The organism is Anaerosporobacter faecicola (genome assembly GCF_012070565.1).
GTDB lineage: Bacteria > Bacillota > Clostridia > Lachnospirales > Lachnospiraceae > Anaerosporobacter > Anaerosporobacter faecicola.
In genome coordinates, this window is the sequence record NZ_JAAQRO010000052.1 from 173,015 (window position 1) to 230,685 (window position 57,671).

Genomic DNA, 57,671 nt, shown 5'->3' on the forward strand with positions numbered 1-57,671 from the left:
TAGGCAGTCTTGTAGGGTCAGTCCATTCCGGATGTGCAGAGAGGATTTCATCGGGGTCAATCCAACCGCCGTCCGTTTCCTTATACACAAATGCACCGTTCTGCGGAGTGGACGGCCAATACATCAGCTGATTGGGAAGATAGGAACACTCGTCAAAGTAATCGATGCTGAGCATCTGTGCCACATAACGGGATACGGCAACAAACTCCTCCGGCGTTACATCACGGGTCAGAGGGCAGACAATTCTTGCCCTCGGATTTTCTTCCGTGCTGCTGTGCGTGGTGTAAAGCACAGAGGTATATGGGAAGGTAGCTTCAAACCCCTCTAAAAATTCCTTTGTAATGCGGTCACCGTCAAGAGAAAGCATAGAGCGTGATTCCACAGTGTCGATTTTTCTGCGACCGCCTTTGAGAACGCCACCCACAAATCCACCGTGGTCTTTTGCCAGATCACGCTGCACCTTGTTCATCTTTGCGTATTCTTCTGCCGACTCCGGAGTTCGGATGGTAACTTTCAGGCGTTCCTTCAGTTCATCAAACTGGATGGTTTTATTGACCCAGGTCTTTGCCTGTCTGCTGTTGCCGTATGCAAGTGATAAACTTCTCATTATCTGTCCCTCCTTACCTTCGGTGTCTGCCCGTATTCAAAACGCGCCTGTCTTGCCGCCTTGCGGGCATAACGGACACGGCTGTTTACGAAATCGTTGTATCTGTACTTGCCGTATTCGTGGGTAAGCATTGGAATCATCTCATCTCCCATGTCCTCACCGAAATGGGTAAAGAAACAGCGGTCGCGCCTGTCGTTATAGGCAAAGAGGTACGGCTTGTGGGTATCCGGATGCAGACCGATGGTTATCTCGTTTTCGTAGCAGCCACCGCCGCCATCGTCTGTTTCCTGGCAGAAGATATACAAATCGTCATCCATAGGGTCACCAAAGCCGATGATACCCGCCCAACTGTCATGGTTCTGACCGTCACTGATTTTGGCAATGGCAGCATCGCCCTCTGCCGTACCACGGATGCCTTTTCTCTTTACTTCAAAGAAACAATGGAAGTCAGGGAGATAAAAGTCAGGCAGATAATGTGTGCCGTCACTTAAGACAATGCCTTCCGGCTCATACTCCCACTGGATACCGAGGGTATCAAAGAACACTGCCCAACGAGCCTCCAGGCGGGAACGGAACAAATATCCCTTATACTCGGTCTGTACCGCTTTAAATTCACTCATTACCGGACACCTCCTCACAGCTTTCGTTGAACCAACGGATGGTCAGCTTTCTCTTCTTTGCGATACCGATTTCGTGTGCCATGCCATCGGACACTCTGCTGCCGAACACCCAAAGTTCCGAGCAATTGCCAAGAAGCACATAATTGAAATGCATCGCATCACTGCGTTCCGCAGGGTTCTCATCACACATAAACTGCGGATAAAGAAGATGTGGTGTCATAGGGATTGCACCCTGTTCATAGGCAAAACGGCTATACTTTTTTGCCTGTGCGGTGTTGAACTGCGTGTCCCCGGAATAAGGACTGCACACATACACCATTGGTTTGTACTTTCTGAATTCGTCCATATCGAATCCTCCTTAAAAATTTAATAGGCAGAAGGACTTGTATCCCTCTGCCTATAAGCGAAGAATCCGATGGAATCGAACCCCCTAATTTTAATCTTTTTTGTAAAAATCGCATTCGTATCCGTCTGCACGAAGAAGTAAGCCTTTCGCCCAGGGCGGAGTCCTGCCCATCTGCTCACAAACGGCATCCAGGGAAACCCTGCGGTCGCACTCGATGATAACTTCATCGTGGACGTGGGCAACGATGTCGCAGTGGCTCAAAGTTTGAATGGCAAACATCAGAATATCCCTTGCAATTGCCTGCACCACATTCTCCGTGAATTTAGGACCGTAGCTTTCCAGGCGCTCCCACTTCTTTGTTGCGCCTACGCCTTCATAGGTCACTGCCTCGCCGCCGAACTGATTCTCTCCCATGCGTGGTTTCACATAGGCAAGCTGTCTGCCGGACGGTAAGGTCAGAAACAGAAATCCACTCTGATAGTGAAATACAATGCCGTGGGTTTCCGTTCTGCTTTTTTCTTTCACGCAGGTCTTTACGGCACGGTCGATATCCCACCACAGCCTGGTTATCATCGGATTGGCATTTCTCCATGCAGATACAAGAGGCTGAAGTTCCTCCTCCGTAAGACCCATCTCAAGGGCACCCATTGCTTTCAAGGCACCGACCGAACCCCCGTAGCCGAGGGCGAGTTCCGCGATTTTTCCCTTTTGACGGAGGTGTCCGTTCACGCCGTGCTTTTCAACCGGAACACCAAACATCTGACTGGCACTGCTGCAATAGATGTCTTTGCCTTCCTCAAACACACGAAGACGCCACTGTTCTCCCGCAAGCCACGCAAGAACCCTCGCCTCAATGGCAGAAAAGTCTGCTACGATAAATTTTCTGTCCTTCTGCGGCACAAAGGCAGTACGGATAAGCTGTGACAGGGTATCGGGGATATCTTCATATAAAAGTTCCAGGGCATCATAATTTCCGCTACGCACAAGACCACGAGCCTCTGCCAGATCTTCCATGTGATTTTGAGGAAGGTTCTGTAACTGAATCAGCCTTCCCGCAAATCTTCCGGTTCGGTTGGCTCCGTAAAACTGGAACATCCCTCTTGCACGGTTATCCTTGCAGACGGCGTTTTCCATCGCCGTATACTTTTTCACACTGCTCTTGGCAAGCTGTTGACGTAAGGACAGCACATCGGTAATATCCTGTGGCGCTGTTTTGATTGCCGCCGCCACTTCCTTTTTGCCGAGGCTCTCCATCTCCATACCGTTATCCGACAGCCACATTTTCATCTGCTGCACGGAGTTGGGATTGTCGAGATTTGTCATATCCTGCATTTTGGAAGTCAGACGGTCACGGCTTTTACTGTCGATTTCAATAGCCTCTTTTACAAGAACCATATCCACGCCTATACCACGGTCATTGATTTCTTCGCTCACATGGTATTCATCCCAAATCCTATCCGGCACAGGAAAACGGGACAGCTTTGCCTGGATGCCCATCTCCGTCTCCACGTCACGGAGGTTGTACGCCTTAAACTGCTGCCATTTTTCCATATCATGCTGTGGCAGATTTCTTGTACGGCCACCGTTTGTCCTGGTCGGCGCACAGGGAACGCAGAAGTATTTGATTAAGGATTTACCCTCGGTCAGCTTCTGTTTTTCCAGTCCAAGCACAGCACCGACACCTTCAAGGGAAAGAGGCAAACCCAGGGTTGCCGACCAAATCATGGTGCAGTGCCAGCTTGCCGGATTTAAGTAACGGGCGCACTCCTGTGACAACGGATGATTGTCATGGAACGGGTCAAGGCTTACACCCATATCAGATAAGTACCTGGACAGACACACCCTCTCAAAAGCAGCATTAAACGCGGTTTTTATAACGGCATCATCGGTCAGTGCCTCAATAATCTCTGCCGGGATTTTCTCCCCACAGGCAAGGTCGACCACCTGCACCGCACCACCGTCCACGGCATAGCCGAACAGCAATATTTCAAAATCCTCGCTCTCTGCGTATTTGTAAACACCACATTTTTGCAGATTGACCGAGGAGAAGGTTTCAATATCAATACTTAATACTTTCATAGCACATTCCTTTCTATGACAAAGGCGGCAGAAGAATATCCTCCGCCGCCCGTCATGTTTACTCGGTCACATCTTCATTCTGTGCAGCCTTTTTCTGCTTACGCTTTTCACGGAAGGCTTTGACCTTCTTAACGATAAAGCGGATAACCTCACATACCGTCCACACGATGCCGTTGATGGCAAGACCGTAGATCAGGCAGAAAAGCACAATCACATCGACCTGTTTCATAAATTCGTATAATTCGTTCATATCGTTTTACCTCGTATTTCGTAATTTTCGTTTGAGGCAGACGGTGGTATTTCACACCGCCTGCCAGGGGTTACACTTAAGCCAGGAAATCGTCATCCTCAACAGTGGAGAAGTCATCGGTTGCGGAAGTACGGCCGCCGAGATACTCACCGTCACGGATTTTCTGGATGTTGCCAAGACCACAGGCAACACCGCGATTGCCGTTGGAGTTAAATGCATAGAAGTTCAAGGACACTCTTGCATAACAGCCGGAGTAGACCTCGTCACGGTCAAGGATAGGCTTCACAGCCTTGTCCACAATCTGAGGTGCAGTGGTGCTGTTGGCGTTCACGAAGTAATGACCCTTATAGGCGTCATCGTCACGCTCAACATCGCCATCACGAAGAGGCAACTTGATAGCACCCTTGTTAGGCTTCTTGCCGCCGAACTTGGCGATGCCCTCCTCAATCGCAGCATCCACCGCAGCGTTGATAGCGTTGATGGTTTCGGTATCGTCCTTCGGAATCAGCACAGATACGGAATATTTTTCAGCACCGCCATTGATGCTGACAGGCTCCCAGCCGTGGAAGTAAGAAAGACGAGTGTTCTTGCCAGTGATAACCTTAGTTCTGTTTACGTTTGCCATAATATTAATCCTCCATAATTTCATTGAATTCGTTTTTTGCGTCTGAAACATTCATTGCCTGCCTCTTATCCGAAAGGGGAACGAGGGTAGGCTTTCCGGGTGGTTTGATTACGAGGCCGCCCAGGATTTCCTCGAACTGCTTTTTGCCCATCAGCTTCTGCATTTCGGTCAGCGTGATAAGACTCTGACGGTAAATATCTGTGTAACCGTGTTCCTTGGCTGCCGCCGCCACCGCATCCTCATCGGAAAACTTACGGTTAGAACGACCTTCCACAACCTTGAACCCGCTCCACTGCTTACCGTGGTTTAGTGCCGCCTCCAGGGCATAAGCACTGATTTCGTTTGCCCACTTGGTGATATCCGGCAACATCGGAAGAATGGATTCAATCTCTTCATCAGTAAATAAAGGTGGTAGTTTGAATTCTTCCTCTGCAATACGGAGTTTTTCTGCTGCCCTTGCACGGCACTTGACCGCTGCACGGCAGAACTGACACCACTCTCCGGGACAATATTCGCCTTCGCCCTTGGCAGCCATTTGTGCCTTGGGTTTCAGTTCGTTTTCCGCCCAATCCTTCAACTCCTCCACGGATACCGTCCACGTTTGAACATTCTCACGTCTTGGCTGGAATATTGAGAGGGAAACTTCTTTGATGTCATACAGGCTTTCATAGACACCAAGGGCTGCGATGCCGTAACACATGAGCTGCGTATTTCGTTCCGCATCCACAAGGACTCCGAGTCCGTACTTCGCATCAATAATGTGCAGGGTATCGTCTGAAACCATAAGACAGTCTGCCGTTCCATACGACCCCGGTACAAAATCCGATAGGTCAACCTTCTGCTCAATCAGCACCAGTGGATCAGGGCAGGTCTGCTTTGCTTTTTCAAGTTGCTCCAACACAAACTCCACATAGCCGTCAGAGTGTTCTTCCATCTCATCGGTGTTAAATGCGGAAACGGGTCTTTTACTGCGTCTGCGGAGCGCCTTCTTCAGCTTGTGTTCGCACAGTGCATGAAAGGCGGTACCTTCTTCAGCAGCGTTACTGCTCTTGTTTTCAAACTCCGTTTCCAGGACTGCACTCGGTGTACACGATAACCACCTGTGGGAACTGGAAGGAGAAAGAAGTGCGTGATTACCCATTGCCAAGCACCTCCGCATCCTTAATAAGGTCTGCGTAATGCTTCGGGTCCACATCTGACAACTTGGTGCCACCGTACTTGGTAATCAGACCCTTGACCTCGGCTGTCATTCCGTTCTGCGTTTTTACCGCAAGCACGGCACGGACATCTGCCAATGAAGGTGTTTTTTCTGCTGCTATCTGTTTTGTGGGTTGTCCTGTTTCGACAGGCTTCGACACTTCCTTGGCTTCAACGAAGATTTCCTGGCTGTCTGCGAATGCATAAGCCACAGCCTCCAGTCCGTCTGCCAACGAGTGCATCAGCTTCACCACATCAAGGAGCAGGTTAAACTTGTTTGCGTTTGTCATGGTTTTCGCCTCCTTTCAGTTCGTGAATCTCGACAGTCTGCACCGAGTCGCCGGGGGACAGAACAAGGACGTTTACCTGCTGACCAAAGAGAAAATCAAGTATTCTCTTGCGAATCTGCATCGTTCCGCTTCGGACTACCGGAGAAGGTGTGCCGCCGGGTTTTGCAATGTTAATAGAGATTTTGTGTTTTACCATTGCACTTGGCTCCTTTCCGAGGAGTTTTTCTCACCCCTCTGTCCATAAGCGAAAAATGAGGGGGAATCGAACCCCCTCAAATCAAACTTTTTTAAATTTTCTTTTTCAGCGTTGCGTAAATCTTCGTGAGCCTGTTACGGATGGCTGCCTCTGAAACACCTTCTTCTGCTGCAATCTGCACGTTGGTCATGCCACGATAGAACTTCTTGATAACGGTATCCTTCTGCTTGTCCGTCAGTTCCGAAAGAGCCACCTTCAGCTTTTCCATACGAACGGAACGCTCCTCGTTTGCGATAGAAGTGAGAATCTGCTGCAGAGGATTGTAGGTATCGTCCTCAAGGTATGGGTTGCGGTCATCCGTATCGTCGCCGTACCCATCGTGGTAGCCGTCCAAGTGAACCGGACAGTGATATGCCTCTCTACGCTGTGCATCCACATCATCGTCATCCCAACCGTGGAGCATAGTAATAAGGTTCTCGGTTAATGCCTTGCCGTCTGCACCAGTCATTCCCGGAGTAATGACAATCGGCTTTCCTTCTGCTGTGTAATAAACATAATTGGTGCGGTTCTTCTCCGCTGTTTTGAACTTTCTCATTTAAAGTCCCTGCCTTTCCGCCTGACTCTTGCGGAAGAGCAAGGGATACAAAATGGGCCGGTGCTTTAGAAGTACCGACCCGTATTGCCTGAAAATGAGCATAGGGAAATAAGGGTACCTCTATCGCACCTTCCACAGCTTTCGCTGCGGTTGGCTCGATATTTGTATCCCAATGCCCTATAGCTAATCAGGCCTTGTGATATTATTTTTTTTCCGCATATGCGGATTGAATTTTATTGAATTGTGTCTTTATCGTCACTACAAACGTAACTCTTTTAAAAATAAAAAAGCCGGATGACTACAAAGTTTTCGCTCTGTAAATCATCCGGCCATTTGGTAGCTCCTACTTGGCTCCGTTGCTCGGTATGGTTAACCTGTACTATGGTTATTTCTTCTTTGTTGATTTCGTCTGTGCTAACGCACTGGCTGCAACAGACTTCGTCTTTGCACTGGTTCTTCCATCTCGTAAAATGGAAGATGCTTTACTCGCAACAGACTTTGAAGTCTGCTTACATGTATGCTTTGCCATAACGATTACCTCCTTCTCTTGAAATACTGAGGCACGAATCTGCAACACAAGGTATTTTTACAAACTTGTGACAGTTCGGACACTTCAGTTCTATCTCAATCTGCTCTTTAGGCAGCCTTGAAATGTCAAACGCTCTTTTCCCACAGCAGGGGCATTTCATTTTATTCATACGGCATCCTCCTTTCCTGTTTACTCATAGGCACCACCTCCTTATCGTGATTATGTACGCTTATTTGCGAACATATCTATAAAAATATAAGAGAACCCGTCACTGGGAAGAGTCCTCCCATTTTACTGGAGCAGTAAATCTAAATCTCTCAATCTTTTCATCATCGCAGATTTTGATACATTAAATGTATCTGCCATTTCCTGTACAAATTGCTCTGATACATAAACAGCTGATAATTTTTCTACTGTCATATTAAGTTTACTTGCCATAAGCATTTTTACAGTAGGTGCTGGCATAATAAGTGCTGCGCCCAATCGGTTCGCTTGCCATTCCCGGATATCTTCATCTGACATGGGAGGACGTTTCGACCAATTTTCAATATGATAAACAGAACAATTAAGTTTTGGTATAGGGCATCCCGGCTTCTGATAATAGAATCTCTTATGCAAAATCCAGTGGGAACATTCGTGAATGATGGTAAACCGCACACGCCCTTCCACCTCATATTCCAAGACTCTATTATCTATGAAAATATATCCTTTTTCAACATCAATAGGATATTCTTTCTCTCTTTCATCGTCCCATACCATCAGAATCCCATCATTGAAACAAGTGCAACCTAATGTCAACCCATCCTGAGACAGATTTGCAAAATCGATTGTTGCTTTGAGATAAAATTCCGCAAAATGATCCACATCCATTGCCATTGGCTGTTTTAGCAGTTCTCCATCATTATAAACAGATAGAATTTCAATTGCCTTCTTTTCTAACCGCTCTGGTGTATATTCATGATACAAATTGATACCCCCAATCCTTACTCACCGATTTTCTTGTCAATGAGGTCGATGACTTCCTGCCATCCCTCATCAGATAACTTTCCATCTCTTGCTCTGCGTAGTGCAACTCTGGCAAGGTCTTTTTCCATAATATATTCCGGAAGATCAGAAGATACAGTTTTGGTCTTTGCCATTGCAGCTAAATCAAGCATGGAGTTCTTTTCAGTCTCATTCAGTTTAAGGATTTGTGCTATTTCATCCAGTTTCTTGTCTGGCGGGTAGCGGCGTCCTTTTTCAATATCACTCATATATGCAGGTGCAATGTCTAACTCAGCAGCAAAGCCACGGAGTGTAAGACCTAATGCTTTTCGCCTTTCTTCTATGAACTTTCCAAAAGCCATTTCATTTTCATTCATAGCGATACCCCTTTCTAAGTTATTATGTTCGCTAACATGAGTACATTATATCCGATTTCCTTTCCTTTGTCAATACGCTTGTACGCATTTCAGCGAACATTCACAAATTATTTACATAAAAAGAAGCAGCGATTATTTAAAACCACTGCTTCAATAGGGTAACACTATATTTTTGAAAGCCTTTCATGCACAAGCGGAAGTAGTATTTTATCCACTTCCTTACGGAATTCCTCATCCTCCAAATACTTCTCACAGAACTCTTGGTTCTTGGTCATTCGTCCCAATACTACATCCATGATATTTTCATCATAGATAATTTTGAAGAGATCCAAGGTATTCTTAGAGCGAAGAATCATCTCCTGATTTGAGGACATATCTTGAACCAGCTGTTCCAGAACCTTATCCATTTCAGTAAAGTTTGTTCCCAATCGCTCATTCAGACTTTTGATAATTTCCGACAATTTATCTTTCTCATCTTCCAAGGGCAACCCAGTCCCCGAAGTTTTATTATTAAGTACACCTTCCTCGTCATCCAGCTTAATAGAACCTTCATATGCTTTTTGTACACGATAATATTGAAGGCTAACATCGCTGTCCAGATTTGGCACGTGTTCGCCACCATCCTTTGGTAGCTTTCTCAGCAGACATTTTGCAAAAGCATAGAACTTATGCAGATTCTCATCTCCAAGGCTAATAATATGCGTGAGGAATGCATAAAGCCTGATGAACTTCGTAAGAGATGATTTGAAATCCAATTTGTCCTGTTTATCATCTAATGCTTTATATCTATCTACAACCGGGTCTACAAAAGAATTGAGTTTGCCTAAGTCGATGTTGCCCTGCTTTTTTCTTTCCTTAAAGAAAACTTTTGCAAAAGCATCGATTTCCTTATCGGTATAAAGCATAAAGCTATCCAGAACATTTTTTACATCATAAATCACATTCGGGTCTGTTGTCTCTGCAACCGTAGTAGAAACATAATAATCCTGAAAGGCTTTTGCTATTTCTTCACGGGTATTAACAAAATCTAATACAAAGGTATCAATTTTACCCGGACAGGTGCGGTTGATACGGGAGAGTGTCTGTACCGCTTTTACCCCAGACAACTTCTTATCCACATACATAGTATGTAACAGTGGCTGGTCAAATCCCGTCTGATATTTTTCCGCTACAAGCAACAACTGATATTCCGCAGACTCAAATTTCTCCGGCAACTGGCTTTCAGGAATATTATTAATATTTTCCTCTGTGTACTCCTTGATTTCTCCAGTGATATTATCTTTCACTGTGCCAGAGAAAGCAACTAGAACACCCAAGTCTGTATATCCCATCTTTTTAATATACTTAAGGAATTCAAAGTAATAGCGTACAGCATGAAGTCTGGAGCCTGTCACCAACATGGCTTTTGCACGGCCGCCAATACGGTTCTTTACCTGACTACGAAAATGTTCAATGATAATCTCCGTCTTCTGTGCAAGATTATGTGGATGTAAACTCATGTATTTGCCAAGAGCCTTATTCGCTTGTCCTTTCCCATACATAGGATCATCAGATATCTTCTTACCTAATTGGAAATAAGTCTTATAGGTTGTATAGTTTTCGAGAACATCAAAAATGAATCCTTCTTCAATCGCCTGCCTCATACTATAAACATGACAAGGCTCTGGCTTTCCGTTCGCGCCCTTTCTTCCGAATATTTCCAATGTTTTCTGCTTCGGAGTAGCGGTAAACGCAAAGAAAGATAGATTCTTCTGCTGACCGTGTGCTGCCATCTCTGCCTTGATTTCATCAGCTAATTCTTCATCTGCATCCTGTTCCTCCGCTTCAATTTTGGATTCTTCTATCGCAAACTCATGCAGCTTCTTTTCCACTGCATCCTCGCCCTGATCAGAGATATCTGCAAGCACCTCTTTCAATCGCTCACTTGCTTTACCACTCTGGGAAGAATGTGCCTCATCCACGATAATTGCAAAACGCTTTCCCTCTGTTGCTACCTTTTGTACGTCTACGAACGGGAATTTTTGCAATGTACAGATAATGATTCTCTCACCTTTTTCCAATGCTGTGGTCAGTTGACGTGCATTCTTATCCACACGCATGACAACTCCGGCTTTATGTTCCATATTAAAGATGTCACGCTGCAGTTGCTTATCCAGCACTTTACGGTCTGTAATTACGATAATGCTGTGAAATACCACTTCGTCATTGGCATCATGCAAGTTTTCCAAATGATGTGCAAGCCATGCAATAGAGTTAGACTTGCCTGAACCTGCTGAATGCTGAATCAGATAATTGCCTCCGCATCCGTTTTCATAAACCTGTGAAATCAAGTATCTGACAGCATCCAGCTGATGATAACGAGGGAATATCAGCTTTTCTTTGCCTGTATTCTCATCCTTCTTCAGTTGAACGAATCGGTGTAAGATATCAAGCAAACTGTCCTTTTGCAGTATTTTCTTCCAAAGATATGAGGTGCGATAATCACCACGAATCGTAGGATTTCCCGCTCCGTTATTGAAGCCTCTGTTAAACGGAATAAATACCGTGTCCAGTCTCTGCAGCTTGGTAGTCATCCAGACTTCTTCTGTATCTACAGCAAAATGTACCAATGCTCTTTTCTTAAAGGTAAGCAATGCTTCACGGGGATTTCTGTCATTCTGGTATTGTGCAATCGCATTTCTGAAAGTCTGCCCAGTGAGTGGATTTTTCAATTCAATTGTTATAATCGGAAGACCATTCAGAAAGATTACGGAATCAATGGAATTTTCATTTGCATCGCTGTATTTTACCTGTCTGGTAATTTGCAATACATTCTTTTCATACAATGCCGTTGCAGACTTATTCATTCCACTGCCCGGTTTAAAGAAGGCAAGACGAACTTCAACACCCAAATCCGTAATCCCATGGCGCAACACATCTATCATTCCGCGATTGTTCAATTCATCATTTAACCGCTTTATGAATCCTTCTTCTACATCCGCTCCGTGCCTTTTACACAGATCATTCCATTTATCCGGCTGCGTATCTTTCACAAAAGCAATCACTGCTTTTTTATCCATTGCCATTTTACGGTCAAAATCAGTAGGATTTCCTTTTACATATTTTTCTGACTTTTTCCCGGTCGAAGTAAGGCAGTATTCGATTTCTTCCTCGAATGTTCGTTCTTTTGTATCTATTGCCATATCATTCGCCCTCCGTTACTTTTATTTTTCCCGTAACAGCGTCATGAATGACAATTTTACGGTACTCTTTCAACTTTTCAATTTGTGCTTTAATATCTGCAGTCAGTTCTTCAATCTGTCCAACCTTCGTGTCGAGATATGCCGCTATCTGCTCCTGTTCTTCAATCGGTGGCTGTGGTAAGCGTATGTTTAAAAACTGATCCGCCTGCAAACGCCATCTACCCAAGTTAGACACACCTTGACCCAAACGATAAAAAATACGATTGGTATAGCACATCTGAAATAAATATTTGTAGTAAGTATGGCACTGTGGTTTATCGGGATGGAATCTGAACACACGATAATCCGGGCTGGTAACACCCTCGTATGGGCTACAGTCCACCCAACCAGTCAGTAAATCCATTGAGTTCATCGCAAAGTCATTCACATTTACCACTTGATAATTTGCATAGGATTCTGCCAACTGTCCATCGTTGGAATCAATGTCCTTAATCTTTATGCCTCGCTGCGTAATGGAGAGAATATCTCTGTCTTCCGCGCCATAGATGCGTTTTACTATTTCAAACATCCACTTCATTTTGGTGACGTTCCAGTGCTTAGGAACTTCGCCCATCCAGTCAACACCGCTATCTTTCATTGGAGCAGTTTTATCCAGACCTTTGGTGATAGTATTGGCTATTACTTCTCTTCGATAAGTTTCAAGCATTTTTAGTTGATTTTCAAATCCGTCTAATGAGTAATCTATCTGTCCAGTTACTCTATCGAGATAATCAACAATTTCTTTTTGTTCCTTCGGACTTGGTACAACTATCGGAAAGTTTTTTAATACTGGTAATCTTATTGAATCCACTGTGGATTTTGCATTATGTCGTTCCGCCTCATTTGCAAAAAATTCGCCAAAATAATAGTAAATTAACTTTGTTGACATCGTTGCATTATATATGCAGTAAACCCTCTGATGAAAATTAAACTTTCCATCAATATAATGAACAATTTTCCCTATATCGCCATCTCCAGCTGTTAACACTGCTTCTCCATCATATGCATATTCATCAATACATTCAACATTTTTGCTTCGAATAAAAAATGGATATTTTCCATCTGACACGGCATCGACAGCATCTTTATTGCCTGTAGTAATTTGTGCGAGATATTTAAGCCTAATTAAATCCCAACTTTTTGGAATTGAACCAAGCCACTCTATTCCACTCTCTTTATAGCTTATATAATCATTCACAATTACACCTCCCCAAACAGTTTGGTGATATATGCCTGAATTCTATTTCCAAACGATTCTATATCACGAAGCGTTTGTTCTGAGTTGCCCAAATCGGTGTACTTATAGAAATAGCGTGTAAACGGAATTTCATAGCCTTTCTTGGTTTTGGTTTCATCTACCCACGCATCTGGGGCATATGGCAAAACCTCCCGCTTAATATATTCATCAATATTCTCTTTTACAGGAATCTGCTCTGTGTCACGCAAATCCGAATCTGGCTCAGGATTGCCATTTTTATCAACACAAATATCTGCTGTTTTATCTTTCTCAGACAATGCCGCCAAAATTGCCTTCTGTATAGGAGCCTTTACTGTAATGCCGGCTTTCTTAAATGCTTTGTGAAGCTGCTTTGTAAACTCGGCACGGTTTTTATAAAGCACTGTTGCATCCATCGCTTCGATTGCTTCAACAATTTCTGCCTGCTGTTTTTCGCCAGCTTCTACTTCTTTTGCAATCTCCTCCGGCTTACGCTTACGGCTCTTTGCAAGATTAGCAAAAGCAGTCTGCTCGCTGATACGAGCGACACGTTCCTCTGATGTCTGGAAATTTAATCGGAGGGGTCTCTCAACCGTAACCTTCCAATAGGCAAAGTCAGATTCATCAAAAATCTTACAATATTCGCCCGGTACAAAATCTCCGTAAATATTGGTCAGTTCCTTGATGTGTTCCTCTGTCAGCATTTTTCTTTTTTCGCCCAATGGCTTTCTCATACGGTCACAGAAGGAAGTACCGTCAATCAACTGAATTTTCCCTTGACGTACACTGCTTTTTCTATTGGTTACAATCCAAATGTAGGTAAGAATTCCTGTGTTGTAAAAGAGCTGGTCTGGCAATGCAATAATGGTTTCAAGCCATCCTTGTTCGATAATCCATCTACGAATTTCGCTTTCTCCGCTTCCAGCATCTCCTGTGAAAAGTGGGGAGCCATTGAATACAATAGCAATTCTTGTACCGCCTTCTTCTGGTGGCAACATCTTGCTAATCATGTGCTGCAGGAAGAGCAGAGAACCATCTGATACTCTTGGAAGTCCCGCACCAAAACGTCCCTTATAACCAAGATCCTCCGCTTCATCACGGATAAACTTTTCGTATTTTTTCCATTCAACACCGAACGGAGGATTGCAAAGCATATAGTGGAACTGCTCATGTGGCAGTTTGTCTTCCGTAAAGCTGTTGCCCAAATGAATATTCTCATAACCCTTGCCTTTAATCATGGTATCGGATTTGCAAATGGCATAGGTTTTTTCATTTAGTTCCTGTCCATATACTTCAATGATGGCACGGTCATTCTGCTCTGTTGCGTACTCGATTCCGGCAGAAAGCATCCCGCCCGTTCCCGCTGCCGGGTCATACAGCTTGGCCATGAATCCCGGCTCACAAATTTTTGCCATATCAGGGTCAAATAATATAGATACCATCAATCTGATTACTTCACGAGGTGTAAAGTGTTCCCCGGCTGTTTCATTGGACATTTCAGAGAATCTGCGAATCAGCTCTTCAAAAATGTACCCCATTTCCTGATTGCTCACATTGTCCGGGTTCAAATCGATATCATTCGCGAATTTCAAGAAAACCAAATACAGCAGATTCGCCTTATCCAATCTTGAAATCTGTGAGTAAATATCGAAGGATTCCAGTATGGTACGAGCATTTTCGGAAAATCCTTTTATATAATCAATCAAATTATCCGCAATGTTACCTGCATCATTTTTCAGCTTCTCAAATGTGAATTCGCTCGTATTGTAGAATTTGTAGTTTGTGATTTTGGTTAGGAAGGGTGCCTTGTTTTTGTATTTCAGTGTAGCATTCGCTTTCAGCACCTCGTCCTTTGTATCTCTTAAAACGCTGTCCAAACGGCAAAGAACCGTAAATGGTAAAATAACCTCTCCGTACTCACTCTGTTTGTAATCACCCCTAAGCAGGTCTGCAATTTTCCATATAAAATTCGATTTTTCTGAAATATTAATACTCATTGATATCAATTCCTTTCGCAAGTAGTCGCTCATAGCGTTCATTTGACATAACAACTGCTATGGGTTTCCCATTTTTATTTATATAGGCCGCTTTGTCTTCTTCAACCAGTTTTCTTATCAGTTTAGAAGACTGCCCACGATTAAACTCTCCAATATTTAAATGTTCCATTGGTATTTTAGGCCTCATTTTTACATCTGCCAATATCAGCACCTCCTCGAAAATGCTAAGCTTTTCCTCTTTAATTATATCACAAACATATTGTAATTACAATATGTTTTACAAATATATTTACATCTTATTTTAGCATTGTAAAAGTAATTACTTTGTAATGCTGAAACAACTATACTATGTCAAAAATCTCATTGTACACTTAATTTTGCACATAAAAAGACCGAAACTTTTTTCTTAGAGTAAGACGCACAATCGCACTCCAAAGCTAAAGCTTCGGTCTTTCTTTATTTTTATATGATTATTCTTTTATCACTATTTTTATTATAGGGCATCTCTCATATAATTACAACAATCCTATCTCCACAACCTACCCAAAAGTAATTCTGTCTACTCAACTATGCGACTTTTTCACAGTAGATATATTCCCGTAGAGTAGGCATTTTACAAGGGATTCTGCCATTCTGCAAATCAGCAAAACACGCAGAACCCCATATTTTCTACACTTTCCAAGTTTCTACTTTTCAATCCTTGACATCAATACAACACTCTCCACATGCACCGTCTGCGGAAACATATCAACCGCACAAACCTTCTCCACCTTATACCCATTCTCTTGCAAAATCACCAAATCTCTTGCAAGAGAAGTTGGCTTACAAGAGATGTAGACTAGACGATCCACCCCATAGTTAATAATCTTGGTAAGTGCCTTTGGATGTATACCATCTCTTGGTGGGTCAAGTACAATTAAATCTGGTTTATCTTCAATGGAATCAATGACTTTAAGTACATCACCTGCGATAAATTCACAGTTTTCCAAGTTATTCAATTTGGCATTCTCTCTTGCAGCAACTACGGCTTCTTCGACGATTTCAACACCCACAACTTTTTTTGCTACAGGGGCAAGTAACTGCGCGATGGTTCCTGTTCCACTATAAAGGTCGAAGATTAATTTGTCCTTTGTATCACCTACATATTCTCTTGCTTTACTATAGAGTACTTCTGCTCCTAACGAATTTGTTTGGAAGAAGGAGAATGTGGAGATTTTGAACTTAAGGCCTAATAATTCTTCATAGAAGAAGTCTTGTCCATATAAAACTTCCATAGAATCACTTTGTACTACGTCTGCCAAACTATCATTGATGGTATGAGAGATTCCAACGATTTTACCGTTAAGAGAAAGTTCCAATAATTGATCCTTCAATTTTTCTAATGATACTTGTTGTTGTGAGGATGTTACCAGGTTAATGATCATTTCTCCGGTCTTAACTGCACGACGAACTAATAGATGACGAAGATATCCCTCATGAGAATTCTTCTTGTAAAATGAGATCCCCTGTTCTGCAAAATATGTCAGTACCGTCGTAAGAATCAAGTTATAGTCAGGATCGACGATTTTACAATGTGAAGCAGTTACAATATCATGAAAGCTACCTTTTTTATGAAGTCCTAACGCCAAGGGACCATCTTTTACCTCGTCACCAAAGGAGAATTCCATCTTATTACGGTATCCCCATTCTACTGGACTACCAAGAATCCCTTCAAATGTATAATCCTCACAAACTTCATCAATTAGCTTTTTCACTTGAGAAGCTTTTAACTTTAATTGTTCTTCATAAGAGAACGTTTGGTACGTACAACCACCACATGGACCAAAATGAGGACAAAGTGCTTCTCTGGTCTCACATGAAGAAGGTTTTACTACTTCAAGTAATCTGCCTTCTGCTCTACCCTGACGTTTTTTACTAATGGAAAAACGAACGGTTTGACCGACTAACGCATTCTTTATTGTTATTTTTGTATCATCAATGGTCACGATTCCTTTGTTTGGAAAATCGATTCGTTCCACTACACCTTCATAAATTTCACCTTTTTTCATGTTACCTACCTATTCTTTCTATATATTTATGATGCAAGGGTCAAAAGGTCATTTCACATTGTGCTTGCACATAAGTGAACATGACGTGTTGCCCCCCTTAAACATTCGCAATAGTTTTCGTCACTCTAGCTATTTTATCATAGGATACCCAATTCAACAATTGTATATTTTCATTTTCTCTCTTCTCTACTATAATAGAATGATGCAAGGGTCAAAAGGTCATTTCACGCCTCGCTTGCACATAAGTGAATATGACGTGTTGACCCGCTTAAACATGAGCTAGTAGCGCTTTTGCGCGGATTGCGAATGTTTTTGAATTGTGAGAGTTGCATCGCAACGGAACAATTCATGCATCTGCAAGGGTCAAAAGGTCATTTCACGCCTCGCTTGCACATAAGTGAACATGACGTGTTGACCCGCTAAAACATGAGCTAGTAGCGCTTTTGCGCGGATTGCGAATGTTTTTGAATTGTGTAGTTGCATCGCAACGGAACAATTCATGCATCTGCAAGGGTCAAAAGGTCATTTAAAGAAAAGAGAGGTTTCCCCTAATGCAATATAAATTAGATTCTTATGAAATTACGTACCAAGTACAATACGGAAAGCGTCAAAAGATTACCATGGAATTAAGTCCAGAAGGACTGGTCACTCTGAAAGCACCATTAAAAACACCTGTTCTCGAACTAGAGCAATTCTTGCAGGCAAATAAAAAGGTGATTCTTCGTTTATATAAAAATTTAGAAAACCGTGTTGTCATATCCAGAGAGAAGACATATCAAGAAGAAGAGATCTTTCTCTATTTAGGCAAAGCCTGCAAACTCCAAGACCTTCTTCCTTCCTTGCCAGACACGGAGGAAGCCATACAGAATGCTCTCTACTCTTTCTATACGAAACAAACCAAAGAGATCACCAAAGAGCGTGTTGCTTACTACGAAAAACAGATTGGTGTGAAATCCAAAAGTGTGACGATTGTAAACTCTCCAAAAACATGGGGAACTTGTAACTCCAACAAAGAACTCACATTTAATTATCGACTCTCCATGGCAGCGCCAGCTGCTATTGATTATGTAGTCATACATGAACTCTGCCATTTGCTGCATCTGAATCATGATCGCTCCTTTTGGAGAAAAGTTGGCTGTTACGATCCGAATTACGAAAAGCACCAAGCATATCTCGCACAATTCGGTGCATTTATGACGATTTAGAAAGGAAAACTTGTTTTCAAGGACTTTCTACTGGCTAATCCCTGTATACCGCCCCTTGCAATTGGCACTATCTGCATATATAATAAATGCAGACCTCAAAAAAGTTTTCGAGATATTCATACCACAAAACCATTGGTAAACAGATCGTAAGAGATTCGTTATCTAATAATGTATCAACAAACAGGAAATCCGTTTACCAATATTGAAAGGAGATTTTATCGTGACAAAGATTGATCAAGTAAGAAGTGACATGATGGCTGCTATGAAAGCCGGTGAAAAAGAAAAGAAAAATGCTCTTTCTGCTCTATTAACAGCTCTTAAGAATGCAGCAATCGATAAACGTAGTGACTTAACTACAGAAGAAGAAGACAGCGTTGTCCTAAAAGAAATCAAAGTATTAAAGGAAAGCATCGATTCTTCACCTGATGATCGTAAAGATTTCATTGATGAATGTCAATTTCGTATTGATGTTATGCAAGCTTATGCTCCTGTTTTCATGTCTGAAGAGGAAATTCAAGCAACAATACAGGGAGTATTATCTGAATTAGGAATTACGACTCCAACTGCAAAAGAAAAAGGAATGATCATGAAAACCCTTATGCCAAAAGTAAAAGGGAAAGCAGATAGTTCTCTTGTAAATCAAATGGTAAGTAAATTATTTGTGTAAGCATTAATTACTGCTTATTACCCATTATGGTTTCCCATAAAATCTTCATGAATTAACGCCAAACAAGACATATTCCGTCTCGTATATTGGATTATATTCATGGAGATTTTTTATTGTATTGTCAAGTAAGGAAAGCTACTACCGTTCCTCCACGCAGCGATAAAACCGCATTAGAGAATCCATGGTATCGGCCAGGTTTTGTTCACTCATCTCCTTCACCTCTTCAAAAGACATGGGTGCACGGTTAATACTAAAGATTGAAGTAACTCCCATATCATAAGCAGGCGTTATATCTTCTGCAATTGAACCAACTACAGCAACAACAGGAACATCTGATACTTTTGCACGCATGGCTATGCCAATTACTGCTTTCCCACGTAAGCTTTGGCTGTCAATTCTCCCTTCACCTGTGAAGATCATATCCGTTCCCTCTAGTAGATCATCAAAATGAACAAGATCCAACAAGGTATCAATTCCTGAACGAAGTTTACCCTGGAAGAACGAAACGACTCCAGCTCCAAATCCACCTGCTGCTCCAGCACCTGGCATCTGACTTACTCGCTTTCCTAAGACACCTTCAATGATATCTGCCAAACCACGTAGATTGGAATCCAGCAAGCGAACCGTAGCATCATCTGCTCCCTTTTGAGGTGCAAATACATATGCTGCACCTTCTGGACCAAAAAGAGGATTATCAATGTCACACATAGCCGTCACCTTCACTCCTTGCAGTCGTTCTTCTGCTATGCTGTTATCAATATCTGCAATCCTTAATAAGGTATCTGCTGTTGGAATGAATTCCTTGCCTCTGGTATCAAAGAAACAGGTTCCCAATGCTCGTGCTGCTCCTACACCAGCATCATTGGTACAACTTCCACCTAATCCAAGTATGATTTCTTTACAGCCATGATCAATTGCATGTTTCATCATGAGACCCACACCATAGGTCGTGGTTTTTCTAGGATTCAAACCGTATTTGCTATTTTTCGCAAGTACAAGTCCTGCTGCACTTGCCATTTCAATCACTGCAGTATCCCCTAATCTGGCATAATAGGTTTCAATTGTTTCTCCGTAAGGACCTGTTGTTCGTACTTGAATCTTTTGTGCGTCCGTCGCATATAGAAAACAATCAACCGTTCCTTCCCCTCCATCTGCCATTGGTACCTTAATTGTCTCACATTCAGGAAAATGTCTTTTAATCACGTTCTCCATCGTATTGCAGATTTGCAAAGAAGACAACGTTCCTTTGTAAGAATCCGGCATAATTATACAGCGTTTCATCCTTCTCCTCCTACTTTACCTAACTCTCTTGTTTGTTAATGAGCAATTATGTATGCTAACAATTCATAACCATAGAAATTCACATAATAACTACTATAACATATACATTAATTGTTCACATGCTACATAATACCTAGGACAACGAGGACAATTTGAGTCTTTCCAAGTAGTGTATTTATTGATTTCATTCATGATCCTCCTCGTCTTTCATTCGTAAGGCTATCCAAATCATAGGAATGATTTTCCCTCATACTCACTCAATATGTTCTTCAATATACATATTAAAATCCTCCACACATAATGGTTTTGCATAATAAAAGCCTTGTCCCACATCACATGCAATAGCTTCAAGGAATTCCTCATGTGATTTGGTCTCAATTCCTTCACAAACAACCTGTAGATTCAGTTTATGTGCCAATTCTACAACAGTTACAATCACGGCTTTCTTTACATCGGATTCCTCACAATCTTTCAAAAACTCCCGATCAATTTTCAAAATATCAACTGGTAATTCTGCCAAAAGATTCAACGATGAATACCCACTTCCAAAATCATCAATGGAGAATTTGATCTTATGTTCCCGTAATTTATTCGCAACTCGTGCTAAAAGCGTTCGGTTTTCCATATAAAGAGTCTCCGTAATCTCTAATTCGATGTATTCCCCCGATAAGCCATTAATATCTAATATGGTTAATATATTATCTACATATTTGGGATTCGAGAATAAATATCTGGATTGATTCACGGATATCGGAAATACAGGAAGCCCTGCTTTCATTCGTTTCATAATAAAACGGGAAACCTCTGCTAATACAAAATAATCAATTTCTTCTATAAAACCATCCCGTTCAAAGATTGGAATAAACTGATTTGGATAGATTACAGAGCCATCTGGTTTGATCCAACGGATCAGTGCTTCTGCACCAACAATCTTCTTGGTCAAGAGATCGATCTTGGGTTGATAATATACTTGGAATTCTCCTTCCTTTAATGCACGTTTCATCTCTTCTTCAATTCGAGTTTCCGATATCAGCTGTTTCTCCATCTCATCTGTATAGATTGCAAAGATTGATTTTTTTCTTTCTTGAACAATCTTCTGTGCCAGAATTGCTTTATCAATCATAGTAGACACAGGTTCCGATTTATCTTCGATTGGATACAATCCAAAATTAACAATTAATTCAATATCCAGTTTAAATTGTTGTTTGATTTCATCAAGCAAGAAGTAAAACTCTTGGATTAGTTTCATATAATTTGCATCATTGACCAGCAATGCAAAACTATCTTCAGAAGTTCTTGCTATGATTTCTTCTTCAAACAATAAAGTACGTACTTTTTCTGCAATTGCACGTAACAAATCTTCACTCAGCTTTCTGCCATAATACTGTTTAAAAAACTTAAAACGATAGATATCGAAGGTCATAATATAATACTTTTTCTTTCCACTCTCATCTATGATCTTAGGTACCTTCTTCTCAAAGTTCGCTTGATTATAGCAACCCGTAAGCTTATCATATGTAATGATCTGACTATATACTTTACGCAAAATACTAACCATGATAATAACGACAAGTATTGCGCCTAGACTAACTGTGAAAATCAAAGTACTGTATTCTCTTAAAAAAGCTTTCAGATTAAATACCGTCTTTTGATTGCTTAATTCCATATTAATTGCTTCATAGGATTCCATTGGCTGTATATACTCGATACAATTATTAAGTATTCCAAGTAAAGTCGTATTCTCAGCCTGTTTCATAGCAAGAGTAAGTTCAATCTTTGCATCTGGTATCTGGCTAACTAAAAGATTCTCAGGGTCTCCCATCTGTAATGCTTTATTCACCAGATAGTAATCAATTACACCCACATCTGCAGAATGGTCCTCTACTGCTTCAACAAGATCCATAAGCGAATCTGCCCAAAAGATTTGCTTAATCTGAAATTGTTCCTTGAAATATTGGCTCAGATGTTTCATTGACTTCAATGCAACCATACTTTGATCTTTCGTCTGGTTAAAATACTGCTCCGAGTTCAATAACATAAACTGGCTTATCAAATATGGCTCTGACAAGTAAAGCAACTCGTCTCCCATCTGCTTTGATACATTTGGCATAACAGCAATCAGATCAATTTTATCATCGTCCAAATCCTGTATCATATCTTGTAAAGAATGATAAAGAACGTATTGAAATCTTAGCCCGGATAATTTTTCCAAACTCTTGCATAATTGTATGCAGGCACCTGCTGCCTCTCCCTGTTCATTCGTATAGGAATATGGGTACCAATTCTTAATATATCCCACTTTCTTCACATCTGCATTTTTTATGTAATTCGTTTCAGCCTTTGTAAACAAAGGTTGTGTGGAAGTAACACTTGTGCTGTAGTATTTATCATACAGTTGCATTTCAAAATATGGGTGATTACACTGAATCTGTTCCATTGCGTCATTCAGCTCTTCCAGTAATCCATCATTGCCCTGCGTTGTCATATAGAAAAAAGGATCTACACTGAATTTAGCCACCATACGAAGATTCCCTTTCCAAGAGAGACTTCCTGCTACCATGGCATCAATCTCCCCTTTAATCAACGCTTCCTCCAACAGTGCATCCGTATCATATTCTTTAACTTTATATGTAAACCCCATTTTCTTCGCATACTCTGCAAATGCTTCATTTTGGAAACTTCCCTTTAACAAACCGATTACAGCATGATCAAATGCTTGTATATCATTATAATAGAATTTATTATCATCAGGATTTACATATAGGACACCATATTCTTTTCCGCATGAATACTTTGAAAAATCATAAATTTCGGCTCGTTCCTTTGTATACTGCGCTGTACACAATAAGTCAATCTGCCCTTTTTTTAATTTATCCAGGCAATTTTCCCAAGTGTCAAACACATATTCATATTTCCAACCCGTATATTTTGCGATTTCATTTAAGTATTCAACTCCATATCCCGTATAATCTCCGTCAACAGTCTTCTCGATAAATCCAGCATAATCAATATACCCAATACGGATTGTTTTCTTATCTTCTTGTGCATGGGTTGGTAAAGCACAAAAAAGTATGACAGCAATGACTGTAAGTAGCACCTCACATAAATACTTTTTCTTGTTCATTATTTATCCTCCAGATAATATTACTTAAATAAAAGGACTTATATATACTACTTCTATATTTTAACTTCATTATATTATATTTCCAGCCCTTTTTCATCTTTTTTTTATATATGTTATAGAATTATTTATTACTTATTTTATAATTACACAAGAAACTATTATTACGATTGTTAAACTTTACTCGGGAACACCCCAAGAAACAAAGTTACCTCCCTTGCCTGAAATTTCTATATGGTATATAATGTACACGGTTTAAAGTTTGTTGTACAGAAAGGAAAACAAGATGAATTACGAATTAGATATACACACACATACCATCGCAAGTGGTCATGCATATAATACGTTACAAGAAATGATCTATACTGCAAAGGAGAAAGGTTTACGTCTATTAGGCGTATCGGATCATGCTGTTGCCATGCCAGGTACATGTCATCTCTACTACTTTCATAATTTGAAAGTTGTAGAACGCCAATATGGTGACCTAGAATTAATGCTTGGCGCAGAAGTTAATATCATCGGTTACAATGGGGAATTGGATTTGGACGAAGAAACACTTGCTGGTCTTGATTATGGAATTGCGAGTCTTCATATGCCTTGTTTAGCTCCTGGTACGAAAGAACAGAATATCAATGCTATGATTAAAGCAATGGAAAGTCCATATATCCAAGTAATCGGTCATCCAGATGATTCAAGATTCTCACTTGATTATGAAGCTTTGGTACAAGCTGCTAAGAAAAATCATGTATTAATCGAGATCAATAATAGTTCCTTAAATCCAAACGGTTTTCGTCAAAACACACGCGAAAATGACATCACCATCTTGAATTTGTGTAAGCAATATGCAGTTCCTGTTTGTCTGAACAGTGATGCCCATGTTGCATCTGACATTGGAAATACTTGTTTTATCGATGCAGTATTAAATGAGACTAATTTCCCAGAAGACCTCATTATCAATACATCCGTAGATAAATTCAAACAATTTCTATCAGAAAAATAAATATTTACAAAAATAAATAAAATGTCTTACAAAACGCGAATATTTTCTAAAATTAGACATACTGTTCGACTTTTTGCTATAACTTGAAGGAATAGTTTCTATAACAACATTGCATTTCCTCTTTACTTTATAACTTTATCGTGGTAAAATATGATATATTTCAAAAAAGGAGCGTTATGAATGAGTAAGAAGATTAGAACGACTGCTGTCGATTATTTGTTTGAAGCTATACTCAGTCTTAAGGATACAGAAGAATGTTATACTTTCTTTGAGGACGTTTGTACAGTGAATGAATTACTCTCTCTCTCTCAGAGATTCGAAGTTGCGAAGATGCTTCGTCAACATAAAACTTATCTAGAAATCGCAGAGAAGACAGGTGCTTCAACAGCAACGATCAGTAGAGTGAATCGTTCCCTCAATTACGGAAACGATGGTTATGACATGGTCTTTTCTCGTTTAGGAGAGATCTTCGAGGACGAGTCTACCGATTCTGAACAATAGAATCCTATATAGAAAAAGAACGTTAGGGGGGGACAACCTCCTAACGTTCTTTTTCATCTTTGTCTTCTTTTTTCTTCTTCGGTTTTTCTTTTCCGTTTTTTTCCGTTCTCTGTTCCATAGTCTGGCTAATCAATCGTTCAATAATGGCTTTTTTCATATATACGTCAAAGCTTAACATACAAATCATTGAAAATGTCGTAAGGAATTCGCTTTCCTCTTCATTAGCTTTCTGAAATGTTGTTTTCGACCGACTATACTTTTCCATTACATCATTCACCAAAATATCCAATTCGTCCTTTTCTAATCCAAAGACCTCATTATAGATATCTTCTAGGTTAATCCGCTTATCCGTCTGGTAATACAATTCAGTTAACGGATTAAGGATATTCTGTATATCTGTAATGGATAAAATGTTCTTAAAATAATAGATAAAAATCAAAAGAATCATATGTTCTTTTGAGTATTTCTTTTTATTTGGTGGTGGCAAGAGATCATTCTTCGTATAATTATTAATCATGGTTTTCGTAAGCATCTTATCTTCTCTTTCCTTAATCTTAGGTTTAAGACGCTTGTCCATGTATGTTGTTACTTGATCCATGTATAGTTCAATATTCGGAATATCTTCCGCCTTAATATAACTAATCTTCTTAATCTCTTCGATTAACTGATTCATAAAATCATCTCTAGATTTCTCCATTTCATCACCTCGCCATATATATTATATAGTATTTGATACTATATAACAAGTACTAAATAACTGATTAATGTCATTCCTTACTCCCACATGTATTTTCGGTTGTATCCCATACTAGTTAATGCTATAATATAAACATATGTTTGTACAAATACGAAATTATTTCAATAGATAGGGGTATTCCACATGAGTATTTATGATTCACTTAATCCACAACAGTTAGAAGCTGTCCAACATGACAAAGGTCCTCTGCTCATCTTAGCAGGTGCTGGTTCTGGGAAAACAAGAGTTTTGACCCATCGTATTGCATATCTCATCGATGAACGAGACGTTAATCCATGGAATATTCTTGCAATCACCTTTACCAACAAAGCGGCGAAAGAGATGCGGGAACGTGTTGATAACATTGTTGGTTATGGCTCTGAAAATATATGGGTGAGCACCTTTCACTCCACCTGTGTCCGTATTCTCCGTCGCTATATTGATTGTCTCGGTTACGAAAAGAATTTCACCATTTATGACACGGACGATCAAAAAGCTTTGGTCCGTGATATCTGTAAGTTCTTAAATATCGATACAAAAACCTATAAGGAACGTTCCATCTTAAGTGCCATTTCTGCAGCAAAAGATGAACTGATTACACCAGAACGTTATGAAAAGGATGCCCAAGGAGACTTTACTAAGAGTAAATATGCTGCTGTCTACAAGGAATATCAAAAAAGACTCAAGCAAAATAATGCTCTCGATTTTGATGATCTTCTATTTAAGACAGTTGAATTGTTTGAAAACCACCCAGAAGTACTAGAGTATTATCAAAAACGATTTAAGTATATTATGGTAGATGAATATCAGGATACGAATACCGTACAGTTTCGTCTGATCAGTATTCTTGCTTCCACAAAGAATGAGGATGGAGAAATCGAACATAATCTATGTGTTGTTGGTGATGATGACCAGTCCATCTATAAATTCCGCGGAGCTAATATTTACAATATCTTGAATTTTGAAAAAGTCTTTGCCTCCACAAAAGTTATCAAATTGGAGCAAAATTACCGTTCTACCAGCAACATCTTAAATGCTGCCAATGAGGTCATTCATAATAATCTTGGTCGTAAAGATAAACGCCTATGGACCGATAATGGGGATGGAGAACCTTTGACCTTTACACAATTTGATACGGAATACGATGAAGCGAATGAAATCGTTTCTGACATATACAATCTCATTTTGAATGATGGACATGATTACAATGAATTTGCCATTCTCTATCGTACTAATGCACAATCACGTATATTTGAAGAAAAGTTAATTCTTCATAACATTCCATATAAAATTGTTGGCGGTACAAACTTCTATGCCAGAAAAGAAGTGAAAGATATCCTTGCTTATCTAAAAACCATTGATAATGGTTTAGATGACATGGCAGTTAAGCGTATTATCAATATACCACGACGTGGTATCGGCTTAACCACAATTGATCGTGTCACAGATTATGGAATTGGTACAGGTATGAGTTTCTACCAAGCATTGCAACATGCCTCTTCAATTCCTGGGTTAGGTCGAGGAATGGCAAAGATTGAACCATTTGTCAGTCTCATCGAAGTGCTAAAATCAAAATTAAATGATCCTTCCTACTCTCTGGAAGACTTAGTTAATGAAATACTGGAAGCAACAGGCTATCTTGCTGAATTAGAAGCTGAGGATACGGAAGAAGCTCGCGCTCGTATTGATAATATTAATGAATTAATTAATAAAGTAGTCACTTATGAAAAAAATGCAGAGGAAGAACCGACACTCAGTGGCTTCTTAGAAGAAGTTGCTCTAGTAGCGGATATCGATAATTTAGAGGAATCCAATAATGTTGTTGTACTAATGACTCTTCATTCTGCGAAAGGCTTAGAATTCCCATATGTCTACCTATGCGGAATGGAGGATGGGATCTTCCCAAGCTATATGTCTATTCAATCTGGTGATCCAACAGACATTGAAGAAGAACGTCGCCTATGCTATGTGGGAATCACACGAGCAATGACACGCCTCTACTTAAGTGCAGCCAGACAGCGTATGGTACGTGGTGAAACACAGTTTAATCGTCCTTCTCGTTTTATTGGAGAAATTCCTCGCTACCTGTTAAATCACACCGCAAGCTCCAGTCGATACAGCACCGGCGGATTATCTTCTAACCTCGGTGGTACGAAAGCAAAAACACCATATTATGGTAGTGGTTCTTCCCAAAAAGGTGGTACTTGGACTCCTCCTTCTTCAACAACAAGCAACGGGAACCAAGGACCCAAAGATCCAAACAATCTATTTTCCAACAATCCATTTATTACAAAGGGATTTGGTAGTCAGAGTAAACTAGGTTCTACTACATTTGATAAACCAGCACCTTCGAAAGCTGTTATTGATTATGGTGTAGGCGATACAGTGAAACATATGAAGTTTGGTGTGGGAATCGTTGCTGATATGGTAAAACAAGGGGATGATTATGTTGTCAGTGTTGATTTTGATACAAATGGAACCAAAAAAATGAAGGCATCATTTGCAAAATTAATAAAGTTATAATTTCTACGTTACTATAGTAAAATCCATAACATCGTGGTATAATACTATTGATACCAACTAGTCAAACCTAGGAATGATTAGGAGGAAAAGAAAGGATGTGTACGTATGAATAATAAAATTGAAGAACTACTCAGTGCTGTAAAGTTGAATGATTTAATCTCTAAAAAGCAAGTAGAAGAAAAGAAAAAGAACAAAGCAGTTTGCGTAATCGTTATAATCGCTGCAGTAGCTGCTATCGCCGCTATTGTTTATGCTATCTACAAACGTTGTACTCCTGATTACTTGGAAGATTTTGAAGATGACTTCGATGATGATTTTGATGACGATTTCGAAGAAGAAGATTTTGATATGAATGAAGACGATTCTGACGATGCCTCTGAAGATACAGAGGATTCTGAAGACAAATAAAGTCAAATGACAGATAAGAGATGTAACAGTTGGGTTCGTCCATCTGTTACATCTCTTTTTTCATGTTATATATGCTCGTATTTTGCTCTCTATCATTAAACTCTTATTTTAATACACGTATCCTCTTTCTTTCAAGAATTGTGTTCATTCAGCCTATATGTATATCGCAATTCTCCAAATTAGGAGCCTTTCGATCATACTCTGCTAATACAATTGGTTTAATCGGATACTCAATATGAATCTGCGGATCATCATATGCAATCTGCCGATTATATTTAGGATCAAACGCTTCATCAAAACGCATTACATTTTTCGTATGATCTTCTAATGATAAAAATACATGTCCAAAACCTTTCGGTATATAGATTTGTCTATGATTTTCTGCACTTAGCTCTACCCCAACCCATTGTAAATATGTACTGGATTCTTTCCGTAAATCAACTGCATAATCAATTCCTCTTCCCGCAATACAATATAATAACTTTGTTTGTGCTTTCGGAGCATTTTGAAAATGTATTCCATATAGTGTTCCCGCTTTTTCTGAATAATAGATTCTTTCTTGCTGATGTTCAAAATATATCTCCGCTTCCAGTAATTCCTTTTTATCAAAAATAGAATATGAAAAACCTCTACTGTCCGTTTTCTTTTCATATTCTATAATTTTTACCTCTTTTAATTTTGTATCATAGATTTTCATGCGTGGCCTCCATATTCGTGATCCGTGAATTACATATCCTGTAGGATTGTATCATAATAGTGGTGTACCCGATTATTTTGCTTCCTTTTGATATTTCTCCAGCTCAGTGATACTTTGTGCCAATTTCTCAATTAAGGCTTTCATTTCATCCGCTCGATCAACGTTCACTTCACTTACACTCTCAGCGGATTGCGTACTAGCTGTTACTTCTTCACTCGTTGCAGAAAGAGTGCTGATATTCTCAATGATGGAATTATTCGCAGCAACCACCTGTTTTACCATTTCATTGATGTTAGAAATCTGTTCTTCCAGCGAATTCACATCATTACTAATTTTCTGATATCCATTCGTTGCATCTTCAATTAATACACTTTGATGTTTTGTCTCCTCCATGGACATTTGCGTTACTTCTGATGCTGTTTTTGCTTTCTCGTTCAGTGTCTCTAGGATGGAAGCAATATCAGAAGTCGACTTTCTTGTCTGTTCGGATAACATACGAATCTCATCTGCAACAACCGCAAAACCACGTCCTGCCTCTCCTGCTCTTGCACTTTCAATGGAAGCATTCAATGCAAGTAGGTTGGTCTGATTGGATATGTTATAAATGGTATCTGTTACTTGACGAACACCCTGCATATTCTCAAGTAATTCATTCATGGTCTTTGTCACCTGTTCACTGGTAACATTGATTCGTTCGGATCCTCCACGAATCTCATTCATCTTATTCAGATTCTCTTTCACTAATTTTGCAGAGTTCTGAACAACCCCAACCATATGATTGGTAGAATTTGCAGTGGATTTAATCAAATTCTGAATATCTTGCGTTGCTGTTGTCTGCTCTCCTACATTCTCTGCTGTTACCTGCGTACTAATAGCAATCTCTTGTAAGGACTTATGTACATTGATAGTCGAATCTTTCAGCTCATCAATAATTTCTGTCACTTGTGCGCTTTCCTCCGTAACAACGGAAGATACATCAAGGATCTGATCTAATATGTGTTTTTGATACTCCTGCTCATCCATTAACATGTGGCGCGTATCATGGTCAAATCTCTTTAATATTTTTCCAACTAAATAAATATTTATACAAATCAGTGTAAGCACAGAAAGCTCGAATACAAGCATATTAGCTTGCATTCCGGAGTATACCTCGAACACCTCATAAATGATATTAATTCCTCCAACGACTATACAACTAAATCGTAGATTCGTAATATCCAAGTATAGAACCGCACATACCAGTGATGGAATAATACACATTCTTAGCATCGTATTTCCGGACCCAAAGATTAGTATCGTGTATAATATCATACTCTCCACCAATCCAACTCTTCGGAACATAACACGGCTACCAAATAATTTATAGCATATAACTAAAATAATTATAAATACGACTGATACTGGAGCAACTGCCCTCCATAGTTGTGGTATCTGATCTCCTAATGGCTTATACGTTCCAAGACATAAGGAAATAACAAACAGAATGAAGGTATTCATAAACATGAATTTATTACTCCTAGCTTCTCTGTTTTCTTTATCCGAATATTTACGCTGTTTCACATATTTCGATTTTACATGATTGTCTATCATATAATACCTCCTCATATTATAAGTATTTTGTTTACATCACAATAGGGTTATCTTTTAGAAAATATTAACGTTTCCTATTGTATTGTTCTTTTCTCATTCGTACATCATAATGAATAATCCAAAAGGTATAGACTCTTCCCTCGTAACATAGACTGTTTTGATTCCAACTCCCTTGACTTCCAACAGTTTTCCTGCCATCGGCATCATTCTACTAACATCAAGGTTTCAGAATCGCCCAACCAACCTTATACAAAGGAGAAAATTACTCATAAATATTATACTTTATTTACTTACTATCATTCAAGAACTTTATAACTAATCATAAATAAATATTGGCAAAGTGCCTTATTGGGGTTTAAATAATTTGTTGTTAGATTTCTTATTGCATACAAATTTTACCACCAAAAGAGGACCTATAACTCACTAAATTAACTGAGTTAAAAGTCCGTTTTTTGATTAGGATGTTATAATGTTTTATCGTAGGCATTCAATATTTTTTACTCTTTGTTTATTGTTCCTTCAACTTGTTACTCCTTGTTTTTCTAGACCATTCTCATTTGTTTTGACCCTTATTATTCGATATCTGATCAAGCGAATCAATACTACTATAATTTCTTACGCTTTCTTAAACGCTAATTTTAAGAGAATTGGCGAAATAACTGTTGTAATTACGACCACAATAATGATTGGCCCTAAAATTGCTGTAGACATTAACCCAAGTGCTTGTCCCTTACTTGCAACAATCAAGGCAACTTCTCCTCGAGAAACCATACCAATACCAATCTGCATAGCTTCTGCGTTGGAATAACCGCAAACTTTTGATCCTAATCCACAACCAACAATCTTCGTAATAACTGCGATGATTGTAAGTACAACTGCAAATAAGATAATACCAACAGTCATTTTGGGTAATACAATTTTTAATCCAATACTTGCAAAAAAGATTGGGGATAAGAATGCATAGGATACAACTTCGAACCGATCTGCAATGTATTTTGTACGTTCTGTATTGGAGATGATTAAGCCTGCAATAAATGCTCCTGTAATATCTGCAACTCCGAAAAATTCTTCTGCACAATATGCCATCAATAAGCAGAATGTAAATGCTAAAATAACAAAACGACGCATATCACGCTTATAGCGGTTGTTTAAGAATTTCATCAACTTAAAGAAAATGAATCCTGCAATTAACGAACAGACAAAGAATGCAACAATCTTTAATAAAACAACCACAATACTTACATTGGAATCTGTAAGACTTGTTATTACAGTCAATGCAACGATTCCAAGAATATCGTCAATAATTGCAGCCCCTAGTATTGCATTACCTGCTGCTGTATTCAATTTCTTCATTTCTTTCAACGCTTCCACTGTAATGCTTACAGAAGTAGCTGTTAAGATGATACCCATAAATATATTTTGTAAAAAGATGCTCGCCGTTGCATCATTTGCTATGATACTCTCTTTATTGAAAATTGATCCAACTAATAATCCTCCCAATAATGGAACGATTACACCAAATAAAGCAATGATAAACGATGCTTTACCCGTCTTTTTCAACTCCTGCAAGTCTGCCTCCAAACCTGCTGAAAACATGAGAATGATAACACCAATTTCAGATAGCTGTACAAGGAAATTTGTTTCTTTTAAGATGTTCAAAACCGCTGGTCCTAGCACGATTCCAGCAACCAAAGCCCCTACAACTTGTGGTAGTTGAAACTTCTTCGTTGTAATTCCTAGTACCTTTGTACTTATGAGAATTAGCGCAATGTCTAATAAATAGCCGTATGTTCCCATCATATTCCTCCATATTCGATAATAAATGTCACAATCTACCATGATTTTTACGACCTACCTATAGTATACCCAAGCGAATAAAATGTCCAGTGTTTTTACTTCCTGAAAAAGCGAAAATTTAATATAATTTTTTAAATTATTTTATACAAAATACACAATTTCAAATAAGAATCTTCTTTTACTCATTAGTTCATCTAATAATCCTAGTGATTTTCACTATAGGAAGTCGTTTATTTTTAACAACTTTTTCGTTATCCTATTTGTCAATTCAAACATATAAAATGCCAAGAATAGACACAACACATCTACCTCTTGGCATTCTATCATTCAACTATTTATTTTTCTACTGCCTTACTAGAATAGATTGTGGTCACCAGATCACTATATGGTGCTTCTTTCTCAACCACACCTGCATGTAATAAGATATCTTGTAACAAATCAAAACTAGCCTCTTCAAAAAGTGTATTATCTTTCCATGTTCCCTGGTCATAATATCGTTGAACGATCATTTCCAGTTTTTCATCATCAATTTCTTTGAATTGTGGCTTAATAACCTTTGCGATTTCAGATGGTGAATGGGAATTCACATAATCCATTCCTTTTTGAATTGCATTGGTGAATTTCTGAATGATCTCCGGATTCTTCTCAATGTAGCTCTTCTTTGCAGAATATGCGGTATATGGTACTTTTCCACTCTCTACACCTAAAGAAGCAAGAACGCTTCCCTTGCCTTCTAATTCCAGTGCAGATGCTGCCGGCTCGAACTCAATGGTAAAATCTCCTGTTCCCGAAGAAAATGCTTCTGCTGTCAAACCAAAATCAATGTTCTGAATGATTGACACATCTTTTGTAGGATCCAAACCATTCTTTTTCAGGATATACTCTAGTACCATCTGTGGCATTCCGCCTGCTCTTCCTCCAATTATTGTTTTTCCTTGTAGATCCGTCCATTTGAAATGTTCATTGGCTTCTCTTCCAACTAAAAAATTTCCCGCTCTTTGGGTCAATTGTGCGAAATTCACCACATAATCTTCTGCGCCTTCATTATACACATAAATTGAAGATTCTGATCCCATAAACCCAATCTCTGCTTCTCCTGATAAAACGGCTGTCATGGTCTTATCTGCACCAAATCCCGTTACTAGCTCAACATCTAATCCTTCGTCTTTGAAATATCCAAGTTCAAGTGCTACATACTGAGGTGCATAAAAAATGGAATGTGCAACTTCATTTAAAGTTATCTTTGTGAGATTACCGTCTTTCTTACAGCCAACCAATGTGGTCATTACCATAAGGAGTACAAGTACAATTGCTATACGTCTCCTTTTCATTCGAAATCTCCTCACACGTTTTGCTTGTAATACTATATTCATAAAACGTCGCTCGGTGCATGGACTACTCAAACACGTTTAACATATACCGATTATATTTTTCATAATTCACCATGTTTATGAAATAAGGAATTGGTGCCTAAAAAAAGAATGTTGCGATTTAGACTCTCCTGTGTCTTATCACAACATTCTTTTCCTACTTTCCTATTTTATATACGAGTAATAATCATGCGTTCCAACAACTCTAGTTATTTCCATTTCCCTTCTGGAATCCATTGCTGTTACTCTTATTCTGGTTATTCTCTGTTGTATTTTGTTCTGTTGTTTGGCTAGATGCTTCGTTCTTCTTTCCTAATGTAACGGTAAGTGTTTTCTCTGCATATGAACCATTTTCCAATCTGTTAATAACAATCTTAACAGTTTCTCCTGCTTTTCGGTTTCCAAGCAATTCTTGTAATTGGGACATGGATTTTACTTCACGTTCATTGAAAGAGGTAATAACATCACCACTTTGAATTCCCGCTTCACTTGCAGGTGATTGTTCACTTACCTGTTGTACATAAGCACCTACTGGCATACCGTATCGTTTTGCTATTGCATCTGTTACATCTTGTCCTGTTATTCCAAGATATGCTTGTTCCTCTTCTGATATTTCTTCCTGACTCATAAGATCATTAATGATTGGAATTGCATAGGAGATTGGAATTGCATAACCCATACTTTCCACTTCTTCAGATGCGTATTTGACTGAGTTAATACCGATAACACGACCTTGGGAATCAAGTAAGGCACCACCACTGTTACCAGGATTGATTGCTGCATCTGTTTGAAGTAATTTCATTGTGTAGTCTTCCGTTGCAACTTCACGGTCTTTTGCGCTGATGTAACCAACCGTCACAGATTGCCCATAACCTAAGGCATTTCCAATAGCAATTGCCATCTGGCCAACTTTCACATCATCAGAATCTCCTAATGTTGCTACACGAATGGTATTCTTTGTATCATCTGATATACTTTCAATTGGTACAGAAACAACTGCTAAATCTGCTCCTGAATCCGTCCCTTTCACTTCTGCTGTTGCTGTTGAATCATCACTAAACGTAATCTCTACCATGGTTGCACCGCTTACGACATGATTATTCGTAACGATTAGAACTTCCTTTTCATTTTGCCCAATAATAATACCGGAACCACTTCCTGTAGCTTCCTTGTTATAGACATTTCCGAAGATATCTTGTTGTTGTACAGTTTGCGTACAATCAATGGATACGATGGAAGGCATTACATTCTCAACTACTCCTGATACATCCGTTGCAACTTCACTTGAGGATGTACCTGTTATTACTTTTTGAACACCTGAAGTGGAATCACTTTCATTATTCGAAGTACTAGCAATTGTAAGATTTGTTGTTGATTCTTGGGTTGTCGTTCGATTGGTTGATGTATATCCCCCACCTACTGCTTGAAAACTCAAGGAAGCTACTACACCAAATGCTACTGCTGCAACTGGAACTTTTACAAATCCAGGAATTTTTCTCTTTCTCTTTGCTTCTTTTATTGTTTCACTATTGTTTCCATATTGTTCTTGATTCTGTTGTTGATACTGTTGTTCTACGTTGTTGTTCATTTCATTGTACATAATAATTCTCCTTTCACTATACCTACTCTATGGAACGAACGTTTTATCGGTTCGTTATATTTATTTCCTTTTGATGAGTATAGTGTAACAAGAAAGTATGTTCAAATTGTGATTGCCTCTTGAAGAAATTGTGAACAACTTGTGATAACATTGTGTGCGACTATTTATTTTTTGAAAGAATCAAATCTTGCCTGGATTGTCTTGTTGAAATTCTCAACTTTCCTTTCATATTCTGTGTTCATAAATGTTGAATTCAACATAAAGTCAGCTGTTGCACGGTTATTTGCAATTGGGATATCATATACAACTGCAATACGAAGCAATGCTTTCACATCTGGATCATGTGGCTGCGCAGCTAATGGATCCCAAAAGAATACAACGAAATCAATGTTGCCTTCTACGATTCTTGAACCAATCTGTTGGTCACCACCAAGTGGGCCACTGTTGTATCCCTTAACAGGAAGATTGGTTTTGTCTGCAATTAGACGTGCTGTTGTACCTGTTCCACATAAAATGTGATTTTCTAGTACGGCTTTATTCTTTAACACCCAATCAACTAATTCTGGTTTCTTACTATCATGTGCAATTAATGCAATATGTTTCTGTTTTCCAATTGTAAAGTTAATATAATCGTCGTTTACCATAGGTTACCCCTTTCGTATCGCCATGTTTTTTTGTTCTTTTGTGGTCTGTCTATATCTTATATAATTAATTCGACTTCTTTACTCTGTCTTAATATTACCAAGAACACGAAGCGTTGATGCCTCTTCCTTAATCCCGCGAAGTGCATTTATTACTCCTGCATCTTTTAGATTCCCTTCTACATCAACAAAGAAACGATATTCGAATTTCTTCCCATTAATCGGTCTTGATTCAATCTTAACCATATTCAGATTATTGTAGATGAAATGGGATAGCATATTATATAGTGTTCCACTTTTATGTGGTAATTCAAAACAAATGCTAACCTTATTGGCATCTTCAATGAAGATTTTCTGGTTCGCAATAATGATAAACCGTGTACAGTTCGTCTGATCCGAGTTAATCGAATCTTTTAGAATCTGCAAACCATAACATTGGGCTGCTTTACGGCTACCAATTGCCGCTTGTGTCAGGTCTCCATCTTCTTTCACCTTCATTGCACTTGCTGCTGTACTTGCAAACTCTTTTTTCTGTATATAGTCATGTTCTTCTAAGAATTTTGCACACTGCATCAAAGGTTGTGGATGAGAATATACCTTTTTCAGATTCTCGATGGTAGCTCCCTCTAAACCAAGTAATGCATTTTCTATCTTTACTACATGTTCTCCAACAATACAATTATCATACTCTACTAGTAGATCATAGATGTCCGTAATTCCACCCGTAGATGAATTCTCAATTGGAAGTACACCATAATCTGCTTTGCCTTCCTTTACTGCTTCCATAACTTTACGAAATGTTAATTCATTGTAGCTGTTAATCTCTGTACCGAAATAATCTTCCATACATTGCTGTGTATAGGTTCCTTCTTGTCCAAAGAAAACTACTTTCGTATTTGGTGAAATTGGTAATTTCTCAACAGCGGAAAAGGATTCTGTAATATTTCCAGACTGAACAAGTGTATACTGAAGCTTACGACTAATTGCCATGATCTGCGTAAATAATTCTTCCACGGCTTGTTCATTAAATGTATTACTAGCCATAGAGCCAAGTTTGCTTAGTTTCTCTTCTTCCCTTTGTTTATCATAGACTTTTTTACCAACACTAATCTTATACTCCGCAACATTCTTTGCAATATCCATTCGTTCTTCGAACAAAGAAAGGATCTGCTGATCGATACGGTCTATCTCTTCTCTACTCTTAAGTAAATCTACCATGTGGAACCTCCATGTCTTACCTTTATACTCTGGTCTGTCATTCATAGGGAGTCTTGATGACTCACTATACTACTTGCTCATTATATAACACCCATTCCACTGTTGGCAAGTAACGTGCTAAATTTTATATGTAAAACTACTAATCTCATTGTCTTCTTTCTCTCTCTGGTCACGATCATAAGAACAGCTATGAATATGTCCTTTCTTCTTTTCTCTCTTTTCCTCTTCCTTTGTGGAAGGAAGTTTCAAATACTCCTTGCTCTTTAAAACCTTTCCACTTTCGTCAGAGATTGCTGCCAGTGTCATCTGTGCATCCTCCGTTTTATTCGCACAGTTCATCTGATTCTGTATCACCTGTTGCACTTCTTCCTTCGATTTACAATGTCTAATTTGCTCCTTCATCATCTTTCTCGTCATCTCAAGCTTAACTGCTTTCATATATAATGTCATATCATATTCCTTTAAAAATTGCATTTCTGATGCAGTTAGCCGTTTTCCTAATTTTAGTTTTGTACGGATTTTCGCCAACTTTGCTTGTACTACTTCTGGATTTTCTTCTTTTGTTCGTATCCCATTCAGCCAAATATCATCCTGTTGGTTTTCTTGCTGTTCTACCTGTTCCTCGTTATTCTTTTCTACTACAACGCCTTTTTGGTTTAGAATCTTCTGATAAACAATTTTTGCATTTACCATATTAATAAGCATATACGCACCCTACCCTATCTTAATGAATTATTAGTTCTGTTATTATATACCCTTACATCATCTATATCGGCATGAATATGGTATTTATAAACATGATTTGGAAGATACTCATGTAAGCTGATCACCTACTAGGTTGTAATCCGAATCGAGTTGATGATATGGGTTATAAAAAACAAGAGACTATTCGTTATAACATTCTAGTCTCTTGTCTTGCTTCTCTATTATTCCAATATCAGTTCTTGTCCAATTACAATGCCTTTTGCATCGGTTCCATGTCCGATCTCTCTGGTAACTGCAATAGGGAGATCATTTCTTACGAATTTTTTTACAAGCGTTTGTACTGATGGTACATAGTTCTCCGTCTCCATTTGTGTAAACGTTCCTAAGATGATCCCTGCAATTTTATCAAAAGCTCCAATCTGTTGTAGTTGGCATAGATACGTTTCAATAAGATATGGTGCCCCACCATAGCTTTCTAACAATAGTATTTTATCACTCAGATCTGGCATATATTCTGTACCTGCCAATTTTAAAAAGCAACGTATATTACCTCCAACGACTATACCACGCATACGGTTATTTTGAATAAACTGATACTCCATCTTCAACAATTGATTTCCACCATCTATAAAAGTATTCGTGAAATTGGAAATCTGCTCTTCCTTGTAATCGTAGATTAGATTTCGAAGTTGATACAGTACAGAGGCTTTCCTCGTTTTCGTATATATAGCATTCATAACCGTTGTTAAATCACTATATCCCCAGAACATCTTTGCACTATTTTTGATTACTTCATAATCTAGATAAGGCAATATTCCATTGGCAAGGTCTCCTCCTGATATATCAAATATAGCATCAATCTCCTCACTCTTATACAATTTCATAATTGCATCTGCACGTTTCTTTGCACTTGCACTTATATACGTATCCTCTTCATAGATGCAATCACTAAAAATAGGCTGAATACCAATCCTATGCAACGTATCTTCTAACTCTTTTATCTTCGTTTGATAGGTACGTTTCTGTCCATTAGAACAACATGTGATTCCTATCTTATATTCCTTACTTTTCATCACACACCTGGAAGATATAGAATTTTAAGTAATATGACTCATCTGCTGCCCAGAGGATTGGGTGATCAGGTGCTTGTGTGCGATACTCTACCTGACGTAAGCGCTTGTGAACATTTCTTGCTGCTTGTCCAACTGTTTCTGTGAACAGCTCTGGTGTCATAAAGTGGGAACAGGAACACGTTGCCAGGTATCCACCATCTTTAATAAGCTTCATAGCACGAAGGTTGATCTCACGATATCCCTTAATTGCATTCTTTACAGAATTTCTAGATTTCGTAAATGCTGGTGGATCAAGGATTACCACATCAAATTTCTCTCCCTTTTCTTCTAATTCTGGAAGTAAGTCGAACACATCTGCACATAAGAACGTAACCGTATCTTGTAATCCATTCAATGCAGCATTCTCTGTAGCTTGATGTACACCAAGATCAGAAGCATCTACACCTAATACGCTTGCTGCACCTGCAATACCAGCATTCAGAGCAAACGATCCAGTATGGGTAAAGCAATCCAACACTTTGGCACCTTTACATAATTTTTGAATGGCTTTACGATTATATTTCTGGTCAAGGAAGAAGCCTGTTTTTTGACCTTCTTCTACATCCACCATATAGCGAACTCCATTCTCTACGATTTCTACTTTGGTATCAAATGGTTCCCCAATAAATCCTTTGATACGTTCCATTCCTTCTTGTAAACGAACTTTCGCATCACTACGTTCATAAACACCACGGATAGCAATGCCATCTTCTTTCATACAAATTTTCAAATCTTCAATGATTTGTTCTTTGAATCGATCAATTCCAAGTGCCAATGACTGTACCACCAACACGTCGGAGAATTTGTCAACAACGATACCAGGAAGAAAATCAGCCTCACCGAATATTACGCGACAACTACTGGTATCTACTGTTTTTTTGCGGTATTCCCAAGCATTTCTTACACGCATCATAAGGAAATCATCATCAATCTCCTGCCCCTTCTTACGAGACATAACACGTACCCTTATCTTGGAATTCGTATTAATAAATCCGGTTCCCATACAGTAATCATCGAAATCATGCACTTCAACCAAATCACCATTCTCAAATTCTCCCGTGATCGTGTCAATTTCATTATCAAAGATCCACATACCACCGGCTTTGATCGTTCTTCCTTCACCCTTTTTTAATTTAACGATTGCTTTTTCCATTGTTATTCCTTTCTATTGCTCCGTTTATAACCAATCACTGCGATTGATTGTAAGCATTCCATACGACAGATAATACCTCAAACTTTGCACTTACCTTTTATCGAATTGCAGTTAATTGAATCACTCAAACTTCGCACTTTAAATAGTATATCTAGAATATAGCAAGCAGTAACTCGCTAAAAAACTGCAAATGTGAAGTTTGCGTAAATCACTTTCCTGATTATAACATAAAGCAACTTCATTTACTATCTCTCCTCATAAAATCCTTTTAGAAGAAGCTTCCCATACTGGATGCAATCACCTTTCTGATTAAGTATATTCGAAATGAAAAATCAGATACTAGTACCATGAAGAAAAATTTATTTACCAATTTCGTAACTTGTGGTTTACTTGGCTGGTGCATGGAATGTTTTTGGACGGGACTTGGATCGTTCCGCTCACATAAGGACCCTGAGTTAACCTGCCACACTTCCTTATGGATGTTTCCCATCTATGGATCTGCTGCTTTACTAACGCCCATCTGTAAACGTCTAAAGAATACAAACGCGCTAATTCGAGGAGGGATCTATACAATTTGTGTCTTTCTTACAGAATTCTGTACGGGAGAATGTCTGAAGAAATTCAAAGCGTGTCCTTGGGATTATAGTAAAGCCAAGTGGAATATTAAAGGTGTTATTCGAGTGGACTATGCACCACTTTGGTTTTTAATGGGACTCTTTTTTGAAAAAATTCTATTATCAAAAAAGACAATATTATGATTGGAACTTCGCAATGTAAATTAAAGAATATAAAGAGCAAGGAACCTCCATTACTGGTTGTTCCTTGCTCTTTTTACATAAGCATTTTTTTAAAGGAGAAGGTCAATTGCCACATTAATTTTCTCCATTTTAGCTTTCCATATTTTTTCTGCACATATGTATAAAATTCTTCTTCGTAGGTTAATACGTAGTCTAATTGTTCCTGATCGACGGTATGATCTCCATATTGAATCCCCATATATAGATCATTTACCTGTGTCAGTGATGCATTCTCAATTGGAATGATCTCCTCCATATTCTTTGCATATGTCCGAATGGTTTCCGTATTATCATACGGATATCCCATCTTTTCTAGCATAAACAGAATCTTTCGGTAGATAAGGATAACTTTTCTAGTAGTACTTACTTTTTTCAAGATTCGTCGATTTCGATATTGCATACAAAAAAACGAACCTATAACGATCAACAAAATACTTGCAAGGATTCCTCCTGTAAGATACAAGACATCATAATTAAACTTAGTCACCGGCTCCGTCTTTACTTCTAAAATATATTGCTCCTGCTTAGGTGGTATCTGTGTTTGATAATTCTGTTGATTATTCTGATAATACTCTTGCCCTTTCACAATTCCAGTGGTCTCGTATTTCTCCCATTGACGATATCGGTCTACCACATATCCTGGTGTTGGCTCGAATGGAATCCAACCTACTCCATTAAAATACGCTTCTACCCATGCATGGGCATCTGTATTCTTAACAGTATAATAGGAATCCTTCTCGTTTTCATAATTCAGATAGAACCCCTCAACATAGCGTGTAGGGATTCCCAAACACCGTCCCATAACAGCCATTGCACTGGCAAAATACGTACAATAACCTTGTTTATTATCAAATAAGAATTGGTCAACAAAATCCTGCCCCTTCTTCCTCTTATCTGGGGTCGTAGTATAGGTATAGGTATTCAGATATGACTCAATTGCACGCATCTTATCATAGTTATTGGTTTTTCCACTGGTGATCTCTTCCACTAGATTATAAACCCTTTGTGGAACAGAATCTGGCAACGCCGTATAATTCTCATAGATTTGATTCAAACGTTTCTGCAAAACTTCCATATGCTCTTTGGTTAGATAATCCCAATCATCGCTATTAATCTGTTTAATCTGATTGGCGAATTTTCTAGTTTCATTCTGATCAAATTCCTTAATATACGTATCATATGAGAAGGCATCTGCCTTTCGTAACATCTCCTGAAAATCTGAATTGTCCAGATTCAGTTCATAAAAATACACCACATAATTGGTTCCTTCTCCACGCAACTTCTTAAAATGCAGGGATGGATATCTTCCACTCTTAATTTTAGTATCCGTATTGCCAACAAAATGATAGGTTTTTAATGGATAAAATTTTGTGGTAGTTTTCATATCCTCATACAAAATCTCATAATTATTATAACGTATAAATTGGTTCCCATCTTGTCCCTCTCTTGATAATGCACAGATCATCTCAAACAGATCATTCATATATTCTTTCGAGTTTTTATCTGCATTCTTTACTGTTGTTTTCCAACCAGATCCCGTATAGACATTCTTAACACTACCGATTAGGTATCCTGGTGTTTCTTTAGAAGAGCTCTTCACTTTGAGTGTTATTCGAGGGCTATGACCTTCTACTACTACTTCTCCTCCAAGTTCTGTATCCCCTTCTGCGTAACCGCCAAACGCCATTTCATATGAGCCATCTTTTCCTTCAAAGAACAACCGCACTTGTTCTATGAATATTTCTCCCTTATCTTGCACCATAGCGATTACTTTTCGTATACCTTTCCATTGAATAGGTTCTTTATGCATTGGCATCGTCATTACACAGATAACGATGATCAGACATACTGGTAAGAGATGTACAACTGCCGCTTGTTTCTTTTCCTTACTTGCATCAATCTGGTTACAACGAAATTCCACACCCATAAGCAAATTCGAGAATAAAATATATCCCACTAGCATACGTGTACATTCGTATCCATTGTGATTCATAATCATAAGACCAACCAAAGTTGATCCGAAAGAAAACAAACGTATCCATCTTTGTTTGCATAATAGTGCTGCAAGGATACTTGCAAGCAATTGAATTGCTACAATCGTAAAGAACCCATACAACGCATTTCGTTCTTCTACTCCATGTAGATATCCTCGGAACCAACGGAATACATGATTTGCAAACATAAAAATTGATATTTTCTTTACATATAAAAATATACCTACTACCAGCGCAATACTTGATAACAATGCCAAGAAAATCTTCTTATGATATCGAAGGATATAGATTCCAACCATGCTCAACAATGCAACTAATAAAATTAGCCCTTCATTTACATTGATTTCACAAATTATGTTCTCCATCGTTGTTGCTATTGTCGCTAATAATGTGATAGAGAGAACATGATACGCTTGTTGTTTCACCTCATTTGTTATCTTCATATGATCGTCCCCCCATAACAAGTTCTATAAGATTTCACTGAGTTCGTCCTCCCGTAGGATTTCTCTCACACAAATTCCAATGGAACGTAATGTTTCAAGTTGAATCTTACTTTCTTCCTTAAGTTCCGTTGTAAAATACAATAGAACAATTTCTGCCCCTCTTTGCAACAAAATCTGTAATTGATAACACAATTCTTCATCAATCTGCTGAATCAGAATGATACAAATTCCCTCTATTGGTTTACTTTCCTCCAATACATTTTTTAATGGAATCTGTTGATCAAATTTGAGTGTTGCACTTTCTTGATACAAGGTCTCAAAATCATTGTTACATAAGATTCGATGTATCCTTCTTCCTTTCTGTTCATAAGTTACTTGAATCGGAATACCGTTATTGTAACAGTATTTTGTAATAGCAAGTTCTGCTTCGATCATCTTATCTTCCACAATGATCTGATCCTTATCCGTATAACTTGTCCGATATAAATCCAAAAATAATTGCATCTCCTGTCTTGGATTCTGGGTCATTTTTCTTGTTTGCAACGTATGTTGCTTTGCACTAGCCTTCCAATGGATTCGCTTTAAATTATCACCATAGATGTAATTTCTTAATTCGGTATCCATCTCCGTCTCCTTTGGATGGCGATAATGCATTGTTCGTTTGGAATCCTGTTCCGATGGAAGGATTCGTAATTTGGATAAGGAAAGCACTCTTGGTAAAACAGTAACTTTGTATTTCGATCGTAAGGGATAGGTTATCTTCAACAAACGGAGAAAATCCGTAATTACTACATAATTAACTCCAACTTCATATTCCCCTCTATAATTACATCGTAGATTTGTTAATCGCTCAACCTTCTCACCAGGTAATAAGGTATACTCTTCTACACCATTTGCTCCCACTACCTTGGACATATCGTCAAAAAATTGCACCTGAATACTCCGATAGGTAATGATGTCTTCGTTTGATACCGTAAAACGATACGGTACTAAATCTCCCTTAACAATGGTTTTCCGTTCAATCTCCTGATAGATTCGAAATCGCTGATACACATACAATGTATATGCCAACGCAAGAAGCGGCAAAAGAAGAGATAGATAAAACAACGCATACGTAACATTTCCACCAAAATTACTAACCAAATATGTGGATAGTACTATACATAATATTAGGATGTATCGATAGATTTTCATAGATTACGTAATAACTCCTTTCCTAGTTTTCTTCCACTAGTATGGAATCCGCAACGTTGAAATAATGGACTTCAATACCTTTGTCGCATCCATTTTATTCAATAATGCTTCTGGAGTTAGTACAAGGCGATGTGCAAGGACTGGGATGATCATCGTAAGTATATCATCTGGAATCACATATTCTCTTCCACTTATGTACGCTTTTGCACGAGAAGCCTGTGTCAGTGCTAGCATTGCTCTTGGACTGGCCCCTAATGCAATATTCGAGTTCTGTCTTGTTTCTGTCACAAGATCAACGATGTAACCAAGTAATTGTTCTTTAATCAAAACCTGATCCACTTCTTCCTGCATGTCCACGATATCTCGATCATTAACGACTGCTTCAATCGTTGCATTCTTAAACCCTTCAATGAACTTCTTTGCTAATGCTTTCTCATCTTCCATAGTAGGATAACCAATTGACATTTTGATCAGGAATCGATCCAATTGTGCTTCTGGTAAGTTGTATGTACCCAAGTAATCGATTGGATTCTGCGTTGCTATGACCATAAATGGATCTGGCAATGCCATTGTTTTCCCATCAACCGTTACCTGTCTTTCTTCCATTGCCTCCAACAAGCTTGCTTGTGTCTTTGGGGAGGTACGATTGATCTCATCTGCTAAGATAATATGATTCATCACCGCACCCTTCATAAAATCAAATTGACCAGTTTGCATATTATACACAGATATACCCGTTACATCACTTGGAAGTGTGTCTGGTGTAAATGTTATTCTGGAAAATCCACAAGAAATTGATTTTGCTAATGCATTTGCCATCGTCGTCTTTCCTACTCCTGGTACATCTTCTAATAAGATGTGACCTCTCGCCATTAATGCCACCAGGATCATCTCTATCTTTTCTCGCTTACCAACGATAACCTGCTCCATATTGGTAATAATCTTCTCTACATTGTCCCTTTTTTTCATATAAAACCTCCTAAATTTCTTCCCCATACTTTGTAAATTCAATTTTTCAACTTTTATAGTACCATAATTAGTATTTTATATCCATATACGAAATTCTCAGTAAATACTTTTCATTTTTGTATAATTGGTATAGAATGAATACAGCATCGAAACGATACTTTACATAGACTTAGGAAGGAGTTTTGTGTGTGCTTATTACCTGTATTTGTGAATGTGCTTTCCATATTCATTATAGAAAACAGGAATACGATACATACTACCATATATGAGAAAAAGAAAACCTCTTATCATTGCACACAGAGGTGCAAAAAGCTTAGCAAAGCATGAAAATACATTAGAATCATTCCAAATAGCTATTGACATGAAACTAAATATGGTGGAATTTGATATTCGACAAACAAAAGACAAACAGTTGGTAATCTATCATAATCCAACCATTGCTCATAAGAAAATCTCAGATCTCACATATCGACAACTTACAATAATTGCACAAAAGAAACGACTTGAGATACCACTTTTAGAAACCGTCCTACAATTATGCCAAGGTAAAATTCGCCTTGACGTAGAAATCAAAGAACCTGGCTATGAAAAAGAGGTTGTATCCTTAGTTACTAGGTATTTTGGCTATGACGAATTTATTATGATCAGCTTCTATGATTCTGTTATCAAAAAAGTCAAACTCTTGGACCCAAAGATTCGTACAGGATTATTGATTGGATTAGAAAATGCCACTCTTCGTCAACGAATTCAGGAAATCTATCCCGTACAGCGTCTAAAAAACACGAATGCCGATTTTGTGGCTGCCCATTATTATCTAGTAACACGTTTTCTTTTGTATCTTTGTAAGAAGCATCATTATGATCTCGTGGTTTGGACAGTTAATCGAGATAAAGTTTTCCACAAATTAAGAAAGCAACGTGTTACTGCAATTGTTACTGATTATCCTCAGAATTATGTGAACAGCTAGCAAGTAGAGCATCCGCTCGTTTCTTTACGATTGGCCAATTAATATTATATAAGAAATTATTGATATAATTCTCTTTTTGTATTCCATATTGAATAAAATATGCATGTTCATATACATCAAGTACGATCAAGGGGTATGAATACACAATCTGCCCCTTGTCATGTGCATCCAGTAAGATATTCTGTAAACACTTCGTTCGTTGTTCATAAGCTAATATTGCCCAACCACGACTTGCCTTAGCTGTAGCAATAAAATCCAATTTCCAATTATCAAAGGAACCAAAATCTCTGGAGATCAAGTCTTCTACAGAAGATTGAATCGAATTTGCATATTGACCTCCACCAATATTACTAAAGTATAATTCATGTAGAATTACTGCATTTAAAGCAAAAGACTGACCATTCTTTAAACAGCGAAACTTGCTATATGTAGCATTCGCTTCTTCTGGTCTACTATTTCCCGCCTTCATAATCCCCATAATCTCATTATATTTTCGTATGTACGCTTCATATAACTGTATATGCTCATCGAATTGTATCTGATTAATCACCGTTATATCCTCATCATATTGAAAATCAATTTTTTCTAACATACTCCTTCCTTTCTAACGAATACATTCGTTCCTGTTATCTTCATAACCTACAACTACTCCATGAATTTTACCAGTGAACAGGACCTCCTTACTTGGTTACAATTTATTATATGCGAATCCTACTATACATAACCTCAAAAAAATGATAAACTTAAGTTAATCAAGAAAATATTCACTATTGTTCATGTTTTCCTGATTGTGAAAAGGAGGAGGTTCTATGCTAAAAGCAGTTATATTTGATATGGATGGCGTACTCGTTGACTCTGAACCACTCAACTTACAAGCCTTAATACAAAGTGTGCAACAATTTGGTGTCCAAATTACATTGGATTACTGTAACCAATTCATAGGTGTTTCTACAACCGAAACAATGCAGAAAATTATAGATGATCATAACCTTACTTGTTCCATAGAAGACTTAATTCTTGTTAACAAGCAAACAAAAAGAAAAATGATCAAAGAAGAAGGATACCCACCAATTCCTTTTGTAAAGACCTTTATTCAGGATCTTTATCGTCATGGTATTAAGATGGCAGTAGCGTCTTCTTCACCAGAAGCGGATGTTTTACAAGTAACAAAGACGCTAGGTCTTTACAAATATTTTGATAAGATCATCAGTGGGGATTCCGTTAAGCATTCCAAACCAGCACCAGATATCTTCTTACTAACCCTAAAAGAATTAGGTGTTTCTGCTTCTCAAGCAATGATCATTGAAGATTCCATGAATGGTTCCATTGCTGCCAAAGCTGCTAATGTCAAATGTATTGGATTCTTAAATCCCAATTCAGGAAATCAGGATTTAAGCCGTGCCTGCGTACTGATTGAAAGTTTTCAGGATATGGATTATCACTTTATTGAAAGTGAATATAGACGAGCTTATGGTCTTCCCGTAGAAATCACGAAAACCAAACGTCTTATTATCCGTGAATTGACAATTGAAGATATCAAAGCAATGTATAAGATCTATCAAGATCCGAAAGTTCATGAATTTATCGATGATATTGACGACTATCTTGAAGAAGAAATTGAAAAACACAAAGCGTATATTAAGAATGTATATTCCTTCTTCGGCTACGGTCTTTGGGGAGTCTTTATGAAAGATTCCAATGAATTAATCGGTCGCTGCGGGATTCAAAACCGTTCAATTGATAACAAAACTGAGATCGAATTAGGGTATTTATTAGATATTAATCACTGGGGCATGGGATATGCGCTAGAATGTACGAAAGCCGTTCTTTCTTATGCATTTGAATATTTAGGTATTCAACGAATCGTTGCTTCCATTGACAAGATGAATGCACGCTCTCTACATGTGGCTAAAAAACTTGGCATGCAACCAGAAAAAGAAATCATGGACCGTTGTCGTGCATGCATACTTTATGTGATAACAAAAGAAGACTATGATAAACAGCACCAAACGGATGAAGCAAGTAGACGAAAAGAAGCAGTATACCGTGTATTAAGCAAATTTGATGATGGTATTGATACCAGTGTATACAAGAAACGCTACCAATATCGAAAAGATGAGAAATAATTGAACTACAGGAGGCTCTACATGGAAGAATTTTATGCAGCAATCGAAGAAAAGATCAAAGCATCTGGTTATCCTAAGGAAGTAGATGGTTGCTCCATCTACACGGAAATCTCAGACTTTATCGAAGATAAAGAGAACGGGTCTTACCTATATCTATCAAAGAATCATGAAGATGATGTATTCGAATATCAGATTGATGTATTAACCGATCAGTTTAACTTATCCACTTTATCCATTACTAGTGGTGATCAGAATTATTTTATTAATTTTGATGCTTAACATTGCCTTATTACGGTCACGTGTTTGTATATCCTACTATTTATGTATGTATCCCTTACATGTATTTCTTGTTTTCTTGTCTTAACATGTAAATAGTCTGATACAAACACTATGACCCTGGGCTATTTAGCACTTGTATCTATAAATTACAAAATCTTCATAAATGGAATTTGCTATATCTTCCATTTATGAAGATTATTTATTTTATCTTAAATGTTTTATCATTTACTTTTTCTTATGAATCTTGTTTACTGTTTATTTTTTATTACTCTCTGTTGCATTGTTATTTGTATCTGTAGAATTATTTGTACCATTGGTATTACCATCTAAATCATCTACCGCATTCTCTACACCATCGATCACATCATCTACACCATTTTCAATGTCTCCACCAACTGTGTTTCCATCGGTTCCCGTACCGTTTGTCCCTGTTCCGTCTGTGGCTGTACCACCATTCGTTGTACCGCCATTTGTTGTACCACCATTTGTTGTACCATCATTGGTCGTACCATCATTGGTCGTACCACCATCTTGTGTTGTACCACCATTATTTGCTGTATCATCTTTGTTTGTACATGCAGTTACAACAAACATAGTCATACAAGCTACTGCTACTAATGCATATAATTTTTTTTTCATGGAATATTCCTCCTAGTACCTATACTTTCAACAACAAGAAAGGATTCCGTACGGTTCGGATTCCTTCTACTGTCATTCAAGATTACACCGTTAGTATTCCACTCACTCAACATATTATACATGAGAAAGTACCAGAAATTAAAAATCCTACTTGGTATTTTTGATTTTTAATGTATTTTGTTTTATATAATTTTATAAGTCTTTGTATTTTTATGTCTTGTTTTTATATTTTGTTTTATGTCTTTGCTTTAATCTTTGTTTTAATCTTTGTTTTCATATCTTCGTTTTTATGTCTTTACCTTTATGTCTTTACCTTTATGCCTTTACTTTTCATTAACTCCATGATCTTCAAGAGCACTCTCAATAACAAAATTACCATCCAAAGAATAATTATTCAATCTTTCATCTTCTGTATTCTCTTCCTTGTATCGTTCAATAAATTCCGTCATGTTTCCTCGAAAACGAAGAGGAAGGTTTTGTCGTTGCAGTTTCAGATTTGTTCGTTCCATGATTGCAATTGATTTCACAAAAGCTTTCCACAGATTTTCCATGTCTTCTTCTTCAGAATCCACTTTACCCAAAGCAGTAAAATCAACATCATTGGTACGAACTTGTACCCACCCATGCTCTACCTGATGAACGGCAGCTAGCTCTCTCCCTTCATCATGGATGATCCAATTCTCACAAGGTAATCGATCAGCAAAATGTGGAGCAAGTAAAGCAACGATATTATTCTTGGGATTAATCTTTGCATATAATACCTTATTCTTCAACTCAAAAAATCGAAGGAAGCCAAGATAATGATGAACTTCATTCCCAACGGTTCGGTTCATCTCGAAAATTGATTGCACACTTTCATTACTGTAATTTGTTATGATGGAAGGTCCATAATAGATGCCTAATTGAATAAATCGATAGATCACATCCGCTTTATCTAACCTGCTTGTCATAGCCGCTCTACAAACAGACTCATACGCTTCTACTGACATCTTTTTCTTAATGGTACGTCCAACTTTCTCTGCTTTTTCTAAATCGGTATTCACGGTGATATAAGTTGAGAAAAGCTGATAATTGCTTTCATAGGATTCGATCTGTACCTTACAATTCTTATTGCCATATCCACTAGCCCATGCATCATATACCGCCGTGAAGATACCATCGATACTATCCTCACATAAAAAGATGTATTGTTCCAACTGTACTCCCCTTTTCTAATACGTATAACTCTATACTTTTCTACATTAATACTATTTTGCAATTGCAATATTACACGAACATACAAATGCTTTCTAAGGATTCTGTGCTTACGCCTTTAAAGCCATATTAAAGTTCTTTACATCAAACAAAGACAATTGCTGATAGGTTGTATTCTCTTCTAATCCAAGCACGATCTTATCCTCTAATGCTGTAAGCTGATTCGTTATAAAATTCTCATTAAACTTCATCGGATACATATTCTTCCCATTGCAAGTTATAAAATACATGGCTCTCTTTAGTACAACACCTATCTTCTTCAGATCATGAAAATCCAGTTTTGCGTGCCTTCTTGCATCCATAATACGTTTGGCTGATTTCACACCAATTCCTGGTACTCGCAATAGTGTGTAGTAATCCGCTTTATTGATTTCAACAGGGAATAGATGCAGATTACGTAGCGCCCAGTCACATTTAGGATCTAATAGCACATTAAAATTAGGTTGTTGTTCACTCAATAGTTCCTTGGATTCAAATCCGTAATATCGCATTAACCAATCCGCTTGGTACAAGCGATGTTCCCGTAACAAGGGCGGTCCACCAGGAATTGTTGGTAACAAGGCATCATCATTCACGCGGATAAATGCGGAGTAAAATACACGCTTCAAATTAAAGTTTCGATATAAAGCTTCCGCCACTGAAACCAGCTCATAATCATTCTCTGGCGTTGCTCCAATGATCATCTGTGTACTCTGCCCAGCTGGTACAAAGGTACGATCCCCCTTTTTCATCTGAACCGAAGAAAGACGTTTCACACGCAAGGCGTTCTCTTTATGTTGCATGCTTAGTTCCTTATTATTCAATCCCGTAGCAATCATTCCTTGCTCTTTTGTTTGGATTAATCCATTCTCCTTCTTAGGTAATAGAATTTGACGATTTGGCAATCCAAGTTGTTGTCGATTTTGATAGATTTCATTCTGAATCTGCTTCATTGGTCGTAAAATATTCTTCCGATTCTTGTTAGGTGCAAGCATCTTCAATCCATCCGCAGTGGGTAATTCTAGGTTAACACTCATACGATCCGCCAACCAACCTACTCGATCCACTAATTCTGGATCTGCTCCTGGTATTGTCTTCACATGTATATATCCATTAAATTGATGAACCATTCTTAATTGATAGATTGTTTGATAAATCAAATCCATTGTATAATTGGGATTCTTCAAAATCCCTGAACTTAAGAAAAGTCCCTCTATATAATTTCTTCGGTAAAACTCCATCGTGAGGGAACATACTTCTTCTGGTGTAAAGGAGGTTCTTGGTACATCATTGGAGGCACGATTAATGCAATACTTACAATCAAAGATACATTCATTGGTAAAAAGAATCTTCAAAAGAGAGATACATCTTCCATCTGCAGAAAAAGTATGGCAAATTCCACTTGCAACGGAATTCCCCATACTTTTCCCATCTCCTTGCCGATCGACGCCGCTGGATGTACATGCTACATCATACTTTGCGGCATCGGATAAGATTTCTAATTTTTGTTGTATTGTAAGATTTTCTTGAATGTGCATCTCACTGCCTCCATAATCAGATCATTTTCCAAACAAACGTTTGCGTTTTTCTTATAATAGCACATATGTTCGTTTTTTTCAAGTGGTAATTGAATTATGGAACTATTTTACGATTAAATAGACTAATTTTTTCTTACTAACTCTTTACGATAATCCGGATTAAAGTACCTGATTTCTTTCTCCTTTGCTCCTAAGTAATCGATTGCCTTTGCAGGACACACGTTAATACATGCATTACATTGTACACAGCCCTTTCCCCATTTTGGCACTTTGTGATTCTTACTCCTCTTATCCTTCAACTTAATCACATTCATTGGACAAGCTTTTGCACATAATCCACATCCTACACATTGGTCATTGGCTTTGAATAGTGGGATTATCTTACTTGTCTGAAAAAATCGATATATTACATGTGACTTATAAAATGAATATTTGATAGGTCGGTACGTGAATTTGTTCGCAATAATGTCCTTAATTACTCTTTGAATGGTTTCTTTTGATGCATCCAGTTTCTTTTTCGCTTCTTCCGGATTATTTACGTCTCCTCCTATTACGTAACAATCTGGCATAATAATTTTAAAATCACCTTGTAATGGTAATCCAATATGAGCAAGTGCACGTTTGATCTTCTCTACTGCTCCTTCCCAATCATCACCACAAGTAAGTATAGAATAGGTATAGGCATCATAACTATTTGTAAGCTGTAATTTTTTGATAAAACGTAACACGATTGTAGGTGGTGCCCATGCATGAATGGGATAAACGAAACCAATTTTCTCTCCTTCTGCTACTGCATAGGAAAACTCCTTATTCTGCCATGCCTCTGCTATACTAATAATCTGATCCTTTGTCTTCTCTGCAACTTCCTTTGCAACACAATAGGAATTCCCTGTTCCTGAAAAATAAAATATCATCTGTATTCCCTCCACTTATTATCTATTCATCCTCATTTTTTCCTTTTCGCTTAATTAAGCCTATTTTTCTTCTCCGCTAATATAAAAATTATTTTGTAAGATGGAACGTATCATCTCTTTCCAATCTCCAGAATATTTTGTTCCTTTCATAATTGCTATTTCTGTAATTCCGTGTACTACTGCCCACATTCCTACGATCATCTTAACTTTTTCACTTTCCTCTACCCCTAATTCATTCATATATCGATAGGCCGCATTTCTAAAAATATCAAATGCTCTATAATTACTCGTCATCTGTGGTTGATCAAAATCAATAGATATATCTCCTGCTGTATAGATAAAATTAAAATACGCTGGGTACTCCATAAACAATTGAATATAAGCGGTAGCAAGTCCATACAGAATTTCTTCGTTCCCATCATTCTTATGGTTAATTTCAGCCGCTTCTAGTTGATTAGCAAATGCTTCTTTCACATGTTCTTTCATAGCTAAAAATAATTCTTCTTTATTACTAAAATGCTTATACACCGCTGCATGACTAACATCACACATTGTTGCTAGCTTACGAAGAGATAAGGTACTATACCCATTTTGATTGACATAATCAATCCCCTTCTCAATTAATGTTTCTTTTAGATTTCCATGATGATACATTGTTTTTTCACTCATTGTTTTTTCACTCATTCTATAGCCTTGTACGTTAAATGAACGTTTACCTTTCCTCTATTTTATATAGTACGATTCATTCGTTTTGTTTCTTATGTTTTCACTTTGAACTTTCCTATGAATTATAGCATGAATGTTACTATCGTCAATACATGATAAATTTTTTGTTCATTATTCATCACTCCCATCACATTTTCTCATTGTTACCTGCTTTACAACGTGTATTCTATAAATAGAGGATGCGATACCAAAGCACCCAATCACTCCTAATATCACATCTATTATGTAAGTATTGTTCTTATTGGAGTTCATGATCATGACTATCATAGGCGTGAAAAAATAGGACGCGGAAACAATTTTCCCTACTGGATCTCGTATAAATACAAATTCTTTCATTCTACATTTTGAGAGTATATAGGAAGTAACTATATAGTTCATCGTTTTATCTGTTATCAGAATCAAAAACCATACCGGTAGCAATTGATGGAAGTAAAGTAGAATATGCATTAAAAATACATAAATCACATCCATTATTACATCAAGTAATGCCCCTAATGAATCATCAATATGCAATTTCCTAGCTATCTTGCCATCAAAAAAATCACTTAACACGATACTAATAAAGCAAAGAATGATTTTCGTAATCACATTCCTTTCACATCGTCCAGCCAAGTATTGGCTCAGATTGATTGCAAGAATAATTGTAAACAACAATCTAGAAAGCGTAAGTATGTTTGCGATGTTATTATGTAATAATCTTTTTATCATCTGTGCATTCCTCCATACTGATACCATCTATTTAAGAGTTAATAGCTCTTTCTTATAATCTGGATTAAAGTATCTGATTTCTTTTTCTCGTGCTCCAAAGTAATCAATTGCCTTTTTCGGACATACATTGATGCATGCGTTGCATTGTACACAACCTCTTCCCCATTTGGGAATCTTATGACTCTTTTTCTTATTGTCCTTCATCTTAACAACACCCATTGGACACGCTTTTTCACACAAACCACATCCAACACAATCGTCATTTGTTTTAAATAACGTTGCAATCTTACCCATCTGAAAAAATCCGTATATCACATATGATTTATAAAATGAATATTTGACTGGACGGTACGTGTCTTTATTTGAAAGAATATCCTTAATAACTCTTTGAATTGTTTCATTTGATGCCTCTCGCTTCTTTCTTGCAATCTCTGGAGTATCTACATCGCCGTTGATCACACTACAATCTGGCATAATAACTTTAAAATCCCCTTGTAATCGTAATCCAATATGAGTCAGTGCATGTTTGATTTTCTCCACAGCTCCTTCCCAATCATCTCCACAAGTTAAAAAAGAATACACATAAGCATCATAACTATTCGTAAGCTGTAACTTTTTTATAAAACGTAATACTACAGTAGGAGGAGCCCACGCATGTATTGGATAAACAAATCCTATTCTTTCCCCTTCCGCTACTGCGTATGAAAACTCCTTATTCTTCCATGCCTCTGCAATATTAATAATCCTATCCTTTGTTTTCTCTGCTACTTCCTTTGCTACGCAAAAAGAATTTCCTGTTCCTGAAAAATAAAATATCATCTTTCTACCCCCGTTTATTATTATCTACATTCTCTTTTGTTCGTTTTTCTACGCTTGTGTCAATTATCTTACTTCTACTATAGCCTTTTATTATGTACAGTTTTACTTTTTTGTTTTTATAAGTTACCGATGGTAACTTATAGGGATAATAGAACCAGTGATAACTTGCTTTCATTATGTTACCACTGGTAATTTCATTTTTGAATTATATCATGCCTATTTTATTATGTCAATATAGCTTATTAATAATTTTATCCGCTTTTCGTATTAAGATAATCCGTATGTTGGTAGATTGTATTTTTCCATGTTACGGAATGAATATGAAACAAATAAGCAAACCTCAACTTGTCCTCGCTCGTAGTGGTTCATTATAGAGTACGCAACCGAAAAGCGGCACATACAAGCTTTCAGACATAATACTTGTATGTGCCGCTATAATGCAGTGGATATTCATTTTAGTTGATGATCATTTTGTCAAATTGGAGTTTAGTAAACCCATAATAATTTTGAAGCAATCATCTGATGATTTCTCAAACATTTCACCAAATTCCTCTGCTCCACCATGAAGCGTATCAGAAATTCCCTTAATGAATAAAACACCAATATCATGCATATTTGCTGTGAGTAGTATTCCAGCAGCTTCCATTTCCACAATATCACAACCAAACTGTTTACTAATTCTCATCTTTTCTTCACTGGTACTTACAAATTTCGGACCCGAAGCACAATTTACTTTTTTCAAATTTGGTATGATCTGCAATGCCTTTTCCAATAATTTCTCGTCTGTTTTCATATATATGGAGGGATATTCATAATGTCTACCAACTTCACAATTATCAGCTTCCGAAGTATCAAACGTATAATCAACAATATGATCTATAACACAAACTTGTTCTAAGCCAATTTCTTCCGTTAAAGCTCCGACAATACCAAAGTTAATAATAAACTCCACTTGATATAAAGAAATGAGAATTTCTGTTGCTGCAGCAGCCTTTACTTGACCAGCCCCCGAATGTGCAACGATAATTTGCGTATCATTCATTTCATAAAAATAAATATCAAATTTTCCTACTTGTTCTTTCTTGATATATGTAAAATCCGATTTTAATACACTATCAATTTCTACTGCAACTAATAAACCTATCCTTTTCATGTATTTCTCCTCCTCATGCAAAACTCTGATTTTGCAATTCTTTTATCTAACAAAATGTAGTACCTATAGTATATCACCCGGATCTATAATTTTCTACATCATTCTAGTAGCGTTACTTAATACATTGGCGAGTAAGATTTACGCAGAATTTTAAGAGCCTTTGTTCTTTCGCATTAGAGAAATTGAATATTTTTTGTGCTGTCTCATACTTATTATCTTACATATGCATGTTACAGCAAATACACCTCCACATATTCCAATATATATTGGAAGAAATTCTCGAGATTTATCTTCGTTTTGAATCATTTCCTTTACGATAGCATTTCCTATAAAGCATCCAATTATATAACTAATACTATATTGTATAAATGTATTCCTCATTAACTTGTCAAGACTATAACCATGTGCACGAAGAATTCCATATTCGTACTGATGGCGAATCATATCAATGTATACTGATGCAATAATATATATGATCAGTGCAATAAACGTATAAAAGGATATGGTAATTCCTGCAACTAAAACATAATTTCGAATGATTGTATCATACGCAATCATTTGACTAGTAGTAAATAGAATGCTACCTTGAATATTGGCACTACTTGATTACATAATTCTACAAGATCCCCGTACCATCACAGGGTTCAACTGCTTGTTTATACACAAAAAG

Annotated in this window: 55 protein-coding genes (1 of these 55 cut by a window edge); 10 read left to right on the plus strand and 45 right to left on the minus strand. The window is 38.0% G+C overall.

Annotated elements, in window-relative coordinates; translation table 11 throughout:
* The 19 genes from HBB17_RS19920 to rlmD all read right to left on the minus strand — a co-directional run.
* Positions 1 to 607, minus strand: the 5' end (the start) of a protein-coding gene (locus tag HBB17_RS19920; RefSeq protein ID WP_167959269.1) for a virulence-associated E family protein. The gene continues 1,742 nt to the left of window position 1, outside the view; the window shows 607 of its 2,349 coding nt (coding positions 1–607); the start codon lies at positions 605 to 607; its stop codon lies beyond the left edge, outside the window.
* Positions 607 to 1,227 carry a PDDEXK family nuclease gene (locus HBB17_RS19925; RefSeq protein WP_167959083.1) on the minus strand — a complete coding sequence of 207 codons (621 nt, stop codon included), beginning with the start codon at positions 1,225 to 1,227 and terminating at the stop codon, positions 607 to 609. Before HBB17_RS19925 ends, HBB17_RS19920 begins: the two co-directional genes overlap by 1 nt.
* Positions 1,220 to 1,573 (minus strand): DUF7768 domain-containing protein, encoded by a 354-nt coding sequence (locus HBB17_RS19930; protein ID WP_167959270.1) that lies wholly within the window; start codon positions 1,571 to 1,573, stop codon positions 1,220 to 1,222. The genes HBB17_RS19925 and HBB17_RS19930 overlap by 8 nt, the downstream gene beginning before the upstream one ends.
* Positions 1,574 to 1,663: 90 nt before the next feature.
* Positions 1,664 to 3,652, minus strand: a complete 1,989-nt coding sequence (locus tag HBB17_RS19935) for a DNA polymerase (RefSeq protein WP_167959271.1) — start codon at positions 3,650 to 3,652, stop codon at positions 1,664 to 1,666.
* Positions 3,653 to 3,710: 58 nt separating this feature from the next.
* On the minus strand, positions 3,711 to 3,902 hold the full coding sequence (locus HBB17_RS19940; RefSeq protein ID WP_167959272.1) for a hypothetical protein: 192 nt from the start codon (positions 3,900 to 3,902) through the stop codon (positions 3,711 to 3,713).
* A 76-nt stretch (positions 3,903 to 3,978) separates the two neighbouring features.
* Complete coding sequence (locus HBB17_RS19945) at positions 3,979 to 4,527, minus strand: DUF2815 family protein (protein ID WP_102266094.1); 549 nt, start codon at positions 4,525 to 4,527, stop codon at positions 3,979 to 3,981.
* Between the two features lie 4 nt (positions 4,528 to 4,531).
* On the minus strand, positions 4,532 to 5,668 hold the full coding sequence (locus HBB17_RS19950; RefSeq protein WP_167959273.1) for a DUF2800 domain-containing protein: 1,137 nt from the start codon (positions 5,666 to 5,668) through the stop codon (positions 4,532 to 4,534).
* Positions 5,661 to 6,014 (minus strand): rRNA biogenesis protein rrp5, encoded by a 354-nt coding sequence (locus HBB17_RS19955; RefSeq protein ID WP_167959274.1) that lies wholly within the window; start codon positions 6,012 to 6,014, stop codon positions 5,661 to 5,663. Before HBB17_RS19955 ends, HBB17_RS19950 begins: the two co-directional genes overlap by 8 nt.
* On the minus strand, positions 5,992 to 6,210 hold the full coding sequence (locus HBB17_RS19960) for a hypothetical protein (protein ID WP_167959275.1): 219 nt from the start codon (positions 6,208 to 6,210) through the stop codon (positions 5,992 to 5,994). Before HBB17_RS19960 ends, HBB17_RS19955 begins: the two co-directional genes overlap by 23 nt.
* 91 nt (positions 6,211 to 6,301) lie before the next feature.
* Positions 6,302 to 6,805, minus strand: a complete 504-nt coding sequence (locus HBB17_RS19965) for a sigma-70 family RNA polymerase sigma factor (protein WP_167959276.1) — start codon at positions 6,803 to 6,805, stop codon at positions 6,302 to 6,304.
* A 385-nt stretch (positions 6,806 to 7,190) separates the two neighbouring features.
* Positions 7,191 to 7,334 carry a hypothetical protein gene (locus HBB17_RS19970; RefSeq protein WP_167959277.1) on the minus strand — a complete coding sequence of 48 codons (144 nt, stop codon included), beginning with the start codon at positions 7,332 to 7,334 and terminating at the stop codon, positions 7,191 to 7,193.
* On the minus strand, positions 7,315 to 7,503 hold the full coding sequence (locus HBB17_RS19975; protein WP_167959084.1) for a hypothetical protein: 189 nt from the start codon (positions 7,501 to 7,503) through the stop codon (positions 7,315 to 7,317). Before HBB17_RS19975 ends, HBB17_RS19970 begins: the two co-directional genes overlap by 20 nt.
* Before the next feature lie 122 nt (positions 7,504 to 7,625).
* Positions 7,626 to 8,300, minus strand: coding sequence for an ImmA/IrrE family metallo-endopeptidase (locus HBB17_RS19980; protein WP_167959278.1), 675 nt, complete (start codon positions 8,298 to 8,300; stop codon positions 7,626 to 7,628).
* 17 nt (positions 8,301 to 8,317) lie between these two features.
* Positions 8,318 to 8,680, minus strand: a complete 363-nt coding sequence (locus tag HBB17_RS19985; RefSeq protein ID WP_238483820.1) for a helix-turn-helix domain-containing protein — start codon at positions 8,678 to 8,680, stop codon at positions 8,318 to 8,320.
* 179 nt (positions 8,681 to 8,859) lie between these two features.
* Positions 8,860 to 11,877 (minus strand): type I restriction endonuclease subunit R, encoded by a 3,018-nt coding sequence (locus tag HBB17_RS19990; RefSeq protein ID WP_167959280.1) that lies wholly within the window; start codon positions 11,875 to 11,877, stop codon positions 8,860 to 8,862.
* Position 11,878: 1 nt separating this feature from the next.
* Positions 11,879 to 13,114, minus strand: coding sequence for a restriction endonuclease subunit S (locus tag HBB17_RS19995; RefSeq protein ID WP_167959281.1), 1,236 nt, complete (start codon positions 13,112 to 13,114; stop codon positions 11,879 to 11,881).
* A gap of 2 nt (positions 13,115 to 13,116) precedes the next feature.
* Positions 13,117 to 15,129, minus strand: a complete 2,013-nt coding sequence (locus tag HBB17_RS20000) for a type I restriction-modification system subunit M (RefSeq protein ID WP_167959282.1) — start codon at positions 15,127 to 15,129, stop codon at positions 13,117 to 13,119.
* Positions 15,119 to 15,331, minus strand: coding sequence for a type II toxin-antitoxin system prevent-host-death family antitoxin (locus HBB17_RS20005; RefSeq protein ID WP_238483821.1), 213 nt, complete (start codon positions 15,329 to 15,331; stop codon positions 15,119 to 15,121). Before HBB17_RS20005 ends, HBB17_RS20000 begins: the two co-directional genes overlap by 11 nt.
* Before the next feature lie 484 nt (positions 15,332 to 15,815).
* Positions 15,816 to 17,177: a 23S rRNA (uracil(1939)-C(5))-methyltransferase RlmD gene (gene rlmD, locus HBB17_RS20010; RefSeq protein WP_167959283.1), complete on the minus strand. Its 1,362-nt coding sequence runs from the start codon at positions 17,175 to 17,177 to the stop codon at positions 15,816 to 15,818.
* A 551-nt stretch (positions 17,178 to 17,728) separates the two neighbouring features.
* Here rlmD and HBB17_RS20015 point away from each other — a divergent pair.
* A complete protein-coding gene (locus tag HBB17_RS20015) occupies positions 17,729 to 18,382 on the plus strand; it encodes a M48 family metallopeptidase (protein ID WP_167959284.1) in 654 nt (217 codons plus the stop codon).
* 220 nt (positions 18,383 to 18,602) lie between these two features.
* Positions 18,603 to 19,049 carry a GatB/YqeY domain-containing protein gene (locus HBB17_RS20020; RefSeq protein ID WP_167959285.1) on the plus strand — a complete coding sequence of 149 codons (447 nt, stop codon included), beginning with the start codon at positions 18,603 to 18,605 and terminating at the stop codon, positions 19,047 to 19,049.
* Between the two features lie 138 nt (positions 19,050 to 19,187).
* Here HBB17_RS20020 and HBB17_RS20025 read toward each other — a convergent pair whose 3' ends face one another.
* Both HBB17_RS20025 and HBB17_RS20030 read right to left on the minus strand, forming a co-directional pair.
* Entirely contained in the window at positions 19,188 to 20,330 is a 1,143-nt protein-coding gene (locus tag HBB17_RS20025) for a glycerate kinase family protein (protein ID WP_167959286.1), read from the minus strand.
* A gap of 253 nt (positions 20,331 to 20,583) precedes the next feature.
* Positions 20,584 to 23,454 carry an EAL domain-containing protein gene (locus tag HBB17_RS20030; protein ID WP_167959287.1) on the minus strand — a complete coding sequence of 957 codons (2,871 nt, stop codon included), beginning with the start codon at positions 23,452 to 23,454 and terminating at the stop codon, positions 20,584 to 20,586.
* 283 nt (positions 23,455 to 23,737) lie between these two features.
* On the opposite strand from HBB17_RS20030, the gene HBB17_RS20035 reads away from it, so the two are divergent.
* Both HBB17_RS20035 and HBB17_RS20040 read left to right on the plus strand, forming a co-directional pair.
* Positions 23,738 to 24,451, plus strand: a complete 714-nt coding sequence (locus tag HBB17_RS20035) for a phosphatase (RefSeq protein WP_167959288.1) — start codon at positions 23,738 to 23,740, stop codon at positions 24,449 to 24,451.
* A gap of 180 nt (positions 24,452 to 24,631) precedes the next feature.
* Positions 24,632 to 24,952 carry a YerC/YecD family TrpR-related protein gene (locus HBB17_RS20040; protein WP_167959289.1) on the plus strand — a complete coding sequence of 107 codons (321 nt, stop codon included), beginning with the start codon at positions 24,632 to 24,634 and terminating at the stop codon, positions 24,950 to 24,952.
* A gap of 40 nt (positions 24,953 to 24,992) precedes the next feature.
* Here HBB17_RS20040 and HBB17_RS20045 read toward each other — a convergent pair whose 3' ends face one another.
* Positions 24,993 to 25,649 carry a DUF1836 domain-containing protein gene (locus tag HBB17_RS20045; protein ID WP_167959290.1) on the minus strand — a complete coding sequence of 219 codons (657 nt, stop codon included), beginning with the start codon at positions 25,647 to 25,649 and terminating at the stop codon, positions 24,993 to 24,995.
* A 183-nt stretch (positions 25,650 to 25,832) separates the two neighbouring features.
* On the opposite strand from HBB17_RS20045, the gene HBB17_RS20050 reads away from it, so the two are divergent.
* Positions 25,833 to 28,211, plus strand: coding sequence for an ATP-dependent helicase (locus HBB17_RS20050; protein ID WP_167959291.1), 2,379 nt, complete (start codon positions 25,833 to 25,835; stop codon positions 28,209 to 28,211).
* 105 nt (positions 28,212 to 28,316) lie between these two features.
* Positions 28,317 to 28,619, plus strand: a complete 303-nt coding sequence (locus HBB17_RS20055) for a hypothetical protein (protein WP_167959292.1) — start codon at positions 28,317 to 28,319, stop codon at positions 28,617 to 28,619.
* A gap of 148 nt (positions 28,620 to 28,767) precedes the next feature.
* Here the strand turns inward: HBB17_RS20055 and HBB17_RS20060 are convergent, their stop codons facing one another.
* The 10 genes from HBB17_RS20060 to HBB17_RS20105 form a co-directional block, all read right to left on the minus strand.
* Entirely contained in the window at positions 28,768 to 29,316 is a 549-nt protein-coding gene (locus tag HBB17_RS20060) for a dTDP-4-dehydrorhamnose 3,5-epimerase family protein (protein WP_167959293.1), read from the minus strand.
* A 72-nt stretch (positions 29,317 to 29,388) separates the two neighbouring features.
* Positions 29,389 to 30,906, minus strand: a complete 1,518-nt coding sequence (locus HBB17_RS20065) for a methyl-accepting chemotaxis protein (protein WP_167959294.1) — start codon at positions 30,904 to 30,906, stop codon at positions 29,389 to 29,391.
* Between the two features lie 615 nt (positions 30,907 to 31,521).
* Positions 31,522 to 32,703, minus strand: a complete 1,182-nt coding sequence (locus HBB17_RS20070; protein WP_167959350.1) for a cation:proton antiporter — start codon at positions 32,701 to 32,703, stop codon at positions 31,522 to 31,524.
* Between the two features lie 335 nt (positions 32,704 to 33,038).
* Positions 33,039 to 34,034: an ABC transporter substrate-binding protein gene (locus tag HBB17_RS20075; protein ID WP_167959295.1), complete on the minus strand. Its 996-nt coding sequence runs from the start codon at positions 34,032 to 34,034 to the stop codon at positions 33,039 to 33,041.
* Positions 34,035 to 34,278: 244 nt separating this feature from the next.
* Positions 34,279 to 35,673: a S1C family serine protease gene (locus HBB17_RS20080; RefSeq protein WP_167959296.1), complete on the minus strand. Its 1,395-nt coding sequence runs from the start codon at positions 35,671 to 35,673 to the stop codon at positions 34,279 to 34,281.
* 164 nt (positions 35,674 to 35,837) lie between these two features.
* Positions 35,838 to 36,317, minus strand: a complete 480-nt coding sequence (locus HBB17_RS20085; protein WP_167959297.1) for a methylglyoxal synthase — start codon at positions 36,315 to 36,317, stop codon at positions 35,838 to 35,840.
* A 78-nt stretch (positions 36,318 to 36,395) separates the two neighbouring features.
* Positions 36,396 to 37,532: a bifunctional chorismate mutase/prephenate dehydratase gene (locus HBB17_RS20090; RefSeq protein WP_167959298.1), complete on the minus strand. Its 1,137-nt coding sequence runs from the start codon at positions 37,530 to 37,532 to the stop codon at positions 36,396 to 36,398.
* Between the two features lie 117 nt (positions 37,533 to 37,649).
* Positions 37,650 to 38,237, minus strand: a complete 588-nt coding sequence (locus HBB17_RS20095; protein ID WP_167959299.1) for a hypothetical protein — start codon at positions 38,235 to 38,237, stop codon at positions 37,650 to 37,652.
* 221 nt (positions 38,238 to 38,458) lie between these two features.
* Positions 38,459 to 39,310: a S66 family peptidase gene (locus HBB17_RS20100; protein ID WP_167959300.1), complete on the minus strand. Its 852-nt coding sequence runs from the start codon at positions 39,308 to 39,310 to the stop codon at positions 38,459 to 38,461.
* On the minus strand, positions 39,300 to 40,502 hold the full coding sequence (locus HBB17_RS20105; RefSeq protein WP_167959301.1) for a class I SAM-dependent rRNA methyltransferase: 1,203 nt from the start codon (positions 40,500 to 40,502) through the stop codon (positions 39,300 to 39,302). The genes HBB17_RS20100 and HBB17_RS20105 overlap by 11 nt, the downstream gene beginning before the upstream one ends.
* 347 nt (positions 40,503 to 40,849) lie before the next feature.
* Between HBB17_RS20105 and HBB17_RS20110 the strand changes: the two genes are divergently transcribed.
* Positions 40,850 to 41,260 carry a putative ABC transporter permease gene (locus HBB17_RS20110; RefSeq protein WP_167959302.1) on the plus strand — a complete coding sequence of 137 codons (411 nt, stop codon included), beginning with the start codon at positions 40,850 to 40,852 and terminating at the stop codon, positions 41,258 to 41,260.
* A gap of 73 nt (positions 41,261 to 41,333) precedes the next feature.
* On the opposite strand, the gene HBB17_RS20115 is transcribed toward HBB17_RS20110, so the two are convergent.
* Genes HBB17_RS20115 through HBB17_RS20125 form a run of 3 tightly spaced genes read right to left on the minus strand, consistent with a single transcriptional unit; the run spans position 41,334 to position 45,899 of the window.
* Entirely contained in the window at positions 41,334 to 43,736 is a 2,403-nt protein-coding gene (locus HBB17_RS20115) for a DUF4129 domain-containing transglutaminase family protein (protein WP_167959303.1), read from the minus strand.
* Between the two features lie 24 nt (positions 43,737 to 43,760).
* Entirely contained in the window at positions 43,761 to 44,930 is a 1,170-nt protein-coding gene (locus HBB17_RS20120; protein ID WP_167959304.1) for a DUF58 domain-containing protein, read from the minus strand.
* Between the two features lie 36 nt (positions 44,931 to 44,966).
* A complete protein-coding gene (locus HBB17_RS20125) occupies positions 44,967 to 45,899 on the minus strand; it encodes an AAA family ATPase (RefSeq protein WP_167959305.1) in 933 nt (310 codons plus the stop codon).
* 265 nt (positions 45,900 to 46,164) lie between these two features.
* Between HBB17_RS20125 and HBB17_RS20130 the strand changes: the two genes are divergently transcribed.
* A complete protein-coding gene (locus tag HBB17_RS20130) occupies positions 46,165 to 46,866 on the plus strand; it encodes a glycerophosphodiester phosphodiesterase (RefSeq protein ID WP_167959306.1) in 702 nt (233 codons plus the stop codon).
* Here the strand turns inward: HBB17_RS20130 and HBB17_RS20135 are convergent.
* Positions 46,832 to 47,458 (minus strand): superoxide dismutase, encoded by a 627-nt coding sequence (locus HBB17_RS20135; RefSeq protein ID WP_167959307.1) that lies wholly within the window; start codon positions 47,456 to 47,458, stop codon positions 46,832 to 46,834. The two genes, HBB17_RS20130 and HBB17_RS20135, sit on opposite strands and share 35 nt — an antisense overlap.
* Before the next feature lie 217 nt (positions 47,459 to 47,675).
* Here HBB17_RS20135 and HBB17_RS20140 point away from each other — a divergent pair, with 217 nt between their 5' ends.
* Complete coding sequence (locus HBB17_RS20140) at positions 47,676 to 48,992, plus strand: GNAT family N-acetyltransferase (protein WP_167959308.1); 1,317 nt, start codon at positions 47,676 to 47,678, stop codon at positions 48,990 to 48,992.
* 21 nt (positions 48,993 to 49,013) lie between these two features.
* Positions 49,014 to 49,271 (plus strand): hypothetical protein, encoded by a 258-nt coding sequence (locus HBB17_RS20145; RefSeq protein WP_167959309.1) that lies wholly within the window; start codon positions 49,014 to 49,016, stop codon positions 49,269 to 49,271.
* Positions 49,272 to 49,526: 255 nt separating this feature from the next.
* Here the strand turns inward: HBB17_RS20145 and HBB17_RS20150 are convergent, their stop codons facing one another.
* From HBB17_RS20150 to HBB17_RS20190, 9 genes are all read right to left on the minus strand, one after another.
* Positions 49,527 to 49,910, minus strand: a complete 384-nt coding sequence (locus tag HBB17_RS20150; RefSeq protein WP_167959085.1) for a hypothetical protein — start codon at positions 49,908 to 49,910, stop codon at positions 49,527 to 49,529.
* A 323-nt stretch (positions 49,911 to 50,233) separates the two neighbouring features.
* Positions 50,234 to 51,106 (minus strand): TIGR03915 family putative DNA repair protein, encoded by an 873-nt coding sequence (locus tag HBB17_RS20155; protein WP_167959310.1) that lies wholly within the window; start codon positions 51,104 to 51,106, stop codon positions 50,234 to 50,236.
* A gap of 108 nt (positions 51,107 to 51,214) precedes the next feature.
* Positions 51,215 to 52,681, minus strand: a complete 1,467-nt coding sequence (locus HBB17_RS20160; protein WP_167959311.1) for a putative DNA modification/repair radical SAM protein — start codon at positions 52,679 to 52,681, stop codon at positions 51,215 to 51,217.
* 122 nt (positions 52,682 to 52,803) lie between these two features.
* Positions 52,804 to 53,595: an EFR1 family ferrodoxin gene (locus tag HBB17_RS20165; protein WP_167959312.1), complete on the minus strand. Its 792-nt coding sequence runs from the start codon at positions 53,593 to 53,595 to the stop codon at positions 52,804 to 52,806.
* Between the two features lie 60 nt (positions 53,596 to 53,655).
* Positions 53,656 to 54,279 carry a TetR/AcrR family transcriptional regulator gene (locus tag HBB17_RS20170; protein ID WP_167959313.1) on the minus strand — a complete coding sequence of 208 codons (624 nt, stop codon included), beginning with the start codon at positions 54,277 to 54,279 and terminating at the stop codon, positions 53,656 to 53,658.
* 153 nt (positions 54,280 to 54,432) lie between these two features.
* Complete coding sequence (locus HBB17_RS20175) at positions 54,433 to 55,029, minus strand: CDP-alcohol phosphatidyltransferase family protein (protein ID WP_167959314.1); 597 nt, start codon at positions 55,027 to 55,029, stop codon at positions 54,433 to 54,435.
* Positions 55,030 to 55,056: 27 nt separating this feature from the next.
* Positions 55,057 to 55,848, minus strand: a complete 792-nt coding sequence (locus HBB17_RS20180) for an EFR1 family ferrodoxin (protein WP_167959315.1) — start codon at positions 55,846 to 55,848, stop codon at positions 55,057 to 55,059.
* Between the two features lie 466 nt (positions 55,849 to 56,314).
* Positions 56,315 to 57,001: a 5'-methylthioadenosine/S-adenosylhomocysteine nucleosidase gene (locus HBB17_RS20185; RefSeq protein WP_167959316.1), complete on the minus strand. Its 687-nt coding sequence runs from the start codon at positions 56,999 to 57,001 to the stop codon at positions 56,315 to 56,317.
* A gap of 150 nt (positions 57,002 to 57,151) precedes the next feature.
* A complete protein-coding gene (locus HBB17_RS20190) occupies positions 57,152 to 57,559 on the minus strand; it encodes an FtsX-like permease family protein (RefSeq protein ID WP_167959317.1) in 408 nt (135 codons plus the stop codon).
* Positions 57,560 to 57,671 lie beyond the last annotated feature (112 nt).

Bases quoted from the DNA above. Each gene is read 5' to 3' on its own strand.
- HBB17_RS19925 (WP_167959083.1), bottom strand. From the start codon at position 1,227: ATGAGTGAATTTAAAGCGGTACAGACCGAGTATAAGGGATATTTGTTC.
- HBB17_RS19930 (WP_167959270.1), bottom strand. From the start codon at position 1,573: ATGGACGAATTCAGAAAGTACAAACCAATGGTGTATGTGTGCAGTCCT.
- HBB17_RS19935 (WP_167959271.1), bottom strand. From the start codon at position 3,652: ATGAAAGTATTAAGTATTGATATTGAAACCTTCTCCTCGGTCAATCTG.
- HBB17_RS19940 (WP_167959272.1), bottom strand. From the start codon at position 3,902: ATGAACGAATTATACGAATTTATGAAACAGGTCGATGTGATTGTGCTT.
- HBB17_RS19945 (WP_102266094.1), bottom strand. From the start codon at position 4,527: ATGGCAAACGTAAACAGAACTAAGGTTATCACTGGCAAGAACACTCGT.
- HBB17_RS19950 (WP_167959273.1), bottom strand. From the start codon at position 5,668: ATGGGTAATCACGCACTTCTTTCTCCTTCCAGTTCCCACAGGTGGTTA.
- HBB17_RS19955 (WP_167959274.1), bottom strand. From the start codon at position 6,014: ATGACAAACGCAAACAAGTTTAACCTGCTCCTTGATGTGGTGAAGCTG.
- HBB17_RS19960 (WP_167959275.1), bottom strand. From the start codon at position 6,210: ATGGTAAAACACAAAATCTCTATTAACATTGCAAAACCCGGCGGCACA.
- HBB17_RS19965 (WP_167959276.1), bottom strand. From the start codon at position 6,805: ATGAGAAAGTTCAAAACAGCGGAGAAGAACCGCACCAATTATGTTTAT.
- HBB17_RS19970 (WP_167959277.1), bottom strand. From the start codon at position 7,334: ATGGCAAAGCATACATGTAAGCAGACTTCAAAGTCTGTTGCGAGTAAA.
- HBB17_RS19975 (WP_167959084.1), bottom strand. From the start codon at position 7,503: ATGAATAAAATGAAATGCCCCTGCTGTGGGAAAAGAGCGTTTGACATT.
- HBB17_RS19985 (WP_238483820.1), bottom strand. From the start codon at position 8,680: ATGGCTTTTGGAAAGTTCATAGAAGAAAGGCGAAAAGCATTAGGTCTT.
- HBB17_RS19990 (WP_167959280.1), bottom strand. From the start codon at position 11,877: ATGGCAATAGATACAAAAGAACGAACATTCGAGGAAGAAATCGAATAC.
- HBB17_RS20000 (WP_167959282.1), bottom strand. From the start codon at position 15,129: ATGAGTATTAATATTTCAGAAAAATCGAATTTTATATGGAAAATTGCA.
- rlmD (WP_167959283.1), bottom strand. From the start codon at position 17,177: ATGAAAAAAGGTGAAATTTATGAAGGTGTAGTGGAACGAATCGATTTT.
- HBB17_RS20015 (WP_167959284.1), top strand. From the start codon at position 17,729: ATGCAATATAAATTAGATTCTTATGAAATTACGTACCAAGTACAATAC.
- HBB17_RS20025 (WP_167959286.1), bottom strand. From the start codon at position 20,330: ATGAAACGCTGTATAATTATGCCGGATTCTTACAAAGGAACGTTGTCT.
- HBB17_RS20030 (WP_167959287.1), bottom strand. From the start codon at position 23,454: ATGAACAAGAAAAAGTATTTATGTGAGGTGCTACTTACAGTCATTGCT.
- HBB17_RS20035 (WP_167959288.1), top strand. From the start codon at position 23,738: ATGAATTACGAATTAGATATACACACACATACCATCGCAAGTGGTCAT.
- HBB17_RS20040 (WP_167959289.1), top strand. From the start codon at position 24,632: ATGAGTAAGAAGATTAGAACGACTGCTGTCGATTATTTGTTTGAAGCT.
- HBB17_RS20045 (WP_167959290.1), bottom strand. From the start codon at position 25,649: ATGGAGAAATCTAGAGATGATTTTATGAATCAGTTAATCGAAGAGATT.
- HBB17_RS20050 (WP_167959291.1), top strand. From the start codon at position 25,833: ATGAGTATTTATGATTCACTTAATCCACAACAGTTAGAAGCTGTCCAA.
- HBB17_RS20055 (WP_167959292.1), top strand. From the start codon at position 28,317: ATGAATAATAAAATTGAAGAACTACTCAGTGCTGTAAAGTTGAATGAT.
- HBB17_RS20060 (WP_167959293.1), bottom strand. From the start codon at position 29,316: ATGAAAATCTATGATACAAAATTAAAAGAGGTAAAAATTATAGAATAT.
- HBB17_RS20065 (WP_167959294.1), bottom strand. From the start codon at position 30,906: ATGATAGACAATCATGTAAAATCGAAATATGTGAAACAGCGTAAATAT.
- HBB17_RS20070 (WP_167959350.1), bottom strand. From the start codon at position 32,703: ATGGGAACATACGGCTATTTATTAGACATTGCGCTAATTCTCATAAGT.
- HBB17_RS20075 (WP_167959295.1), bottom strand. From the start codon at position 34,034: ATGAAAAGGAGACGTATAGCAATTGTACTTGTACTCCTTATGGTAATG.
- HBB17_RS20080 (WP_167959296.1), bottom strand. From the start codon at position 35,673: ATGTACAATGAAATGAACAACAACGTAGAACAACAGTATCAACAACAG.
- HBB17_RS20085 (WP_167959297.1), bottom strand. From the start codon at position 36,317: ATGGTAAACGACGATTATATTAACTTTACAATTGGAAAACAGAAACAT.
- HBB17_RS20090 (WP_167959298.1), bottom strand. From the start codon at position 37,532: ATGGTAGATTTACTTAAGAGTAGAGAAGAGATAGACCGTATCGATCAG.
- HBB17_RS20095 (WP_167959299.1), bottom strand. From the start codon at position 38,237: ATGCTTATTAATATGGTAAATGCAAAAATTGTTTATCAGAAGATTCTA.
- HBB17_RS20100 (WP_167959300.1), bottom strand. From the start codon at position 39,310: ATGAAAAGTAAGGAATATAAGATAGGAATCACATGTTGTTCTAATGGA.
- HBB17_RS20105 (WP_167959301.1), bottom strand. From the start codon at position 40,502: ATGGAAAAAGCAATCGTTAAATTAAAAAAGGGTGAAGGAAGAACGATC.
- HBB17_RS20110 (WP_167959302.1), top strand. From the start codon at position 40,850: ATGAAGAAAAATTTATTTACCAATTTCGTAACTTGTGGTTTACTTGGC.
- HBB17_RS20115 (WP_167959303.1), bottom strand. From the start codon at position 43,736: ATGAAGATAACAAATGAGGTGAAACAACAAGCGTATCATGTTCTCTCT.
- HBB17_RS20120 (WP_167959304.1), bottom strand. From the start codon at position 44,930: ATGAAAATCTATCGATACATCCTAATATTATGTATAGTACTATCCACA.
- HBB17_RS20125 (WP_167959305.1), bottom strand. From the start codon at position 45,899: ATGAAAAAAAGGGACAATGTAGAGAAGATTATTACCAATATGGAGCAG.
- HBB17_RS20130 (WP_167959306.1), top strand. From the start codon at position 46,165: ATGAGAAAAAGAAAACCTCTTATCATTGCACACAGAGGTGCAAAAAGC.
- HBB17_RS20135 (WP_167959307.1), bottom strand. From the start codon at position 47,458: ATGTTAGAAAAAATTGATTTTCAATATGATGAGGATATAACGGTGATT.
- HBB17_RS20140 (WP_167959308.1), top strand. From the start codon at position 47,676: ATGCTAAAAGCAGTTATATTTGATATGGATGGCGTACTCGTTGACTCT.
- HBB17_RS20145 (WP_167959309.1), top strand. From the start codon at position 49,014: ATGGAAGAATTTTATGCAGCAATCGAAGAAAAGATCAAAGCATCTGGT.
- HBB17_RS20150 (WP_167959085.1), bottom strand. From the start codon at position 49,910: ATGAAAAAAAAATTATATGCATTAGTAGCAGTAGCTTGTATGACTATG.
- HBB17_RS20160 (WP_167959311.1), bottom strand. From the start codon at position 52,681: ATGCACATTCAAGAAAATCTTACAATACAACAAAAATTAGAAATCTTA.
- HBB17_RS20165 (WP_167959312.1), bottom strand. From the start codon at position 53,595: ATGATATTTTATTTTTCAGGAACAGGGAATTCCTATTGTGTTGCAAAG.
- HBB17_RS20170 (WP_167959313.1), bottom strand. From the start codon at position 54,279: ATGAGTGAAAAAACAATGAGTGAAAAAACAATGTATCATCATGGAAAT.
- HBB17_RS20175 (WP_167959314.1), bottom strand. From the start codon at position 55,029: ATGATAAAAAGATTATTACATAATAACATCGCAAACATACTTACGCTT.
- HBB17_RS20180 (WP_167959315.1), bottom strand. From the start codon at position 55,848: ATGATATTTTATTTTTCAGGAACAGGAAATTCTTTTTGCGTAGCAAAG.
- HBB17_RS20185 (WP_167959316.1), bottom strand. From the start codon at position 57,001: ATGAAAAGGATAGGTTTATTAGTTGCAGTAGAAATTGATAGTGTATTA.
- HBB17_RS20190 (WP_167959317.1), bottom strand. From the start codon at position 57,559: ATGATTGCGTATGATACAATCATTCGAAATTATGTTTTAGTTGCAGGA.